The organism is Hydrogenophaga sp. A37, assembly GCF_002001205.1.
GTDB lineage: Bacteria > Pseudomonadota > Gammaproteobacteria > Burkholderiales > Burkholderiaceae_C > Hydrogenophaga.
The window spans coordinates 1-40,631 of record NZ_MUNZ01000049.1; the positions used below are offsets into that span (position 1 = coordinate 1).

Consider the following 40,631-nt stretch of genomic DNA (forward strand, 5'->3'; position numbering starts at 1 on the left):
CCATATCCTCCCCATGTCCGACGCTGTCAGCACCCCCACCGCCCCTTCCGTCACGCCCCAGACCCAGGCCAACGCCATCCGCGCACTCGCCATGGATGCGGTGCAGGCCGCCAACTCGGGCCACCCCGGCGCGCCCATGGGCATGGCCGACATGGCGGTCGCCCTGTGGGGCCGCCACCTGCGCCACAACCCCACCAACCCGCAGTGGGCCAACCGCGACCGCTTCGTGCTGTCCAACGGCCACGGCTCGATGCTGATCTACGCGCTGTTGCACCTGACCGGCTACAAGCTGCCCATCGGTGAACTGAAGAACTTCCGCCAGCTCGGCAGCAAGACCGCCGGCCACCCTGAAGTCGGCCACACGCCCGGCGTGGAAACCACCACCGGCCCGCTGGGTCAGGGCCTCACCAACGCCGTGGGCATGGCGCTGGCCGAGAAGCTGCTGGCGTCCGAGTTCAACCGCACCGTTGGCGATGTTCAGCACGCCATCGTCGACCACAACACCTATGTCTTCCTGGGCGACGGCTGCCTGATGGAAGGCATCAGCCACGAGGCCGTGGCCCTGGCCGGCGCCTGGAAGCTCAACAAGCTGATTGCGCTCTACGACGACAACGGCATCTCTATCGACGGCCAGGTCGCGCCCTGGTTCATCGACGACACCCCCCAGCGTTTTGAAGCCTGCGGCTGGAACGTGATCCGCGCGGTCGACGGCCACGACGCCGACGCCGTGGACAAGGCCATCGCCGCCGCCAAGAACAGCGCCGACAAGCCCACGCTGATCTGCTGCAAGACCGCCATCGGCAAAGGCAGCCCGAACCGCGCCAACACCGCCAAAGCCCACGGCGAGCCGCTCGGCGCCGAAGAAATCAAGCTCACGCGCGAAGCGCTGGGTTGGCCCCACGCGCCGTTCGCGATCCCGAAAGACGTGTACGCCGCCTGGGACGCCAAAGAACTCGGCAAGTCCTTTGAAGCCGCCTGGAATGCGAAGTTCGCCGCCTACAAGGCCGCTTTCCCCGCGCTGGCCAAAGAGTTCGTGCGCCGCATGAAGGGCGAGCTGCCCAAGCAGTTCCACCAGGTTGCTGTGGACGCTGTGCTCGCCGCCCACACCAAGGCCGAGACCGTGGCCAGCCGCAAGGCCAGCCAGATCGCGCTGGAAGCCTTCACCGCCGCGCTGCCCGAGCTGCTTGGAGGCAGCGCCGACCTGACCGGCTCCAACCTGACCAACACCAAGTTCACGCCCAACCTGCGCTTCGATCTGGCCGGCAACGTGGTCAAGAACGAGGCCGGCCAGGGCGGCCGCCACATCAACTACGGCGTGCGCGAATTCGGCATGGCCGCGATCATGAACGGCGTGGCGCTGCACGGCGGTTTCATCCCCTACGGCGGCACCTTCCTCACCTTCAGCGACTACAGCCGCAACGCCATCCGCATGGCCGCGCTGATGAAGCAGCGCGTGATCCATGTGTTCACGCACGACTCCATCGGCCTGGGTGAAGACGGCCCGACGCACCAGTCGGTCGAACACGCCGCCAGCCTGCGCCTGATCCCCAACCTGGACGTCTGGCGTCCGGGCGACACGGCCGAAACCGCCGTGGCCTGGGCCGTGGCCCTGCAGAACAGCAACAAGCCCACCGCGCTGTTGCTGAGCCGCCAGAACCTGCCCTACGCGCCCAAGCACGACCTTGGCGACATCAGCCGCGGCGCCTATGTGCTGGCCGAGCCCAGCGAAGTGGGCTTGAAGAAAAAGGCCCAGGCGGTGATCATCGCCACCGGCTCTGAAGTGCAGCTCGCGCTCAAGGCGCAGGACCTGCTGGCCCGCGCCTACAACATCGCGGTGCGCGTGGTTTCCATGCCCAGCACCACCACGTTTGACCGTCAGGACGCCGCCTACAAGGCCTCGGTGCTGCCGGCCGGCCTGCCGCGCATCGCGGTGGAAATGGGCTCCACCGACGGCTGGTGGAAATACGGCGTGGCCGCGGTGATCGGCCTCGACACCTACGGCGAGTCCGCCCCGGCACCGGTGCTGTTCGAGCACTTCGGTTTCACCGCCCAGAACGTGGCCGACACGGTGCGCACCGTGTTGACCAAGTGATCGGTTTCGTTTGATTTTTCATCCATCCACAGGAGTACAGGACATGACCATCAAGATCGGTATCAACGGCTTCGGCCGCATCGGGCGCAACGTGCTGCGCAGCGCGATCCAGAACTTCGCGGACATCGAAGTCGTCGCCATCAACGACCTGCTCGAACCCGACTACCTCGCCTACATGCTGCAGTACGACAGCGTGCACGGCCGCTTCAAAGGCACGGTCAAGGTCGAAGGCGGCAACATCGTCGTCAACGGCAAGACCATCCGCCTGACGCAGGAGCGCGACCCCGCCAACCTCAAGTGGGCCGACGTCGGTGCCGACATCGTCATCGAATCCACCGGCCTGTTCCTGGACAAGGTCACGGCCCAGAAACACCTGGACGCCGGCGCCAAGAAGGTCATCCTGTCCGCGCCCTCCAAAGACGACACCCCCATGTTCGTCTACGGCGTGAATGACAAGACCTACGCCGGCCAGGCCATCATCAGCAACGCCAGCTGCACCACCAACTGCCTGGCCCCCGTGGCCAAGGTGCTGAACGACAAGTGGGGCATCAAGCGCGGCCTGATGACCACCGTGCACGCGGCCACCGCCACGCAGAAGACCGTGGACGGCCCGTCCAACAAGGACTGGCGTGGTGGCCGCGGCATCCTGGAAAACATCATCCCCAGCAGCACCGGCGCGGCCAAGGCCGTGGGCGTGGTGATTCCTGAGCTGAACAAGAAGCTGACCGGCATGAGCTTTCGCGTGCCCACCTCCGACGTGTCGGTGGTCGACCTGACTGTTGAACTGAACAGCGAAGCCAGCTACGCCGAGATCTGCGCCGAGATGAAGGCCCAGAGCGAAGGCGCCCTGAAGGGCGTGCTGGGCTACACGACCGACAAGGTGGTGGCGACCGACTTCCGGGGCGAGACCTGCACCAGCGTGTTCGACGCCGACGCCGGCATCGCGCTGGACAGCACCTTCGTGAAGGTCGTGGCCTGGTACGACAACGAGTGGGGCTACTCCAACAAGTGCCTGGAGATGGCGCGCGTCGTGGCCGGCTGATCGCCCACCCTGCTCCACAAAGAAGCGCCTTCGGGCGCTTTTTTGTTGAACGGCGGGTGTTCACCGGACGCCGTGAACCCAGGTGACAGCCGGGCACTTGACACTAGACCGACCGGTCTATAGATTCACCCCATGCCCGATATTTCCACCCCAGGTACCCGCGAACGCCTCATCACCGCCATGACCGACGCGCTGCGCCGCCGTGGCCTGCACGGCATTGGTCTGACCGAGTTGCTGCAGCAGGCCGGGGCGCCCAAAGGCGTGCTCTACCACCACTTCCCCGGCGGCAAGACCGAGCTGGCGATCGCGGCGATCGACGCGGTGGTGGACCGCATGCTGCGCGGGCTCGACACCCTGCTGACCGCCACGCCCGATCCGCTCGTTGCACTGCGCCGCTGGGTCGGCGGCGCCACCGCCCGGCTGCAGGACAGCGGCTTCGAGTCCGGTTGCCCCCTGGCCACGGTGGCGCTGGAGAGCACCGCCCAGGACGCGGCGCTGCGCGAAGCGCTGGCCCGGGCGTTCACTCGCCTGCGCGAACGCATCGCCCAGGCGCTGGAGCAGGCCGGCGAGCCGCCCGCGCAGGCGCAGGGCCTGGCCGCCCTCATCGTGGCCGCCTACGAAGGCGGCCTGCTGCAAGCCCGCGTGGCGCAGGGCAGCGAACCGATCCAGCAGGCCATGACGAGCTTGCTGGCCCTGCTGTCGGCGCGTTCACCCGGCGCGCACGCCTCTTCTGAAGGAGCCTGATCCCATGTCCTCATCCGTTGACCTGGACGTCCCCGCAGCACCCCCCGTGGCCGGCGAGCGCTTGAGCCTGCGGGCGGCCGATGGCTACCCGCTGGCGGCCTACCGTTACAGGAGCCTCACGCCGCCGCGCGCGCACCTGGTGGTGGGCGGCGCCACCGGTGTGCCCCAGGGCTTCTACCGGCGCTTTGCCGAGCACGCGGCGCAGCGGGGCTTCGACGTGCTCACCCTGGACTACCGGGGCATCGGCCAGTCGGCCCCGGCCACGCTCAAGGGCTTTCGCATGGACTACCTCGACTGGGGCCGGCTCGATCTGGCCGCCGGCGTCGAGGCCATGCGCCAGGACGGCATGCCGCTGTACCTGGTGGGCCACTCCTACGGCGGCCACGCGCTCGGGCTGCTGCCCGACCCCGGCGCGGTGGACGGTGCCTACACCTTCGCCACCGGCGCCGGCTGGCACGGCTGGATGCCGCCGCTGGAGCGGCTGCGGGTGCTGTTCCTGTGGCGCGTGCTCGGGCCGGTGTGGACGCGCGCGGCCGGCTACCTGCCCTGGAGCCGGCTGGGCATGGGCGAAGACCTGCCGCTGGACGTGTACCGCCAGTGGCGCCGGTGGTGCAACTACCCGCGCTATTTCTTCGATGACCCGCGCATGCGGGCCGTCACCGAGCGCTTCGGCGATGTGCGCTTTCCCATCGTGGCGGTCAACGCGCTCGACGACGCCTGGGCCCCTCCGGCCTCGCGCGACGCCTTCATGGCCGGCTACCGCAACACCGCGGTGCGCGCCGTGAGCATCGACCCTCGCAGCGCCGGTCTGGGAGCCATCGGCCACATGGGCTACTTCCGCCCGCGGGCCCGACCTTTGTGGAACGACGCCCTGGACTGGTTCGAGGGGCAGCGGCTCAGCGGCTGAGCGTTGCTCGAACACGCCCGAAAGACGCTCAAGCGCTCAGTCGCAACGCTTGAGCGGCTTGCACGCCAGCAGGGCGCCCAACCCGGCCACCGCATCGCGCTGGACAGCACCTTCGTGAAGGTGGTGGCCTGGTACGACAACGAGTGGGGCTGTTCGAACAAGTGCCTGGAGATGGCACGCGGGTGCCCTGGGGGTGCGGCACTCGCTCCGGATGCGCGTCCGTTGTTCGGAAGAAAAAAGCCGCTGTTTTCACAGCGGCTTTTTTCATGCTCGGGGAATTCTGGCTTTTACAGATCGCCCCAGCCGGTCAGGCGGGCCCAGAGACTCTTCTTCTCGGGTTCTGAGGCGTAGAACGCATCGGCGCGGATGCGCCGCGGATCGGCGCCGCGCCCGGTGGCTGAGGCCTTGACGGCGTCCACCATGGGTGGCGGACCGGCCACGTAGATGCGCGCGTGCGCCAGGTCGTGGAAGTCCTGCTCCAGGATCTGGTGCACGAAGCCTTTGCGTGCAGATTCGCGCGCCGTTTCCGAAAACACCGGCGTGAAGCGGAAGCCGTGCTCCTGGGCGCGGGCGTTCAGTCGCGAATCGGCGTAGAGGTCGCGCTCGGCGCGCACGCCGTGGTACAGGTGCAACTGTTCGGGTGCTACGCCGTCTTTGAGCGCCGCGTCCAGCACCGAGAGGATGGGCGCCAGCCCGGTGCCGCCGGCCAGCAGCAGCAGCGGGCCGGTGTGCGCCTCTTCCAGGCCTTCCCAGTAGGCGTCGCCAAACGGGCCGCGCACTTCCACGCTGTCACCCTCACGCAGCTGTGTGGCCACGTGCTGGCTCACCATGCCGTCGGGCACGATGCGGATGTGGAACTCCAGCAGGTCCTGGCCCGGCTGGCTGGCCATGGAGTACTTGCGCGCCGGCAACTTGCCAAAACGCAGCTTGGCAAACTGGCCCGGGTGGAAGTTGAAACCCTGCCCGGGAGGAGCGGCCAGGGTGACGACGAACACGTCGTGCGCCACCGGGGCCACGCGGAACACCCGCCCGTAGAACTTCACCATGGGCTTGGGCAGGGCGGCGGACGAGAGCCAGCTGATCGTCACGTCCGACACCACGCGCGAACGGCAGGCCAGGATCCTGCCGTTGGCCCGCTCCTCCTCGGACAGAGCGCCCGGGCTGTAGCCGTCCATCGCCACTTCACCTTCAAGCAGCTGGCACTTGCAGCTGCCGCACTCACCGGTGCCACAGCCGTGGGGAAAGGGCACCCCGGCGTCCAAGGCGGCTTCAAGGATGCGCAGACGCCCGGCTTCGATGGGCTGGGGCCACTGGCGGATGTGTATCTGGGCCATGGGATTGCAGATCCTTATTGCAGTTGCAGCTTCAGAGGCTGCACATGGCGTGTGTGGCGCACCTGGTTGTGGTCGAACACGCCCACCCACATGAACATGCCATTGACGATCGGCTGGTCGTAGGGGGAGCTGGTGTCCAGCTTGCGCGAGGCCTCGATGGTCCACCAGCCGTCCTTCCACACCGCGTGCGCGCTGACGTCGCCACGGTCGCCCTCAAACGGCTTGTCGTACACCACTGAGGGCAGCACCGTGCCCACGGGGATGGCGGCGTCGGCTTCGGGGGTGTAAGGCACGGTGTCGGCCTTGGCCATGGCGAAGCGGCCGTCGTCGCCCACGTTTGGGTCCGGGTCGAAGTGGCCCATGGCCTCCTTCATGGTGGCAAGGTTTTTGGGCAGGGACTTGAGGGTCACGTACTCGGAATCAGGGATCTTGGCGAAGTTCTGGTCGAAGCCGCCGCCGGTCTTCGGGTCCTGCGTGTAGCCGCCGGTGTAGCGGCCGGGCTTGGCGTCCATCAGGTCGCCAAAGTAGTTGTCGTCGAATTGGTGGATCGAGGCGGAACGCACCCCCTTCCAATGCCAGACGTCGGCCAGGCTGCCGTCGGTGGCGGCGTGCAGGCCCAGACCGTTGGACGGGCCGGGCTTGTCGCTGAAGGGCTTGGGACCCAGGCGCACGGTGTTGCCGGCGGCCACCGGCGACTGGGCCAGCATCACGGCGAACTTGTCTTCGTAGTATTCGTTTTCGTCGTTCTTGAAGTAGTTGCTTTCCACGACCTTCCAGCCGCCTTCGGTCTTGATCACCGGGGTGTGCTTCTGGCTGCGCGTGGCGTCGGGCCAGCGGAACAGGAAATAGGCCTTGTCACCGTCGTGCAGGGCCTTGATGTAAACATCCACCTCACCGGTGCCGCCCAGGTTGAAGCCTCGGGCGGTATGAACCACCACTTCGCTGGCATGCGCCCACTGGGCGTCGGTCATGTCACCGTCCAGCGCGGGCGCGGCGTCGGTCTTGGCGATGCTCAGCGTCGTCTGTGCGCCGCGGTCCACCACGTAGGCCACGGCTGCTCCGGCCACCCCGGCCGTCAGCGCCACGGCCGCGCCCAGGCCGTAGGCCATGCGTGGGCTCATGATCTTGAGCAGTTGGCGCACACCGCCCATGACCACCTGGGCCAGCACGTGCAGGCCCATGTAAAGCACGAAACCCCAGGACAGCAGCTCATGGATGCGCACCAGCGGGTTGGTGGGCAGCACGCCGGGGAAGAAGTACATCATCACGCCGGTCACGAAGGCGCCCAGCAGCAAGCCGAACGATACCCAGTAAATCAGCTTGTTGATGGCCGCCCAGCGCGTGGCGTGGTCCGGGTTCCTGAGGGCAGACAGGCGCAAGGTCAGGCGGCCCCCAAGACCTAGCTTGACCAGGAAGGCGATGTAGGCGATCACCAGTGTGGTCAGCACCGCGGCACTGACGAAGTGCCAGCGCAGGACATTGCCTTGCAGCAGCAGCACATCGACCCAGCGCAGCAGCGGCGAGCTGTCGGTCATGCTGGCGATGCGCCAGCCGGTGGAGACGCTGACCATCAGGGCCAGGACCAGGCCCCAGTGCATCAGCACCGTGGGCAGATCGGAACGGGGGCGGTTGGCAGTGGTGTTCATGAACTATTCGTGGGGTTTTTTTGCACAGACCTTCATGGCGTTGCGCCAGCCAGCCGGCTGGGCACACAAATAGTATTGGCACTTTGCTATCGTTACTCCTTGAGAGTAGACAAAATGTTGCTTTCACGTCATCGGGTCGCCCGATGCGTTGCCGAGGCCACAATGCCGTGGCGCCGGCAACGGCAGGTGGCTTTCAGTCGGTGCTGGCCGACGCCGCACCGGTTCTTGTTTCAGGTTTCAGGAGTCTTCGCATGATTCGTTTGCCTCTTCTGGCGTGTCGCCAGCTTTTGATCTGGTTCCTGGGTCTGGCTTGCGCCGGTCTGACGCAGGCGCAGGGTGTGACGGACACCAGCATCGTGCTGGGCCAGAACCTGACGCTGCAGGAAGGCAAGAACAGCTATGGCGTGGCCGCTGCCCACGGCATGAAGCTGTACTTCGACCAGGTCAACGAGGCCGGCGGGGTGCATGGCCGCAAGATCGTCGCGCGCATCCTGGACGACGACAACAAGGCCGACAAGGCCGAAGCCAATGCCCGCCAACTGGTGTCCGATGGCGCCTTCATCCTGTTCGGGGCCATCGACGGAGGACCTTCCGCCGCCGTCATGAAGGTGGCCAACGACCTCAAGGTGCCCTTCTTCGGTCCGCTGGCCGGGCCGCCCACCTTGCGCAGCCCGCACCAGCCGCTGGTGTTCCCGGTGCGGGCCGAGCACAAGGACGAGTTCCAGGCACTCATGGACTGGGGCAAAAAGACGGGCTTGAAAACGGTCGGTTTCTTGCGTGCAGATTCCCCTGCCGGCCAGATGCACCTGGCCAACGTGCAGCGCATCGCCAAGGCGCTGGGATTGGAGGTGGTGGTCGACATCCCGTTCAAAGGCGACATCAGCGACGCCCAGATCGCCGAGTGGGTCAAGGCCATCGGCACCAGCCAGACCGACATGTTCATCAACCACGGTTCGGCCGGGCTGTACCAGAGGCTGGTCGCCCACGCCAAGAACGCGGGCCTGAAGACCACCTTCATGGCGGTCAACTCGGGCTCGTCACAGATCGCCAAGGGCCTGGGGCCGCTGGCCAAAGGCATGGTGTTCGCGCAGGTGGTCCCCAACCCCCGGGCCCGCAAGCTGGCCATTGCCCGCGAATACCAGGACGCCGCGCGCAAGGCCGACCCCAAGGCCGAGTTCAGCTACGGCGCGCTGGAGGGCTACATGACCGCCAAGGCGATGGTGATGAGCCTGGAGGCCACCGGGCGCAACCTGACCCGGGCGCGCTGGTTGCAGACCATGACCAACGCACACTTCGACCTGGGAGGTGTGGACATCCAGTACAAGCCGGGCAACCACGAAGGCTCGCACTTTGTCGACCTGTCCATGGTGGATCGGGAAGGCCGTTTTCTTCAGTGAGATGGCAACGGTCGACCGGACGGCCCTGAAGCCGCTCAGTTGCAGCGCTTGAGCGACTTGCCCGCCAACAGGGCGCCCAACCCGGCCACGGCATCGCGCTGCGTGGGGGTGATGCGGGGCAGGCGCAGTGTGGAACTGACCGACTCGGCGCGCTCCTGCGCCACCCTGGCCGTGCGCACCCCGGTGCGCACGATGTCCGCCAGGGCCTTCTCGGCCGCCGCTTCGCTGGAGTAGGTGCCCAGCGCCAGGCCGGGGCCCAAACCAGCCGTGGAGAGCTCGCGGAAGGAGACCTTCAAATCACGCAGCTCGGTCTTCTTGCGTTCCACCTGTTCCTGGTTGTCGTAGCGGCCCATGTAGACGATCCAGCGCCCGCCGCTGCGGGCTTCGTTGAACTGCCAGCTGCGCGGCAGGTCGAGCTGGGTCAGGGCGCTTCGCAGCGCCTCAGTCTGGGCCTCGGTGAAGCCGCCGGCCTGCCAGCACGCCGTGGTCTCAGGCTCTTGGGCCACGGGGGTCGATGCCTGGGCCAGTGTGGCGGGTGCGGGTGCTTCTGTGGTTTCGCTGGCGGATGCCGCAACGGGTTCGGGTGGTGTGGCGGGCGCCTCGGCGTCGGGTCCTGTCGCCTCCGGGCTGGGGCCCGCCGTCTGCGGCTGCGCCGAGCGCGGCCCATTGAGCAGGCGCAGCATGTCGGGTTGGACCTGCCCCTTCAAACGTTCGGGTTCATGCTGTTCTTGGGGCATCAGACCCAGCGCTTCCAGACGACCTTGCGTCCACGCGTAATAGCCGAGGTTGGCAAGCAGCAGAAGGATGGCCACCGCTCTCAGCATGGCCGCACGCTCACTTCGGCGCTGGTGACTTCGCGCAGACCCTGTGGCGTCAGCACCTGCAGGGCACCCTGGCGGCTGACCCCCTCGGCGATGCCTTCGACGCCGTCGGACAAACGCACGGCGCGGCCGCTGAGGGCATCGCGCACCGCGAAGCGTGCCGCAAACGGCGCGAACCCCTCGCGCTCGAAGCGCTGAACGTCGCGAACCAGGGCGGGCACGACCCGTTCCAGCACCTCCCCGACCGTGACCCCGACCAGCACCTCGGCCAGTCCGGCCGGTGCCACGGGGGGCAGCGAGGTCGCCGCACCCGCCAACGCAGCCACGACCGCGTTCTCTGGGCGAGCGATGTTGATGCCCACACCCACGACCACCGTGCGGCGAGCGGTGGCGCTGTCACCGGTGCCGGCGGTTTCGACCAGGATGCCACCGAGCTTGCGCTCGTGCAGCCACAGGTCGTTGGGCCACTTCAGGCGCACGTCGGGATGGAGGCTCTCAGCGAGGCTCACCCCCACGGCCAGCGAGAGCCCCGACCAGTCGGCCGGCGCCAGCGGCAGGGCGAGCGAAAACGTCAGCGACTGACCGGCCCTGCTGTGCCAGCCCTTGCCCAGGCGCCCGCGCCCCGCCGTCTGCTCCTCGGCGGCCAGCAGCACCGGCTCCAGAAGCCCGGCACGCGCGCGGCGCATGAGCTCGCTGCTCGTGGAGTCGATGCTCGGCAGCACCTCGACGGTGAAACCCGGCAGATCGGGCACCACCGATTGCCAGACAGACTCGACGTGGGCGAGCAGGTCAGACATGGTCTGCAATAGACAGGGACTGGCACGTCTCTGCGCCGGAGCGCGTGAAGCCGCCCAGGGCACCCGTGGAACCGGCTTTGCCGGGCCACAGGGTGCGTCCCCCCTTCAGGGGGGAAGACGCGAAGCGGCGCAGGGGGGTCATCCCAATTTCGAGGCGCGGCCTGCCCGCTTTGGCGCCAGCAGCGTGCCTCGGCACTTGGGCGCGCCGCACCAGCAGGGGTACTCGGCCTTGAGTTTGGGGGTGTAGGGCTCGTCGATCACCAGGCCGTAGTCGTAGAACAGCTCTTCGCCGGCGGCGATGTTGCGCTTGGCGCGGATGAACACGCGGCCCTCGTCCACCTCGGCTTCGCAGTTGGGCGCGCAGCTGTGGTTGATCCAGCGGGACGAGTTGCCACCGAACTTGGCGTCGATCACATGGCCTTCGTCGATGTGGAAATAGAAGGTGTGGTGCGGGTCGTTCGGGTCGTGCGGGTGGCGGCGCAGCGCCTCGTCCCAGCTGATGATCTCGCCCACATATTCAATCAGTGCCTCGCCCTCGGCCAGGTCCACCACCGCGTACACGCCCTTGCCGTGCACGCCGGAGCGGCGGGTCTGGATGCGGCGGCTGTTGGGGGCGACGGGCTGGGCAGCGGAAGGGCGCGGCTGCGCCGGGCGGGGGCTTTTGGCGAAACCTGCGGTTTTCTTCACGGCCGGAATTTTTGGTAAGGTTGTTTCATGCAGGTGCGCGCGTGTGTGTGCGTACCCATGTGTGCGCGTGCATGCGCGCGTGAAAGCCAATTGTAGAGATGAAAACCCTGGTCATTGCCGAGAAGCCATCCGTGGCCCAAGACATCGTGCGAGCACTCACCCCGACGGCGGGCAAGTTCGAGAAGCACGATGATCATTTTGAAAATGACACCTACGTGGTGACCTCCGCCGTGGGTCACCTGGTGGAGATCGCAGCGCCCGAGGAATTCGACGTCAAGCGCGGCAAGTGGAGCTTTGCCCACCTGCCCGTGTTGCCGCCCTACTTTGAACTCAAGCCGATCGACAAGACCAAGTCGCGCCTGTCCGCTGTGGTTCGGCTGGCCAAGCGCAAGGACGTGACGAAGCTCATCAACGCCTGTGACGCGGGCCGCGAGGGCGAACTGATCTTCCGCCTGATCGAGCAGTACGCCGGTGGTCTCAAAGGCGGTTCATATCAGGCGCTGGGCAAACCGGTGCAGCGCCTCTGGCTGCAGTCCATGACGCCGGCGGCCATTCGCGACGGCTTTGAGCACCTGCGCAGCGACGCCCAGATGCAGGGACTGGCCGACGCGGCGCGCAGCCGCTCCGAGGCCGACTGGATGGTGGGCATCAACGGCACGCGCGCCATGACGGCGTTCAACTCGCGCGACGGCGGCTTCTTTCTCACCACGGTCGGCCGGGTTCAGACGCCCACGCTGTCCATCGTGGTCGAGCGCGAGGAACAGATTCGCGCCCACCGCAGCCGCGACTACTGGGAGATCCATGCGTCCTTCCTGGCCGAGGCCGGCGAGTACCCGGGCAAGTGGTTCGATCCGGCCTTCAAGAAGCCCACGGGTGACGACGCCGACGCTGACCAACGCGCCGACCGTCTGTGGAACCAGCGCGATGCGCTCGCCATTGTTGAGGCCGTTCGAGGCAAGGCCGCCAGCGTCACCGAAGAGAGCAAGCCCACCACGCAGGCCAGCGGATTGCTGTACGACCTGACCAGCCTGCAGCGCGAGGCCAACGGTCGCTTCGGCTTCTCCGCCAAGACCACGCTGCAGCTGGCACAAAGCCTGTACGAACGCCACAAGGCCCTGACCTATCCGCGGACCGACTCGCGCGCCCTGCCCGAGGACTACCTGCCCACGGTGAAGCAGACCTTCGAGATGCTGGCGAGCAGCGGCATGAATCACCTGGCGCCGCACGCGCTGACCGCGCTCAACGGCGGGTACATCCGCCCGAGCAAGCGCATCTTCGACAACAGCAAGGTGTCGGACCACTTCGCCATCATCCCCACGCTGCAGGCACCCAGCGGCCTGAGCGAAGCCGAACAGAAGCTGTACGACCTGGTGGTGCGCCGTTTCCTGGCGGTGTTCTTTCCCAGTGCCGAGTTCATGGTGACCACGCGCATTTCGAAAGTCCTGAATCACCACTTCAAGACCGAGGGCAAGGTGCTGGTCAAGCCGGGCTGGATGGCCGTCTACGGCAAGGAAGCCGCCGAAGACGTGGTCGATGCCAAAGAGGGCGACAAAGGCCAGAACCTGGTGCCGGTGCGCGAGGGCGAGACGGTGCGCACCGAATCGGTCGAGGCCAAGGCCCTGAAAACTAAGCCGCCCGCGCGTTACTCTGAAGCCACGTTGCTCGGCGCCATGGAAGGCGCGGGCAAGCTGATCGACGACGACGAGCTGCGCGAGGCCATGCAGGAAAAGGGCCTGGGCACGCCCGCCACGCGCGCGGCCACCATCGAAGGTCTCCTGACCGAGAAGTACATGTTCCGCGAAGGCCGCGAGATCATCCCCACGGCCAAGGCCTTCCAGCTCATGACGCTGCTGCGTGGCCTTGGCGTGGAAGAACTCTCCAAGGCCGAACTCACCGGGGAGTGGGAACACAAGCTGGCTCAGATGGAGCACGGGCAGCTCAGCCGCAGTGCCTTCATGGCCGAGATCGCGCAGATGACCGAGCGCATGGTGAAGAAGGCCAAGGAATACGACCGCGACACCATCCCCGGCAACTACGCCACGCTCGCCACGCCCTGCCCCAACTGCGGCGGCGTGGTGAAGGAAAACTACCGCCGCTACGGCTGCACCGGCGCCGACGGCAACAGCGATGGCTGCGGTTTTTCGTTCGGCAAGTCACCGGCCGGTCGCACCTTCGAGCCCGAAGAGGCCGAACAGCTGCTGGCGACGAAGAAGATCGGTCCGCTGGAGGGCTTCCGCTCCAAGGCGGGTTGGCCTTTCGTGGCCGAGATCGTGATCAAGTTCAACGAAGAAGACAAGAACTGGAAGCTGGAGTTCGACTTCGGCGACGACAAGAAGAACGAAGAGACCGGTGAGCTGGTGGACTTCACCGGCAGCGAGTCGCTCGGTGCCTGCCCCAAGTGCGGCAGCCCGGTGCATGAGCACGGTGCCAACTACGTGTGTGAAAAATCGGTGCCCACCGATGCGCAGGCCACACCGAGCTGCGACTTCAAGAGCGGCAAGATCATCCTGCAGCAGCCGGTGGCGCGCGAGCAGATGCAAAAGCTGCTGGCCACGGGCAAGACCGACCTGCTGGACAAATTCGTTTCCATGCGCACGCGCCGCGCGTTCAAGGCCTTCCTGGCCTGGGACAAGGAAGCGGGTAAGGTGAACTTCGAGTTCGAGCCGCGCACCAGCAAGTTCCCGCCGCGCAAGACGGCGGCCGGCGCGCCGGCCAAGGTGGCGCCGGCGAAGAAGGCAGCTGCCAAGGCCGCGCCGGCCAAGAAAGCCGCGGCCAAGAAGACGCCGGCGGTGAAAGCCCCGCGCAAGACCACCGCCGCCAGCGGCAAACAGCCCAGCGCCGCCTTGGCTGCGGTGATCGGCGCAGACGCCGTGTCGCGCCCCGAAGCGGTGAAGAAGCTGTGGGACTACATCAAGGCCAACGGTCTGCAGGACGCCACCAACAAACGCAACATCAACGCCGACGCCAAGCTGGAACCGGTGTTCGGCAAACCGCAGGTGACGATGTTTGAGATTGCGGGCGTGCTGGGCAAACATTTGGCATGACCCCCCGCGCCGCTTCGCGTCACCCCCCTTGCAGGGGGGCCACACTGGCGGCCCTGCAAAGCCGGTTCCGCGGTGTGCTGGTGCCTTAAATCCCTCGCCATGGAGACTGCTATGAGCCTCAAGCTCTATTTCGCCCCCGGCGCCTGCTCGTTCGTGCCGCACAGCATGCTGGCATTCTCCGGTGCGGCGTTCGAACCCGTCAGCGTGAAGCTGCACAAGGGTGAGCAGCGCTCGGCCGAGTACCTGGCGCTCAATCCGCGCGGCCAGGTGCCGGTGCTGGTGGACGACGGCTTGGTAATCACCCAGATCGTCGCCATCCTGCTGCACCTGGATGCCAAGCTGCCCGAGGCTGGCATCTTGCCCGTGTCGGGCGTGGCACGCACACGAGCGCTGAGCACACTGGCCTGGATGAACAACACGGTCCACCCCACGTTCACCCACGTGTTCATGCCTGAGAAGTTCACCGACGATGAAGCGGCGCAGCAGGCGATCAAGCGGTTTGCGGTGGAGAGTTACCGCGGTCTGCTGAGCGAGATCGAGGCCTTGGCCGCGAACGCCGCGCCGTGGCTGACGGGCGACCGCCCGGGCGCGCTCGACGCCTATGCGCTCACACTGCTGCGTTGGGGCGGCATTGCCGGCATCGACCCCACCGGGTTCACCGCCACCTGGGCGCTGGTCCAGCGCTTTGCCGCGTTGCCAGCGGTGGCCACGGTCATCGAGCGTGAGCGCCTGCAACTCAATCTGTACCGGAAGTGAAGCACCCCCGCCGCGCTTCGCGCGACCCCCAAGGGGGCGGCACTGGCCGTCCGGCAAAGCCGGCCCGGCGGTGCCCTGGGAGGCATCGTTTCATGCGCAGGGGTGGCGCGCCGGCGCCATGGAAAACGGTTCATTCGTCGGCGGGTCTTCTGGCCGCAAAACGGATCGCCACACGCAAGCCGCGGCGGGGGCCTTCGGCGTGCGTGTCTTCCATCATGACCACGGCGCCGTGCTGCTGGGCGATCTCATGCACGATCGCCAGACCGAGGCCGGAGCCGTCCACGTTGGTCCCCAGCGCGCGGTAGAAGGGCTGCAGCACCAGCGCCCGTTCGTTCTCCGGGATGCCCGGGCCGTTGTCCTCGACCTGCAGGATCTGCACGCCGCTGAACCGGTCGAACAGCACCCGGACGGTCACGATGCCGCCCTGGCCTGAGTAGTTGATCGCGTTGTCCACGAGGTTGCGGACCATCTCCTGCAACAGGGTCGGGTTGCCGTCCATCAGACAGATCTCGGGCATGTCTTCCGGGCCTTCGTAGCCGAGATCGATGCCGTGTTCCAGCGCCCTCGGCACCGAATCCCGGACCACGTCGGTGACCAGCTTGGCCAGATCGATCTGCGCGGTGGGCAGCGCCCGACCCGTGGTTTCTGCGCGGGCCAGTGCCAGCAGCTGGTTGACCGTGTGGGTGGCGCGCGAACTGGAGCGGGCGATCTGCTTCAGCGAACCGCGAATCTCCTGCGGGTCTGTTTCGCGCTGCGCCAGCTCGGCCTGCATGCGCAGACCGGCCAGCGGGGTCTTGAGCTGGTGCGCTGCGTCGGCCAGAAAGCGCTTCTGCGTGGTGAGCGAGGTCTTCAGCCGCGTGAGCAGGTCGTTGATGGACGAGACCAGGGGCGCCACTTCCTGAGGGATGAACGATTCTTCGATGGGGCTGAGGTCGTCGGGCTTGCGCGCGCGGATCTTCTGTTCCAGCTCATTGAGCGGGCGGATGCCGCGCACCAGGGCCAGCCAGACCAGCAGCACCGCCAGCGGCAGGATGACGAACTGCGGCACCATCACGCCCTTGATGATTTCGGTCGCCAGCGTCGACCGTTTGCCCTTGGTCTCGCCCACCTGCATGAGCACCAGTTGCTTCCCGTCGGTGCCGCGCGCCAGCCAGGCGTAGGCCACGCGCACCTCATCACCCCGCACCATGTCATCGCGCAACAGGACACGGCCGGGTTCGGGTGTCTCGGGGTCGTCGGGCAGGGGGAAATCGCCTTCACCGCTGATGAGCTGACCGCGTGCATCGAGCACCTGGTAGTAGACGAGGTCGCTGTCATCGGCCCGCAGCAGGTCGCGGGCCTGGGGCGTGAGGTTGAAGCTGACCTTCTTGTCGGTGGCCACCACAAACTGCGTGAGTGCCTGCAGGTTGAACTCCAGCGCACGGTCAAACGGCTTGGTGGCGATGCCCTGCGCCACGAACCATGTCAGCGCCAGCGACAGCGGCCACAGCAGCAGCAGCGGCGTGAGCATCCAGTCCAGGATCTCACCAAACAGGCTGCGCTGTTCGCGCTGGAACAGCCCAAAGGAGATGCGCGCGCCGTCGTGCTGCTCGTCGGCCATGTCAAAGCGCAGGCACGGTCAAATCTTCTCCAGGCAATAACCCAGCCCCCGAACCGTGGCGATGCGGATCGGACCTTTCTCGATCTTCTTGCGCAGGCGGTGGATATAGACCTCGATGGCGTTGTTGCTCACCTCTTCGCCCCACTCGCACAGGCGCTCGACCAACTGGTCTTTGCTCACCAGCCGCCCGGCGCGCTGCAGCAGCACTTCGAGCAGGCCGAGTTCACGCGCCGAGAGCTCGACCATCTTGCCGTCGATGGTGGCCACGCGGCCGGCCTGGTCGTACACCAGCGGGCCGTGCTTGATGGTGGAGCTGGCGCCGCCCATGCCACGGCGCGTGAGGGCACGCACGCGGGCCTCCTGCTCCTGCAGCGAAAACGGCTTGGCCATGTAGTCGTCGGCGCCGTAGTCCAGACCCTTGACACGTTCGTCGATGCTGTCGGCCGCGGTGAGGATCAGTACCGGCAGCGCGGAGCCGCGCGAGCGCAGGCGTTTGAGCACTTCCAGCCCGTGCATCTTGGGCAGGCCCAGATCAAGGATCAGCAGGTCGAACTCGTTGTTCGTCATCAGGGCGGCGTCGGCTTCGTTGCCGCTGGCCACATGGTCCACCGCCGCGCCGGCCGCACGCAGGCTGCGCAGCAGGCCATCGGCCAGAACCTGGTCGTCTTCGGCAATCAGGATGCGCATGCGGGTCTCCTATGGGCTGCGGGTGCCGCCTGTTGTCTGGGGCATGGGGATGAGAGGCGCTGTCTGATTCGCTCTGCGGTTCATTTTAGGCCGCTGCGTGCCGCTGTTCCGGCCGGACAAACCCGCGTGCGCGACCCGACCAGGGTGCGGTTCGCTCAACTGCCGTAGGCCTCCAGCCCCAGTGCCACCACGGTGGCCACGTCGTCGCCCACCTGCGCTCGGAACTCGGTCTCGGCACGCGCCACCGCCAGGCGAAACGCTTCGAGCCAGAGCAGGCCGGTGGCGGTGAAAACGATGCGCCGCGCTCGCGCGTCCAGCGGGTCGGGCTCGCGCCGAACCAGGTCCCAGGCTTCGCACTGGGTGACGAGATCGCCCATGGCCTGCTTGCTCATGCCGGCGCTCTGCGCCAGTTCGGTCAGGCGCGAACCCTGCAAGCCCAGGTGGCGGGTGATGTGGACGTGGGCTGCCCCGATCTGCGCGCGCGCGGCGAGGTTGGACAAGGCCAGCGGCACGTTGGCATCGTGGGCCATCAGGTGCAGCACACGCTCGTCAAAGCGGCGCAAGGCCAGACCCAACAGGCGGCCGAGGTGGGCGCTGCGCCAGCGGTCGTCTGGCGGGGTTTCTGGCATGTGCAAAGCGGGTTGAATGACCATGGGTTAATGGTAAGGCAAACTGATCAATAAATCGGTTGAAGCCGATGTATTCAACGATAAACTGCTGTTCAAGCATCCAGCCTGTACATAAAAACAAAGGCAGGAAGCGAACACTCACTCACTCGTACAGGAGCCTTCAACATGGATGCAGCCGTCAAACCCAACCCCGTCAACGCCGAAAAAGCCAAAGCCCTGCAGGCCGCGCTGGCCCAGATCGAAAAGCAATTCGGCAAGGGCACCATCATGCGACTGGGCGAAGGCGAGGTGATCGAAGACATTCAGGTCGTCTCCACCGGCTCGCTGGGGCTGGACATTGCCCTGGGCGTCGGTGGGTTGCCGCGCGGCCGGGTGGTGGAGATCTACGGTCCGGAATCGTCGGGCAAAACCACGCTGACCCTGCAGGTGATTGCCGAGATGCAGAAGCTGGCCGGCACCTGCGCCTTCGTGGACGCCGAGCACGCGCTGGACATCCAGTACGCACAGAAGCTGGGCGTGAACCTGCAAGACCTGCTGATCTCCCAGCCCGACACGGGTGAGCAGGCGCTCGAAATCGTCGACTCGCTGGTGCGTTCCGGCGCGGTGGACCTGATCGTGGTCGACTCGGTGGCCGCGCTCACACCCAAGGCCGAACTCGAAGGCGAAATGGGCGACAGCCTGCCCGGTCTGCAGGCTCGCCTGATGAGCCAGGCGCTGCGCAAGCTCACCGCGCATATCAAGAAGACCAACTGCATGGTCATCTTCATCAACCAGATCCGCATGAAGATCGGCGTCATGTTCGGCAGCCCCGAAACCACCACCGGTGGCAACGCGCTCAAGTTCTACGCCTCGGTCCGCCTCGACATCCGCCGCACCGGCACCATCAAGAAGGGCGAAGAGGCGATCGGCAACGAAACCAAGGTCAAGGTGGTGAAGAACAAGGTCGCACCCCCGTTCAAGACGGCCGAGTTCGACATCCTGTTCGGTGAAGGCATCAGCCGCGAAGGCGAAATCCTGGACTTGGGCGTGCTCAACAAGGTGATCGAGAAATCCGGCGCCTGGTACGCCTACAACGGCGAGAAGATCGGTCAGGGCCGCGACAACTCGCGCGAATTCCTGCGCGAAAACCCCGAGTTGCGTGTCGAGATCGAAAACAAGGTGCGCACCGAGCTGGGGGTTCCGCTGCTGCCGGTGGACGAAGTGCCCGTACCCGCCAAGGCTGGCAAAGCCGACAAGGCGGCGGCCAAGGCGGAAAAAGCCGACGTCCTGAGCGAGTGAGTGTGTTGAGCGCGGTGCCACAGGCGGTGGAGCATTCGTCGCATGGCGTTTGATCAGATCTCGCTCAAAGGCCGCGCCCTTCGCCTGCTGGCCGGGCGCGAGCATTCCCGCGCCGAGCTGGAGCGCAAGTTGAAGCCTCATGAAACGGAGCCCGGCGAACTGACCCGCGCGCTGGACGAGTTGGACGCCAAGGGCTTCATCAACGAACAACGTGTTCTTGAATCCGTGGTGCACCGCCGCGCCGCCCGCCTGGGTGCCGCCCGAGTGAAGCAAGAACTGCAGGCCAAGGGGCTGGACCCGGCTGCGGTGGCCGAGGCGGTCGCCCAACTGCGTGGCACGGAAGTGGAGCGGGCGCGCGAGGTCTGGCGCAAGAAGTTCGGATCACCGCCGGCCGATGCGGCCGAGCGCGGCAAGCAGATGCGGTTTTTGCTCGCCCGCGGTTTTGGCGCCGAAGCGATTCGCCGCGTGGTGAGCGGCAGCGAGGACGACTGATCCGCCGCCATCCCAGCGGCGGGTGCGCCACCGGAGCGAATGCCTTACCCAGCACATGCCGAAGAACCGGCTTTGCCGGGCCAAAGGCGTGGTCCCTGTGGGGGAAGCCGCGCAGCGGCGCAGGGGGGTGGGGTTTACAGCCCCAGCATCAGCTGCAGGTTTTGCACTGCGGCGCCGCTGGCGCCCTTGCCCAGGTTGTCCAGTCGCGCAATCAGCACGGCCTGGCGGTGTGCTTCATTCGCGAACACGCGCAATTCCAGTTGGTTGGTGTCGTTGAGCGCTGTGGCGTCCAGCTTGCCGTCGGCAGTGGCTGGCATCACGCTCACCCAACCTCCAGCGGCCACGCTGGCGGCGTAGTGCGCCACCAGCGCGTCGTGCAAATCGCTGGCCTTTGGCGCACCCGGCAGATCGTCCAGGTGCAGCGGCAGTTGCACCAGCATGCCCTGGCGGAAATTGCCCACGGCGGGGATGAAGATGGGCCGGCGACTCAGGCCGGTGTAGCGCAGTATTTCAGGAATGTGTTTGTGAGAAAGGCCCAGCGCATAGGCTTCATGCAGCGGTGCTTCGCCTTTTTCATACGCCTCGATCATGGTGCGACCGCCACCGGAATAGCCGCTCACCGAAGGCAGGGAAACCGGGAAGTCCTGGGGTAGAAGACCCGCGTCCACCAGCGGGCGCAGCAAGGCGATGGCGCCGGTGGCGTAGCAGCCGGGATTGGCCACGCGGTCGGCATCCGCCACAGCGGCGCGCTGATCGGCGCAGAGTTCGGGGAAACCATAGACCCAGCCCGGCGCGCAGCGGTGCGCGGTGGACGCGTCGATGATGCGCGGCTTCTTGCCCGGCAGACCGTCCACCATGGCGACCGATTCGACGGCTGCGTCGTCGTGCAGGCACAAAATCACCAAGTCGGCCTGCGCCATGAGTTCGCGCTTGGCTTCGGGGTCTTTGCGCCGCTCGGACGCGATGCTCAACAGCTGGATTTGTGGCATCTGCTGCAGCCGCTCGCGGATCTGCAGGCCGGTGGTGCCGGCTTCGCCGTCGATGAAGATGGTGGCCATATCGTCTCCTGTCGGTGTCAGTCAGGGTTCAGCGACGGCTTCTATAATTATGCATTACGTAAGCCGCTGCTTATAGTTTGGTGCGTTGCACCATGATACAGTCGCCGGCTGTCGTGTTCACTGCCCGCGCCCCGGCCGTGCCCTTTGGTCGGAGCGCACAACCTCCAGTCTGAGAGAGACCTCATGAAAATCCACGAGTACCAAGGCAAGGAAATCTTGCGTCAGTTTGGTGTGCCGGTGCCCCGCGGCATCGCAGCGTTCACGGTGCAGGAGGCGGTGGAAGCCGCTCAAAAGCTGGGCGGCCCGGTCTGGGTTGTCAAGGCACAGATCCACGCCGGGGGCCGTGGCAAGGGCGGTGGCGTCAAGGTCGCCAAGACCATTGAGGATGTCAAGCGCATTTCAGGCGAAATCCTGGGCATGCAGCTCAAGACCCACCAGACCGGTCCCGAAGGCCAGAAGGTGCGTCGCCTGTACATCGAAGACGGTGCCGACATCAAGAATGAACTGTATGTGTCGCTGGTCACCGACCGCGCGACCCAGAAGGTGGCGTTGATCGCTTCGAGCGAAGGCGGCATGGACATCGAAGAGGTCGCCCACTCCACGCCCGAAAAGATCATCACCGAGATGATCGATCCGCTGACCGGCATCACCGAAGCTCAGTCGCGCAAGGTCGCTGCGGCCATCGGCCTGACCGGTGCTTCCGTGGACCAGGCCGTGGACATCTTCGCCAAGATCTACAAGTGCTACATGGACACCGACGCGTCCCTGGTGGAGATCAACCCCCTGAACTGCGATTCCAAGGGCAACCTGATGGCCCTGGACGCGAAGTTCAACTTCGACGCCAACGCGTTGTTCCGCCACCCCGAGATCGTGGCCTACCGCGATCTGGACGAAGAAGATCCGGCCGAAATCGAAGCCTCGAAATTTGACCTGGCCTACATCAGCCTGGACGGCAACATCGGCTGCCTGGTGAACGGTGCCGGTCTGGCCATGGCCACCATGGACACCATCAAGCTGTTCGGCGGCGAGCCGGCCAACTTCTTGGACGTGGGCGGTGGCGCCACCGCCGAGAAGGTCACCGAAGCCTTCAAGATCATGCTCAAGAACACCAAGGTCAAGGGCATCCTGGTCAACATCTTCGGCGGCATCATGAAGTGCGACACCATCGCCACCGGCGTGATCACCGCCTGCAAGGCGACCAACCTGAGCGTGCCGCTGGTCGTGCGCATGAAGGGCACCAACGAAGAGCTGGGCAAGAAGCTGCTGGCCGAGTCCGGCCTGCCGATCATCGCTGCCGACACCATGGCCGAAGCGGCGACCAAGATCGTTGCTGCCGTCAAATAAGCCCGGAGAAGAAACACCATGTCGATCTACATCAACAAAGACACCAAGGTCATCACCCAGGGCATCACGGGCAAGACCGGTCAGTTCCACACCGAGAAGTGCCAGGAATACGCGAACGGCAAGAACTGCTTCGTGGCCGGCGTGAACCCCAAGAAGGCCGGCGAGTCGATCTTCAACATCCCGATCTATGCCTCCGTCAAGGAAGCCGCGCAGCAAACCGGCGCCACCGTGTCGGTGATCTACGTGCCGCCCGCAGGCGCTGCCGCAGCGATCTGGGAGGCCGTCGAGGCCGATCTGGACCTGGCCGTGTGTATCACCGAAGGCATCCCGGTCAAGGACATGCTGGAAGTGCGCAACCGTATGAAGGCCAAAGAAGCCGCTGGCGGCAAGAAGACCCTGCTGCTGGGCCCCAACTGCCCCGGCCTGATCACACCCGAAGAGATCAAGATCGGCATCATGCCCGGTCACATCCACCGCAAGGGCCGCATCGGCGTCGTGTCCCGTTCGGGCACGCTGACCTATGAAGCCGTGGCCATGCTGACCGAAGTGGGGCTGGGCCAGTCGAGCGCTGTCGGCATCGGTGGTGACCCGATCAACGGCCTGAAGCACATCGACGTGATGCGCGCCTTCAACGACGATCCCGACACCGACGCCGTCATCATGATCGGCGAGATCGGTGGTCCGGACGAAGCCGAAGCCGCCATGTGGTGCAAGGCGAACATGAAGAAGCCCATCGTCGGCTTCATCGCTGGCGTGACGGCCCCTCCCGGCAAGCGCATGGGCCACGCCGGTGCGCTGATCTCCGGTGGCGCCGACACGGCCGATGCCAAGCTCGCCATCATGGAAGAGTCGGGCTTCATCATCACGCGCAACCCTTCCGAACTGGGCAAGCTGCTCAAAGCACAGCTCTGATTCGGCCGTAAGGCTCATGTGAAAAAGGCAACGCTTGCGTTGCCTTTCTTTTTTGGGCGCTCCGAAAATGACCTTTGAAGTTCCTTGCCTCGCTTGATGTGGAGCGCTGGTTGCAACAAAATGCAACGTTTATGCGCCCGGCGGTCTTGTCGATACCGCGAGATGCCTTCGCACCGTTTGCCCAGCCCTCCCGGCCGAAACGGGCTCCCCACGCCAACAAGGTTGGAAATTGCCCCGCTCCCCCGAACGCCGCCAAGTCATGCCCCCGAACGCCCGCCGCCGGGGCTGGCACTCGGACGCACTGATTGGCTTGGCAGTGGTGTCGGGTGTGCTGGTACTGCACACGACCACCGATCTCTTTAGCGGTCTGGAGCGACGCTTCTACGATTTCGCGAGCAGTCACAACGCGCGCACGCCCAGCGACCGCATCGCCATCATCGCCATCGACGACCAGAGTATGGCCAACATCGGCCGTTGGCCTTGGCCGCGCGAGGTGCATGCTCAGCTGATCGATCAACTCAAGACTGCGGGTGCCAAGACGGTGGCCCACACCGCGCTGTTTTTTGAACCGCAGGCAGCGCCCGGCCTGGACAGTCTGCGCGCCTTGCGTGGGCAGATCGAGGGCGGCACGCTGACCGACCTGGGCCCGCTGTCGCGCGACACCTTGGTCCGCGCCATCACCGAGGCAGAGCAGCGGCTCGACGCCGACACCCGTCTGGCGACCACCATGGCGCGCGCGGGCAATGTGATCGTGCCTTCGGTGTTTGAGCTTGGCGAACCTCTGGGCCGGCCGGACCAGCCGCTGCCGGCCTTTGCGCAGAAAAGCGCGCTGGTGGACGCGACCGGTTTCGGATTCCCGGCCGCACAGTCGCAGCAGCCCATCGCCGTCGTGGGCGAGGCGGCGGTGGCCGTGGCCCACCTCAACCAGTTGCAGGACAGCGACGGCGCAGTCCGGCAGGAGCCGCTGCTGCTGAGCTTCGACGGCCACGCCGTGCCCAGCATGGGGCTGGCGGTGGCCGCGCACAGCCTGAACCTGGGGCCGCAGGATGTGCGCCTGTTGCCCGGCGAGGCGGTGCAGCTCGGGCGCCAACGCATAGCGACCGACGAACTCGCGCTCGTGCTGCCGCAGTTTTACCCTGACCGCGACGGGCGCCCCGCGTTTGCGGTGGACAGCTTTTACGACGTGGTCTCGGGCAAGATCCCGGCCAGCAAGTACGCCGGCAAGATCGTGATCGTGGGCGCCACTGCGGCCGGCGTGGGCACCGTGTTCACCACGCCCGTGGCGTCTGCCATGCCCCCTGCGGTGATCCTGGCGCACATCAGCTCCAGCATCCTGCAGGGCCACTTCATTGCCCAGCCGGTGTGGGGCGGCATCGCCGTGGCGGCGCTGGTGCTGGCGGTGGTGATCTATCTGGTGTTGGCGCTGCCACGGCTGTCAGCGGCCAGAGGCGCCTGGGTGTCGGGCTCACTGTTCGTTGCCATGCTGGGCGCCGAGTACGGCCTGCTGGCGTCGTCGGCCGCCTTGTGGCTGCAGTTGGTGTTCCCGGCGTCGCTGTTGCTCCTCGGCCACCTGGCCCTGGTCACACGGCGCTTTGGCGTGACCGAGGCGCGCAAGGTGGCAACCGATGCAGAGTCGGCCGAAACCAACCGCATGATGGGCCTCGCGTTGCAGGGGCAGGGTCAGCTCGACATGGCCTTCGACCGACTGCGTCGGGTGCCGCACGGCGAAGCGCTGATGGACAACCTCAAACAGCTCGCACTCGACTTCGAACGCAAGCGCCAGTTCAACAAGGCGCAGTCGGTGTACGAACACATGGCCGGGCTGGACCGTGTCGATACCGATGTTCAACAACGTCTCCAACGGGCGAAAAGCCTGTCGGAAACCGTGGTGCTGGGCGGTGGTGCATCGCATCCCGGCGGTACCTTGCTGCTCGCGGGGGGCGGTATCGAGAAACCCATGCTCGGGCGCTACCAGGTCGAGAAAGAACTGGGCAAGGGCGCCATGGGCGTGGTCTATCAGGGGCGTGATCCCAAGATTGGCCGGGTGGTGGCCATCAAGACCCTGGCGCTGGGCGCCGAATTTGAGGGCAGTGAACTGCAGGACGCGCGTGAGCGCTTTTTCCGCGAGGCCGAAACCGCCGGGCGCCTGCAGCACCCCAACATCGTCACCATCTTCGACGCCGGCGAAGAACACGACCTGGCCTTCATCGCCATGGAATTCCTGCAAGGCCGTGACCTCCTTGATCACGCCCGACCCGGGGCGCTGCTGCCCGTGGCCACGGTGCTGGTGATCGGGATCCGAGTGGCACAGGCACTGGACTATGCGCACCGGCAGAACGTGGTGCACCGCGACATCAAGCCCGCCAACATCATGTACGACCCGGTCTCTGATACGGTCAAAGTCACCGACTTCGGTATCGCCCGCATCACCGATGCCAGCCGCACCAAGACCGGCATGGTGCTGGGCACACCGAGCTTCATGTCGCCCGAGCAGCTCGCCGGGAAGCACATTGATGGCCGTTCCGACCTGTACTCGTTGGGCGTGACCTTGTTCCAGCTGTTGACAGGGACGCTGCCGCTGAGAGCCGATTCGATGGCGGCGCTGATGTACCAGATCGCGAATGAGGCACCGCCCGATGTGCGCAGCCTGCGGCCAGAGTTGCCGACGGCCCTCACAGATATACTGAGCAAAGCCATGGCCAAGGCACCGAAAGACCGCTGCCAAACGGGTGCCGAGTTCGCGAAAAGCCTTCTGGACCTGACAGGGCAACTCGCCATCCCGGCAGGCCCTCACAGTGGGGACGATCCTGAGCGGGGTTGCACACAAGTTTTCGAAAAAACGCTGATCGCTCCCCACTTTCACGAGGTATGAGCGAAAAAGTTCATGGCGACTCATTGATCTGTGACAAATGTCGCTGATGACAACCGAGTTGCGCGCCATTTCAAGTTATAAAACTGAGCAGCATGATCTTTGAGTATTACAGCCAGACCGACCCCGGCCTCATTCGTGAAAACAACGAAGACTCGGTCGCGCTCGACACCCTCAACCAGGTGGTGGTGCTCGCGGATGGCATGGGTGGGTACAACGCTGGCGAGGTGGCCAGCGCGATGGCGACGAGTTTCATTCACACCGAACTCGGACGCTGGATGAGCGAAGGCGGCCTGGATGCCAATGTGCGCGAGATCAAGCGCGCCATGGAAATCTGCGTCGACAACGCCAACCGTTCAATCTTCAATGCCGCCAATTCCAACTCTTTGTACGCTGGCATGGGAACCACCTTGGTCATGGCCGTGTTTCAGGGTGCCCGGGCGATGGTCGGTCATGTGGGCGACTCCCGTTGCTACCGCTTGCGCAGTGGCACCCTACAGCAGATCACACGCGATCACTCGCTGCTTCAGGAACAGATCGACGCGGGCCTGATCTCCGTCGAGCAGGCGCAATACGCCACACACAAAAATCTCGTCACGCGCGCGCTGGGCGTGGAAGACACGGTGTTGCTGGAAGTCAACGAATACCGGATTGAAGACGGGGACCTGTACCTTTTTTGTTCAGACGGACTCAGCGACATGGTGTCCGACGAGCGCATCGCGGCGATTCTGATGGAAGATGCGCCCCTTGAGCACATCGGACGCGCTTTGATCGATGGGGCCAATGGATGCGGCGGTCGCGATAATATTTCGGTGATACTGGCTACGGCCCGGGCCAAACCTGCACGCAGAGGGCTGTTGTCCCGTATGCTGGGGCAGCAGTAGTTATTTAGAATTATTCTTCAGGTTCCACAGGAGTCGGCCATGCCGAAAATGATCGTTTCCATCGATGGCGTTGTCATCAAGGAAGTTCAGCTCACCAAAGATCGCACCACCCTCGGGCGCCGGCCTTACAACGATATCGTGATCGACAACCTCGCTGTCAGCGGTGAGCACGCGGTGATGCAAATGTCGGGTACCGAGGTGTTTCTGGAAGATCTCAACAGCACCAATGGCACCTACGTCAACGGCAAGGCGATCAAGAAGCAGCTTCTGCAAAACGGTGACACGGTCGAAATCGGCAAGTACAAGATCAAGTTTGTGCACGATGGCGCATCGGACAACCACGAGAAGACGATGGTCATCAACTCCGGTGCTGTGGTCGGTGCTTCAGAAGCTCCAACTGTCGGCAACGCGGCGATCAAGGTGATGTCGGGTGCAGCGGCTGGCCGCGAAGTGCCGCTGATCAAGGTGGTGACCACCATCGGCAAACCAGGCGTGGCCGTTGCGGCCATCACCCGCCGTCCGCATGGCTACGTGGTGGCGTTGGTGGAAGGGGCTGTCAAGCCCACGGTGAACGGCATCGAGCTCGACACCGAGGCCGTCAACCTGCGGCATGGCGACATGATCGAGTTGGCCGGCACCCAGATGCAGTTCGTGCAACAGTGATGGGCGCCCGCGTGCGGGCACTGTCGCCGGACTGACCGCAGGCCTTCCCCGTTCCCCCATGCAGGCCTTGAGCAGACACGGCCCGCGCATCGCCGTCACCCTGCTCCCGCTGATCCTGGCGATCCTGCATGCAGTGGGCATCATGCCCATGGGGGTGTTGCAGCGTCTCGACGACATCATCTACGACACCCGTCTGCGAGCCACCATGCCGGGCACGCTCGACGAGCGTGTGGTGATCGTGGACATTGACGAGAAGAGCTTGGCCGAGGTCGGTCGCTGGCCCTGGTCGCGCCATCACATGGCGAATCTGGTGAACACGCTCTTCGAGCAGCAACACATTGCGATGCTCGGATTCGACACCGTGTTTGCCGAGGTCGACGACAGCTCCGGCTTGCGGCAGCTGCAGCAACTGGCGCGCGGAGAGATGGCCGATCAACCGGGATTTGCCGAGCGGGTGAACGCGTTGCAAACCCGGCTGGACTACGACAGCCGCTTCGCCCAATCACTGCAAGGCCGGCCAGTGGTGCTCGGCTACTACTTCACCAGCGACCGCGAGGGTCGCACCAGCGGCGTGTTGCCAGCGCCGGTCATGGGCTTCGAGGCTTTGGGGGGGCGCACCATCCGCAGCGCGCCATGGAACGGCCATGGCGCCAACATCGCTCCGCTGGCCCAGGCCGCGCCACTGGCGGGATTTTTCAATGCGGTCGCCAGCAGCAGTGATGGCGTGGTCCGAACCCTGCCTTTGCTGGCCGAGTACCAGGGCGCGTATTACGAGTCCCTGGCGCTCGCCATGTTCCGCCTGCTGACCGGGAGCCCCAAGGTCGAACCCGGGTTTCCGGCGCAGGGATGGCTGGGCCGTGATTACGAGGCGCTCGAAAGCATCCGGCTGAGCAAGGGCGGCTCGTCGCTGCAGATCCCGGTCGACGACCGCCTGACCGTGCTCGTGCCCTTCCGCGGACCGGGTGGTCCTCGCGGCGGGTCGTTCCGCTACGTGTCCGCGAGCGATCTGCTGGCGGGCCGCGTGGCGCCGGGCGAACTCAAGGACAAGATCGTGCTCGTGGGCACCACGGCCCCCGGATTGCAAGACCTGCGCGTCACACCCTTGAGCGAAACCTACCCCGGTGTCGAAACCCACGCCAACCTCATCGCCGGCCTGCTCGACGGCCGCCTGGCGAACCGGCCGGACTACGCCGTTGGCTACGAACTCGTGGTGCTTGTGCTCGCTGGCCTGGTGCTTGCGCTCGCGCTGCCCTTGCTCAGCGCCGCGCGCGCCGTGGCATTGAGCGTGCTGGTGGTGACCGTGGTGCTGGGGCTCAACACCTGGCTCTACCTCGCCCACGCGCTGGTGTTGCCCGTGGCCAGCACGATGGTTATGGCCGCGTTCGCATTCGCGCTCAACATGAGCTACGGCTACCTTGTCGAGAGCCGGGCCAAGCGCGAGTTGGCCCAGCTGTTCGGCACCTACGTGCCGCCCGAGCTGGTCGACGAGATGGTCAAAGACCCCGACAACTACAGCATGGACGCGTCCACGCGCGAACTCACCGTGATGTTCTGCGACATGCGCGGCTTTACCCAAATCTCCGAGACCATGCCGCCCACCGAGCTGCAAGGGCTGCTCAACACCGTGTTCAGCCGCCTGACCCGCATCATTCGAGGCCATCGCGGCACCATCGACAAATACATGGGCGACTGCGTCATGGCCTTCTGGGGTGCCCCTGTCGAGACACCTGACCACGCCAGCCTTTCGGTGCAGACCGCGCTGGACATGTCGCAGGCCATCCGGGCGATCAACCACGAACGCCACCAGGCGGGCCTGCCGGCCATCGGTGTGGGAGTGGGGCTGAACACCGGTGAGATGTGTGTGGGCGACATGGGCTCCGATGTGCGCCGCAGCTACACCGTGGTGGGCGACGCCGTGAACCTGGGCGCGCGCCTCGAAGGCCTCTCCAAGTTGTACGGCGTGGACATCGTGGCCAGCGAATCGACCCGCCGCCAGGCGCCGGGCTTCGTCTGGCAGGAGCTGGACCGGGTGCAGGTGAAAGGCAAGGCCCAGGCCGTGGTCATCCACACGCCAATATGCACCCGGGAACAGACGTCCATCGCGCTGGAAGACGAGCTGCGCGAATGGCAAAAAGCCTTGAAAGCGTGGCGCAACCAAGACTGGAACGCCTGCGACGTGCATCTGCTCAACTTGCAGCGCCAGAGTGCCAAAAAAGTCCTTTACCGCCTTTATGCCGACCGGGTAGTCTCAATGCGTCATTCACCGCCGCCTGCGGGCTGGGACGGTTCGACGACCTTTGACACCAAATAGGCCGCCCGCTCCCGGGGCCCATCACCTGGAAAGCCAATGAGGGTACGTGTACTGGGGTGTTCTGGCGCCATTGCCCAAGGCTGCCGAACCACCTCGTTTTTGTTGGACGATGACGTGCTGATCGACGCCGGTACCGGCGTGGGCGACCTCAGCCTGGACGAGATGGCCGCCGTCAACCACGTCTTGCTCACCCACTCACACCTCGACCACGTCGCCAGCCTGCCGCTGATGCTCGACGCTGTGGCCGCGCTGCGGCTGGCCGCCGGCGCCCCACCGCTTCAGGTGCACGCCCTGCCCGGCACCATCGACGCGCTCAAGGTGCACATCTTCAACAACCTGATCTGGCCCGATTTTTCGGCCATCCCCAGCGCCGACACGCCGCTGATGCGCTTCAACGCCATCCATGTGGGAGAGACCCTGCAGGTGGGCGGCAAAACCATCGAAGTGCTGCCTGCGGTGCACACCGTGCCCGCCGTCGGCTACGCGGTGAACAGCGCCAGCGGCCATTGGGTCTTCAGCGGCGACACCGAGCGCAACCCGGCCTTTTGGCAACGCGTCAACCAGCTCAAGGTGGCCCTGCTCATCATCGAAACCGCCTTCAGCGACCGTGAGAGAGCGCTCGCCAAGCGCAGCCTGCATCTCGCGCCCAGCACCCTGGCCGAAGAGCTCGACCAGATTCAGTGTGACCACCGCTTCCCGATCTACATCACCCACACCAAGCCGGCCGAGACCGGTCTGATCATGGAAGAAATCCGCCGCTTCGATCAAACGCCGAACCGTGACAACGACGTGCGCCACGACATCCGCTGGCTCAGCGCCGGGCAGACTTTCGAGCTGTGAGCGCCTGACGCATACCTTCGGCCACTACCGAAAAATGCGGGGGCATGCCGGTTTTGGGCTGACGTCGGGTTTGGTCTAACGTGGCCGGCGTGCGGTGACGCTCGCGCTGCACCAGCAGATCTTTGTCGTCGATGCATTCAGCCAAAGCCTCGATGTCGTCTGAGCTGACACCGGCCTCGCGAAAGTCTGCGCGCCAGCCGTCCACCACCCCAATCACCTCGCTGACGACCGTGCGTGCCTGTTGCTCATACAGGTTGAAGTCGCGGTGCACCGACACCGCTGCTTCCAGGCCGGGCGCCACCACGTCATCGGCGATCATGAACTCGTGTGCCGTTGCACCGAAGCCTGTGGTAACCACGTCGTAGGCCGCACTCAGTTTCCACACCGGAAAGCCACCGACGAACTCGCATGTCACGGCATTGTTCTTTTCGTGATCGTCGGTGTTGGCGATCAAGATGTTGAACACCATGCGCTGGAACAAATCAGCCAAGTGCGTGTCGAGCGGATGCACCTGGCACAAAGCTCGAAGGCGGCGGGCGAGGTGCGGGTAACCGAACTGGGGCGCCTCGCCTTGTGGCGTGGCGGCACGGATCAAGCTGCTCGCCGAGAGGCTGCGCATCCGTCGACCGCCCACCCGGTCAAAGCGCTCAACCGCCAGCGCGTGCTCTGCTGGCAAGCGAATCGCCCGGGTTTGCGCTGTCGTGACCCCAGCTTTGATTGCCAGCGCCATGCAGGCATGCACGATCAAGGGTTGGTCCCAAGCCTCGCCATCAAAGAACTTCACCGCGCATTCCTGACCATCGATGTCGATCACGGCCTTGGGCTTGGCGCCACCCAGGCTGCTGCTCGCTTAGCTCACCCTCCCCGCGTTGAATGACCCCCGCCACCTCGCTCAGCGCCTGCACGTCCGATAGGCGCGGCCGGCTTCATCCCGGAAGAATCCGCCGTTTCGATCAAACGCCGAACCGCGACGACGGACCAGCTAGGCCACGACATCCGCTGGCTCAGCGCTGGGCAGACTTTTGAGCTGTGACAAAAATTGTTATGGACGCGGAGACTGGCAAAAATTGTCGGTGACGCGAGGTGACATAGGACACAAATCGTCACCTGCCGGCGGCAAAGCGTGAAAAAGCGCTCAGAAACACGGGTATTTCAGCCTGGCACGCTCTCTGCTCAATAGCACACGTCCTCAACCCCAAACACCTCTAGGAGTTTTCTAAATGAAGCGTTCCATGCAAAAAGGTTTCACCCTCATCGAGCTGATGATCGTGGTGGCCATCATCGGTATTCTGGCTGCTGTCGCTCTGCCGGCTTACCAGGACTACACGATCCGTGCCCGCGTGACGGAAGGTTTGAGCCTGGCGAATTCGCTCAAGCAACAGATCGCGACCGACGGTGTGACCAGCCTCGCTGATCTTGGCCGTGTGACGACCACCTGGAACGCTCAGGCTGGCGCTACCGGTGCCAACAGCAAGTACGTAGCTTCGGTGCTGGCAAGTAACGTAACCGGTGACATCACCATCACCTATCTGGGTGCCAACGTCGGTGGCATTGGCGCCTCCGATACGCTGGTGGTTTCGCCCTACATCCGTGGTGCTGCGGGCACTGCGACCACAGCCAGTGCTGCCGTGACCTTGGCCACGGCCCTGGCCGCCACGCCCCCCACCCCCGGCTCCATCGACTGGCTGTGCACGTCTGTCGCTGGTGTCGGCGCTGGCACCAATGCGGCCACCGGCGGCTTCGCAGCACCGGCTGCGACGGGCACCATTGCGGCACGTTTTGCTCCTGCACAATGCCGATAAATCCGGCTTGAATCAAAAAAGGGGAGCGTGAGAACGTTCCCTTTTTTTTAGGCCAAAGCGGAGACCGCTGATCATGAAAATACGGCTTCAAAAAGGTTTCACCCTGATCGAGCTGATGATCGTGGTGGCCATCATAGGCATCTTGGCTGCTGTGGCTTTGCCGGCCTATCAGGACTACACGGTCCGGACGCGATTGGTCGAGGGCCTGAGCTTGGCGGCCGCGACAAAAACCCTGGTCGGGTCGGAGGGGGCTGCTGGGCAGGTTGATCTGGTCAATGTTTCTGGGGTCTGGAATGCACAGGCGGGAGGCACAGGTGCCAACAGCAAGTACGTGAATTCGGTCTTGCTGAATGCTGGCGCAGTGGGCGCCAACACCGGCGCAATCACGATCACCTACAGTGCCGCCCGTGTGGGCGGAATCGGAGTGGGTGAGGACACCTTGATTTTGACCCCTTACATTCGGGGGACAGCCGGCGCTCCATTGACTTTGCCTGCTGCACAATCCACCACGCCACCTGTCAATGGTGCGATTGATTGGCTGTGCACTTCAGCTGCGGGCACCGGGGCAGGCACACAAGCCGCTTCTGGGGGATTCGGGACGGGGGCAGCGGTAGGCACCGTTCCTGCCAGATTTGCGCCATCAATGTGCCGTTGAGTTTTTGATCTGCTTGAAATGACGAGTTTCACGAGACGCGGAGTGGCCGCAGTGCGTGCTGCGGCCGTGCACTTTTTTATCAGTGTGCTTGTGGCGGCTATGGCTGCTGCACTGGTGTTTGGCCTGTGGTATCCATACCCTTACCGGGATCTGGCCGGTGGACGGGAGTTGTTCCTGATTGTCGTGGCCGTCGACCTGGTTTGTGGCCCCCTTTTGACATTGGTTCTGTTTAATCCCAAAAAATCCAAGCGGGAGTTGTTTCTGGACTTGAGTCTGGTGGCTTTGGTTCAATTGGCGGCTTTGGGCTATGGCATGTACACCGTGGCTCAGGCTCGGCCTGTGTATCTTGTGTTTGAAGTTGACCGATTCAAGGTGGTTTCTGTTGCAGACATCCAGCCAGGAGCTCTGAAACCTGAAATGGGCGGCTTCCATATACTGCCTTGGACGGGGCCAACGATCATTGGATTGCGAGATCCTCGGAACCCCGATGAAAAATTGCAAAGCATGGACCTTTCTATGCAGGGGCTGGAGCCTTCGGCACGCCCGGATTGGTGGCAACCCTATGAGCTGAACAAAGCTCAGGTGCTCACTAGGGCAAAACCCATTGATGTCTTGCGAATCAAGCAGCCCGATGCGGCATCTCTTATTGATCAGGCCGTTAGGGAAAGCGGTGAAAAAGAATCTGCGCTGGGCTGGGTCCCGTTGACCAGCTTCAAATCGACCAACTGGGTTGCGTTCGTGAATTTGAGTACGGCAAAGGTGCTGGCCTTTGCACCGGTGGACGGGTTCTGAAGCAACCCATCCACGGTCCGATGATTGGGCGTGGACTCAGCTGTTGACGAAGCTGCCCGATTTGCCACCGTGTTTTTCCATCAACCGCACCCCTCCAATTGTCATCCCCCGGTCCACCGCCTTGCACATGTCGTAGATCGTCAGCAGCGCCACGCTGCAGGCGGTGAGGGCTTCCATTTCCACACCGGTCTGGCCGGTGCATTCGGCTGTTGCACGGCACAACACGCTGTTGGTTGACGCGTTCACCTCAAACTCCACCGCCACGCGCGTGAGCGCAATCGGGTGGCAGAGCGGGATCAGGTCGCTGGTGCGTTTGGCGCCCTGGATGCCGGCGATGCGGGCGATGCCGAGCACGTCACCTTTCTTGGCGTTGCCGCTCTGGATCAGCGCCAGGGTGGCCGGCTCCATGCTGATGTGGCCTTCGGCGACGGCCACGCGGTGGGTGCTGGCTTTGGCGGACACGTCCACCATGTGAGCCTGTCCCTGGGCGTCGAAGTGGGTGAGCGGGCTGGTGCTAGGGGGGGTGATGTCGGGCATGGTGGGTTTTCTTTGCGAGGTCTTTACAGAAACCTCTGGGGCTTGGCGGCATCATACGGGGATGCATTCCCATCCTTTTTCCCTGCGCCCGCTGGGTTCGCGGCTGGTGTCTGCGGGCCTGATGCTCGCCGCGCTGGCGGCGGTGCCGGCGTCTTTGTCTCATGCCCAGAACACATCTCTGCCCGCGCTGGGCGACGGTGTCGGCATGTCCATCGCGGCGGAACGGCGGCTGGGCGACAGCATCGCCCGCGACATCTACCGCGACCCCGATTACCTGGACGACCCGGTGCTGGTCGACTATTTGCAGTCACTCTGGCATCCCTTGCTGGGCGCGGCGCGTGCGCGCGGCGATGTGCCGCCCGAGCTGTCAGAGCGCCTGGCCTGGCAGTTGGTGATTTCGCGCGACAAACGTGTCAATGCGTTCGCGCTGCCGGGGGGTTACCTGGGTGTGCACCTGGGCCTGGTGGCGGTGACCGACAGCTCGCAAGAGCTTGCCAGCGTGTTGGCGCACGAGCTCAGCCACGTGTCGCAGCGCCACATCGCGCGCATGCTCTCGCGCCAGGAGCAGCAGGCGCCCTGGCTGATGGGCGCCATGATCCTGGGCGTGCTGGCGGCTCGGGCCAATGCCGACGTGGCCAACGCCGCCATCGCGGGGAGTCAGGCGGTGTCGATGCAGTCGCAGCTCAATTTCTCGCGCGACATGGAGCGCGAGGCCGACCGGGTGGGCTTTGGTGTGCTGACCACGGCCGGTTTCGAGGGGCGCGGCTTTGTCACCATGTTCGACAAGCTGCAGCAGGCCGCGCGCCTGAACGACGACGGTTCGTTCCCCTACCTGCGCAGCCACCCGCTGACCAGTGAACGGATGGCCGACATGCGTTCCCGTCTGCCGCTGGTCGACGCGCCCTTGGCTGTCGGCCCTCGCGTGGGCGCCGCGCCGTTGTTGACCACAGCGCCACCGCCGGCTGTGCACGCCCTCATGGCTGCAAGGGCCCGCGTGCTCGCGGAAAACGCGACCGATCGACAGCGTGCCTGGTTGCAGGTCGGCCAGGCGCCGCAGGCCGGGTCGGCCGATCTGTATGCTGCCGCGTTGTCGGCCCACCGGCTCGGTCAGGCGCCGCAGGCCCTGGCGCTCGCGCAGCGTTTGCGCGCCAGCGCGCCGGCCGCGACCCAGGGGGTGGTGGACCTGCTGCAACTGGAGATCTTGCTGGGCCCCAAGGCCCATGGGCTGAACGACGGTCTGCTGGCGTCGCTGCGCGACCGCGCGCTGACCGGCAGCTCCCGCGCCGACCTGTTGCTGGGCGCCCAGGCGGCGCTTTCCACGCCCGCTTCGCCGGCTGCGGCGGCCCGACTGCAACAGTGGCTGGTGGTGAATCCGAAGGACGCTCAGGCCTGGCAGACCTTGTCGCGCCTTCAGGCGGCTCAGGGCCAGCGCTTGCGCTCGGTGCGCTCAGAGGCCGAGGCGCGCGCCGCGCAGTTTGATTTTGCGGGTGCCGCCGACCGCTTCAAGGCCGCGCAGTCCTTGCCGGCGGCGGAGCGCAGCGCCGACGCGATGGAGCTGGCCATCGTCGACGTGCGCCGACGCGAGGTGGAAGAGCAGTTGCGCGAGTCAGCGCGAGAGAACTGACTTAAGCGCCATGTCCACCAGCAGCATCAGCGCCGAGTAGATCAGCGAGCCCAGCAGCGCGGCGCCAAAGCCGTTGACGTGGAAGCCGTCGAGCACGCTGGCGGCGGCCCAGAACAGCAGCGCGTTGATCACGAACAGGAACAGCCCCAGCGTGATCACGGTCACAGGCAGCGTCAGCACCACCAGCACCGGACGCAGCAAGACGTTGAACAAGCCCACCACGGCCGCCGCAATCAAGGCCGAGGTGAAGCTCTGCACTTGCACGCCCGGGTAGAGGTAGGCCACCAACAGCAAGGCGCAGGCCGAGAGCAGCCATTTCAGTAGAAGTTTCATGTGGTCAGCATAGCATCGAGGTCAAAAAAAAAGGCGGCCACCCGAGGGTACCGCCTTGTCTCTAGCACGCTGCACCGCAGCGTGCCCTGCCCATGCCATGTCAGGCGCTCGCTTCTTCGTCCGCTGGCTTTTGACGCGAAGCAATGAGCTTGCCGATGGCCAGCACCAGCAGCGCGCCGGCGATGTGGGCGGCCCAGTACAGCGTGTCCGAAATGACCGCCGCGCCCTGCGCGTCCACCGTGCCCAGCTTGGGCATCCAGGTCCACTTGTCGGGGGTGACGAAAGCGGGATCGGTCACCAGCATGCCGCCCGCGATCCAGCCCAGCAACATGCCGCCCAGGGTGATGATGAAGGGGAAGCGCGCCATCAACTTGATGACGACGGTGCTACCCCAGACGATGATGGGAATGGAGATCAGCAGGCCCAGAATCACCAGCAGCGTCGAGTGGTCCCCGGCGTTCTGCGCGGCGCCGGCGATGGCGATCACGTTGTCCACGCTCATCACCAAGTCTGCCACGATGATGGTCTTGATGGCGGCGAGCAGCTTGTCGCTGCCCTGGATGTCGCCGTGACCGTCTTCGTCGGGCGCCAGGAGCTTCACGCCGATCCAGACCAGCAGAATCGCACCCACCAGCTTGATGAACGGCACGCTGAGCAGCGTCATCGCGAACATGATCAGGACCACGCGCAGGATGATGGCGCCGACCGTGCCCCAGATGATGCCCTTGGTGCGTTGTGCGGGCGGCAGCTTGCGGCAGGCCAGCGCGATCACGACCGCGTTGTCACCGCCGAGCAGGATGTCGATGATGATGATCTGTCCCAGGGCGACCCAGAACTCAGGTGATGTCAGGAATTCCATGTGGTCCTCGTTGTGGTTGTTGTCCGGTCCTGACCAGGCCGCCCAGCAGTTGCGGGCGGCTCACTTCGCGCACGGTGACCTTGCAACAGCAAGCACCAACGCAAGGGCAGGCAGGCCTTGATCGGCCCGGGTGGGCCTATCAAAGGTCTTGCTCAGTCAGGTGACGAATCACCTGACTCGGACCGCCGGAAGCTTTAAGGCTTCGTGTTGACGACAGTCCGAACGGCTGGAATGGGCGGCCCGCGCTGGCCCGCCACCCCCGCCGGAGAGCTACTCCCCTTCGAGTGCGGCGATTGTACGGGTGCCCACCTGTCTGTGGCTGTCGGCGGGGATAAGCACTTTCCACAGCGCGCCCAAAGACCCCGCTGCGCCAGCATGGGGGTGCGCTGGCTATCATCGCCCTCCCATGGCCGGCATCCACATCACCGACATCGAAGCCGCGATCAATTACTGGCGTGAGCGCTCACCCACGCCCGATGGCATGGCGCTGGCGCCAGAGTTGCAAGCGCTGGCGCCGGTGTATGCGCTGATGGTGTACTTCCACGAGAGCGAGGCCGACGAGGTCTCTATGCCCGACGCGGCGCGCAAGGCCTGGCTGACCTGGGTTCAGACCACCCCCGACACACCCTGCATCGCCATCTGCTCGACCAGCCAGGGCGACGAGACCTGCAAGGGCTGCGGCCGCAGTTTCGACGAAGTGCAGCACTGGACAACCATGAGCCCGAGCGAAAAGCGCGTGGTCTGGCGCCGCATCACACAAGAGGCCAGCGCGTGGCGCTTCAATCGTTACGCCGAGCGGGGGACGCCTCAGCGTGGGACGGTGTAATTCGCCTGACTCAGGTGGTCGATACCGCACGAGAGGTCACCGATCCAGCCCAGGAACTCGGGAATCGCGTCGCCCACCATGGGGGCGCCATGCTGCGGCACGATCATCGCAATGGGCAGGGTGCGCGCCATGTTCGTCCACAGGCGCAGCACCTTCTGCGACACCATGTAGCGCCGGTGAAAGGCTTCCATGCGGGGCAGGTGGGGTGCCAGGCTGGTGATGGGTTGGCCCGCTTCGGCCGACGTGCCCAGCGAGACGCCCAGATCGCCCGAAAACAGGATGCGGCTGACCGGGTCCCAGAACTGGAAATTGCCCTCCGAGTGCATGAAGTGCGCGGGCAGCGCCACGATTTCGCTGCGCCCCAGCGGGATGCGCATGCCGGGGTCCGGAATGCCCACGATGCGCCCGGCCGTCTTGCCCGGCTTGCAGAAGTGGGGCGCAAAGCGCTCCCACAGCTTGGAGATGTAGAGCGTGGCCTGGGTGCTGGTCATCCAGCGGTCGAGCGAGGCAATGATGTCCGGGTCGGCGTGCGAGGCCAGGATCTCGGTGAGCTTGTTGGGCGGAAAGTAGCGGCCGATGGTAAGCAGCAGCTCGTTGTAGGCCATGTTGCCGCCGGGGTCGATGATCGCGCCCTGCTGCTCGTCGATCACGAGGAATTGATTGGCTTGCACCGCTTCACCGCCCTCGTCGCTCAGGTGGGTGAACATCAGGCACACATGGCCATTCTTGTTGTACAGCTCAATGGCCATGATTGTTTCTCCAACGAGGAATCGACCGGTGGTGCGGCGCGGCATCGCCTCGGACGGACGACTTCAGGGGGTCAATGTAGGTGTCCAACACCCGCGCCGACTTGAGCCATGTCAAGTCACGGGGCCCTGAGCCTCGAAAAACGCTGGAAATTGGCGAAAAATAGACAAAAAACGGGCGAAAAAAAGCCGGCCGCAAGGGACCGGCTGCTGTTTGAGCGGCGCGCGCTCAGGTGCGGCGCGCCAGCTCGGCGGCTTTGCCGGTATAGCTGCCCGGGGTCAGCGCCAGCAAGCGGTCTTTTTCGGTCTGGGGAATCTCCAGGCTGCGGATCAGCGCATGCAGCGCCTCGGCCGTCACGGTTTTGCCGCGCGTCACTTCTTTCAGTTTTTCGTACGCGCCGGACACCCCGAAACGCCGCATCACGGTCTGGATCGGCTCGGCCAGCACTTCCCACGACGCGTCCAGGTCTGCAGCCAGTGCTTCTTCGTTGAGCTCCAGCTTGCCCAGGCCCACACCCATTGAGTGGTAGGCCAGGACCGCGTAGCCCAGGGCCACACCCATGTTGCGCAGCACGGTGGAATCGGTCAGGTCGCGCTGCCAGCGGCTGATCGGCAGCTTCTCGCTCAGGTGCCTGAGCAGCGCGTTGGCCAGGCCCAGATTGCCTTCGGCGTTTTCGAAGTCGATCGGGTTGACCTTGTGCGGCATGGTGGAGGAGCCGATCTCGCCCGCCTTCAGGCGCTGCTTGAAGTAGCCCACGCTCACATAACCCCAGATGTCGCGTGCGAGGTCGATCAGGATGGTGTTGGTGCGCGCCACGGCGTCGAACAGCTCGGCCATGTAGTCGTGCGGCTCGATCTGGATCGAATACGGCTGGAAAGTCAGGCCCAGGCCCAGCGGCTCGGGCGTTTCGATCACCTTGCGGCTGAAGGCTTCCCAGTCGAAATCGGGCCAGGCCGAGAGGTGCGCGTTGTAGTTGCCCACGGCGCCGTTCATCTTGCCCATGAGCTTCACGCTGGCGATCTTCTCGCGCGCGGCGGTCAGGCGCACCACCACATTGGCGATCTCCTTGCCCACGGTGGTGGGGCTGGCGGTCTGGCCGTGGGTGCGGCTGAGCATGGGCACGTCGGCAAAGGCGTGGGCCATGGTGCGCAGCTTGGCGATCACGCCGTCCAGCGCGGGCAGCAGCACCGCGTCGCGCCCGCCCTTGAGCTGCAGGGCGTGGCTGGTGTTGTTGATGTCTTCGCTGGTGCAGGCGAAGTGCACGAACTCGGCGGCCTTTTCCAGTTCGGGCCGCGCGTCGAACTTGGATTTGATCCAGTACTCCACGGCCTTCACGTCGTGGTTGGTGACCTTTTCGATGTCCTTGATGGCCAGACCGTCGTTTTCGCTGAAGTTCTTCACCAGGCCCATCAGGTAGGTGCGCGCGCCGGGCGTGAGCGGCTTGAACTCCTCGAATCCGGCGTCGGACAAGGCGATGAACCAGGCAATTTCCACTTGCACGCGGCGGTGCATGTAGCCCTGCTCGCTCATCAAGGGGCGCAGCGGCGCGAGGCGCCCGGCGTAGCGGCCGTCGAGTGGCGACAGGGCGGAAATGGGAGACAGGGTCCCGGGGGCGGTTGACG

At 65.0% G+C, this 40,631-nt stretch carries 36 protein-coding genes; 21 read left to right on the plus strand and 15 right to left on the minus strand.

The genetic code is table 11. The features are described from left to right. The first annotated feature begins 13 nt into the window (after positions 1 to 13). From tkt to B0E41_RS01180, 4 genes are all read left to right on the plus strand, one after another. Positions 14 to 2,092 (plus strand): transketolase, encoded by a 2,079-nt coding sequence (gene tkt / locus B0E41_RS01165; protein ID WP_077327930.1) that lies wholly within the window; start codon positions 14 to 16, stop codon positions 2,090 to 2,092. A 43-nt stretch (positions 2,093 to 2,135) separates the two neighbouring features. Further along, positions 2,136 to 3,134 carry a type I glyceraldehyde-3-phosphate dehydrogenase gene (gene gap / locus B0E41_RS01170; RefSeq protein WP_077327932.1) on the plus strand — a complete coding sequence of 333 codons (999 nt, stop codon included), beginning with the start codon at positions 2,136 to 2,138 and terminating at the stop codon, positions 3,132 to 3,134. Between the two features lie 132 nt (positions 3,135 to 3,266). Beyond that, positions 3,267 to 3,878, plus strand: coding sequence for a TetR/AcrR family transcriptional regulator (locus B0E41_RS01175; protein WP_077327934.1), 612 nt, complete (start codon positions 3,267 to 3,269; stop codon positions 3,876 to 3,878). A gap of 4 nt (positions 3,879 to 3,882) precedes the next feature. After that, on the plus strand, positions 3,883 to 4,785 hold the full coding sequence (locus B0E41_RS01180) for an alpha/beta fold hydrolase (protein ID WP_077327937.1): 903 nt from the start codon (positions 3,883 to 3,885) through the stop codon (positions 4,783 to 4,785). A 287-nt stretch (positions 4,786 to 5,072) separates the two neighbouring features. Here B0E41_RS01180 and B0E41_RS01190 read toward each other — a convergent pair whose 3' ends face one another. Together B0E41_RS01190 and B0E41_RS01195 are read right to left on the minus strand one after the other, a co-directional pair. Further along, positions 5,073 to 6,119, minus strand: a complete 1,047-nt coding sequence (locus B0E41_RS01190; protein WP_077327941.1) for a 2Fe-2S iron-sulfur cluster-binding protein — start codon at positions 6,117 to 6,119, stop codon at positions 5,073 to 5,075. 14 nt (positions 6,120 to 6,133) lie between these two features. Continuing rightward, positions 6,134 to 7,765, minus strand: coding sequence for an ethylbenzene dehydrogenase-related protein (locus B0E41_RS01195; protein ID WP_077327952.1), 1,632 nt, complete (start codon positions 7,763 to 7,765; stop codon positions 6,134 to 6,136). Positions 7,766 to 8,016: 251 nt separating this feature from the next. On the opposite strand from B0E41_RS01195, the gene B0E41_RS01200 reads away from it, so the two are divergent. Further along, positions 8,017 to 9,162, plus strand: a complete 1,146-nt coding sequence (locus tag B0E41_RS01200) for an ABC transporter substrate-binding protein (RefSeq protein WP_171984630.1) — start codon at positions 8,017 to 8,019, stop codon at positions 9,160 to 9,162. A gap of 35 nt (positions 9,163 to 9,197) precedes the next feature. Here the strand turns inward: B0E41_RS01200 and B0E41_RS26980 are convergent, their stop codons facing one another. The 3 genes from B0E41_RS26980 to B0E41_RS01215 form a co-directional block, all read right to left on the minus strand. Continuing rightward, positions 9,198 to 9,986, minus strand: coding sequence for a hypothetical protein (locus B0E41_RS26980; protein ID WP_077327956.1), 789 nt, complete (start codon positions 9,984 to 9,986; stop codon positions 9,198 to 9,200). Continuing rightward, positions 9,980 to 10,780, minus strand: coding sequence for a biotin--[acetyl-CoA-carboxylase] ligase (locus tag B0E41_RS01210; RefSeq protein WP_077327958.1), 801 nt, complete (start codon positions 10,778 to 10,780; stop codon positions 9,980 to 9,982). The genes B0E41_RS26980 and B0E41_RS01210 overlap by 7 nt, the downstream gene beginning before the upstream one ends. Before the next feature lie 138 nt (positions 10,781 to 10,918). Then, a complete protein-coding gene (locus tag B0E41_RS01215; RefSeq protein ID WP_253194529.1) occupies positions 10,919 to 11,377 on the minus strand; it encodes an SET domain-containing protein-lysine N-methyltransferase in 459 nt (152 codons plus the stop codon). Positions 11,378 to 11,565: 188 nt separating this feature from the next. Between B0E41_RS01215 and B0E41_RS01220 the strand changes: the two genes are divergently transcribed. Next, positions 11,566 to 14,511 (plus strand): DNA topoisomerase III, encoded by a 2,946-nt coding sequence (locus tag B0E41_RS01220; protein WP_077327962.1) that lies wholly within the window; start codon positions 11,566 to 11,568, stop codon positions 14,509 to 14,511. Between the two features lie 111 nt (positions 14,512 to 14,622). After that, positions 14,623 to 15,267, plus strand: coding sequence for a glutathione S-transferase family protein (locus B0E41_RS01225; RefSeq protein ID WP_077327964.1), 645 nt, complete (start codon positions 14,623 to 14,625; stop codon positions 15,265 to 15,267). Between the two features lie 130 nt (positions 15,268 to 15,397). Here B0E41_RS01225 and B0E41_RS01230 read toward each other — a convergent pair whose 3' ends face one another. The 3 genes from B0E41_RS01230 to B0E41_RS01240 all read right to left on the minus strand — a co-directional run bounded on the left by B0E41_RS01230 (position 15,398) and on the right by B0E41_RS01240 (position 18,183). Next, on the minus strand, positions 15,398 to 16,867 hold the full coding sequence (locus B0E41_RS01230; protein WP_077327966.1) for a sensor histidine kinase N-terminal domain-containing protein: 1,470 nt from the start codon (positions 16,865 to 16,867) through the stop codon (positions 15,398 to 15,400). Between the two features lie 18 nt (positions 16,868 to 16,885). Further along, a complete protein-coding gene (locus B0E41_RS01235) occupies positions 16,886 to 17,554 on the minus strand; it encodes a response regulator transcription factor (RefSeq protein WP_077327968.1) in 669 nt (222 codons plus the stop codon). A 155-nt stretch (positions 17,555 to 17,709) separates the two neighbouring features. Continuing rightward, positions 17,710 to 18,183: a MarR family winged helix-turn-helix transcriptional regulator gene (locus tag B0E41_RS01240; RefSeq protein ID WP_077328008.1), complete on the minus strand. Its 474-nt coding sequence runs from the start codon at positions 18,181 to 18,183 to the stop codon at positions 17,710 to 17,712. A gap of 165 nt (positions 18,184 to 18,348) precedes the next feature. On the opposite strand from B0E41_RS01240, the gene recA reads away from it, so the two are divergent. Further along, positions 18,349 to 19,461: a recombinase RecA gene (recA, locus tag B0E41_RS01245; protein WP_077327970.1), complete on the plus strand. Its 1,113-nt coding sequence runs from the start codon at positions 18,349 to 18,351 to the stop codon at positions 19,459 to 19,461. 42 nt (positions 19,462 to 19,503) lie between these two features. Continuing rightward, the gene (recX, locus tag B0E41_RS01250) at positions 19,504 to 19,953 is read left to right on the plus strand and encodes a recombination regulator RecX (RefSeq protein ID WP_077327972.1); all 450 of its coding nucleotides are present in this window, start codon (positions 19,504 to 19,506) and stop codon (positions 19,951 to 19,953) included. 134 nt (positions 19,954 to 20,087) lie between these two features. On the opposite strand, the gene argC is transcribed toward recX, so the two are convergent. After that, positions 20,088 to 21,011, minus strand: a complete 924-nt coding sequence (argC, locus tag B0E41_RS01255; RefSeq protein ID WP_077327974.1) for an N-acetyl-gamma-glutamyl-phosphate reductase — start codon at positions 21,009 to 21,011, stop codon at positions 20,088 to 20,090. Positions 21,012 to 21,194: 183 nt separating this feature from the next. Between argC and sucC the strand changes: the two genes are divergently transcribed. From sucC to B0E41_RS01290, 7 genes are all read left to right on the plus strand, one after another. Beyond that, complete coding sequence (sucC, locus tag B0E41_RS01260) at positions 21,195 to 22,355, plus strand: ADP-forming succinate--CoA ligase subunit beta (RefSeq protein WP_077327976.1); 1,161 nt, start codon at positions 21,195 to 21,197, stop codon at positions 22,353 to 22,355. 18 nt (positions 22,356 to 22,373) lie between these two features. Further along, on the plus strand, positions 22,374 to 23,267 hold the full coding sequence (gene sucD, locus B0E41_RS01265; RefSeq protein ID WP_077327978.1) for a succinate--CoA ligase subunit alpha: 894 nt from the start codon (positions 22,374 to 22,376) through the stop codon (positions 23,265 to 23,267). A gap of 259 nt (positions 23,268 to 23,526) precedes the next feature. Further along, a complete protein-coding gene (locus tag B0E41_RS01270) occupies positions 23,527 to 26,139 on the plus strand; it encodes a serine/threonine-protein kinase (RefSeq protein WP_077327980.1) in 2,613 nt (870 codons plus the stop codon). 92 nt (positions 26,140 to 26,231) lie between these two features. Continuing rightward, positions 26,232 to 27,020, plus strand: coding sequence for a Stp1/IreP family PP2C-type Ser/Thr phosphatase (locus B0E41_RS01275; protein WP_077327981.1), 789 nt, complete (start codon positions 26,232 to 26,234; stop codon positions 27,018 to 27,020). A 39-nt stretch (positions 27,021 to 27,059) separates the two neighbouring features. Further along, complete coding sequence (locus tag B0E41_RS01280) at positions 27,060 to 27,683, plus strand: FHA domain-containing protein (RefSeq protein ID WP_077327983.1); 624 nt, start codon at positions 27,060 to 27,062, stop codon at positions 27,681 to 27,683. 58 nt (positions 27,684 to 27,741) lie between these two features. Next, positions 27,742 to 29,994 (plus strand): adenylate/guanylate cyclase domain-containing protein, encoded by a 2,253-nt coding sequence (locus B0E41_RS01285; RefSeq protein WP_077327985.1) that lies wholly within the window; start codon positions 27,742 to 27,744, stop codon positions 29,992 to 29,994. Positions 29,995 to 30,030: 36 nt separating this feature from the next. Further along, entirely contained in the window at positions 30,031 to 30,834 is an 804-nt protein-coding gene (locus tag B0E41_RS01290; RefSeq protein ID WP_077327987.1) for a 3',5'-cyclic-nucleotide phosphodiesterase, read from the plus strand. Here the strand turns inward: B0E41_RS01290 and B0E41_RS01295 are convergent. Next, entirely contained in the window at positions 30,806 to 31,672 is an 867-nt protein-coding gene (locus B0E41_RS01295; protein ID WP_290440827.1) for a HipA domain-containing protein, read from the minus strand. The two genes, B0E41_RS01290 and B0E41_RS01295, sit on opposite strands and share 29 nt — an antisense overlap. Positions 31,673 to 32,054: 382 nt before the next feature. On the opposite strand from B0E41_RS01295, the gene B0E41_RS01300 reads away from it, so the two are divergent. The 3 genes from B0E41_RS01300 to tfpZ all read left to right on the plus strand — a co-directional run bounded on the left by B0E41_RS01300 (position 32,055) and on the right by tfpZ (position 34,083). Next, entirely contained in the window at positions 32,055 to 32,636 is a 582-nt protein-coding gene (locus tag B0E41_RS01300; protein WP_077327991.1) for a pilin, read from the plus strand. Positions 32,637 to 32,709: 73 nt separating this feature from the next. Next, complete coding sequence (locus B0E41_RS01305) at positions 32,710 to 33,291, plus strand: pilin (protein ID WP_077327993.1); 582 nt, start codon at positions 32,710 to 32,712, stop codon at positions 33,289 to 33,291. Positions 33,292 to 33,333: 42 nt separating this feature from the next. Beyond that, positions 33,334 to 34,083 carry a TfpX/TfpZ family type IV pilin accessory protein gene (tfpZ, locus tag B0E41_RS01310; RefSeq protein WP_253194525.1) on the plus strand — a complete coding sequence of 250 codons (750 nt, stop codon included), beginning with the start codon at positions 33,334 to 33,336 and terminating at the stop codon, positions 34,081 to 34,083. A 36-nt stretch (positions 34,084 to 34,119) separates the two neighbouring features. Here the strand turns inward: tfpZ and moaC are convergent, their stop codons facing one another. Beyond that, positions 34,120 to 34,620 (minus strand): cyclic pyranopterin monophosphate synthase MoaC, encoded by a 501-nt coding sequence (gene moaC, locus B0E41_RS01315; protein WP_077327997.1) that lies wholly within the window; start codon positions 34,618 to 34,620, stop codon positions 34,120 to 34,122. 61 nt (positions 34,621 to 34,681) lie between these two features. On the opposite strand from moaC, the gene B0E41_RS01320 reads away from it, so the two are divergent. Next, positions 34,682 to 36,244, plus strand: coding sequence for a M48 family metalloprotease (locus B0E41_RS01320; protein WP_253194527.1), 1,563 nt, complete (start codon positions 34,682 to 34,684; stop codon positions 36,242 to 36,244). Here the strand turns inward: B0E41_RS01320 and B0E41_RS01325 are convergent. Both B0E41_RS01325 and B0E41_RS01330 read right to left on the minus strand, forming a co-directional pair. Beyond that, positions 36,227 to 36,577, minus strand: coding sequence for a phage holin family protein (locus B0E41_RS01325; RefSeq protein ID WP_077327999.1), 351 nt, complete (start codon positions 36,575 to 36,577; stop codon positions 36,227 to 36,229). The two genes, B0E41_RS01320 and B0E41_RS01325, sit on opposite strands and share 18 nt — an antisense overlap. Before the next feature lie 100 nt (positions 36,578 to 36,677). After that, positions 36,678 to 37,436, minus strand: a complete 759-nt coding sequence (locus B0E41_RS01330) for a TerC family protein (protein WP_077328001.1) — start codon at positions 37,434 to 37,436, stop codon at positions 36,678 to 36,680. A gap of 406 nt (positions 37,437 to 37,842) precedes the next feature. Between B0E41_RS01330 and B0E41_RS01335 the strand changes: the two genes are divergently transcribed. Then, a complete protein-coding gene (locus tag B0E41_RS01335; RefSeq protein ID WP_077328003.1) occupies positions 37,843 to 38,262 on the plus strand; it encodes a DUF3717 domain-containing protein in 420 nt (139 codons plus the stop codon). On the opposite strand, the gene B0E41_RS01340 is transcribed toward B0E41_RS01335, so the two are convergent. Continuing rightward, positions 38,244 to 39,011: an MBL fold metallo-hydrolase gene (locus tag B0E41_RS01340; protein ID WP_077328004.1), complete on the minus strand. Its 768-nt coding sequence runs from the start codon at positions 39,009 to 39,011 to the stop codon at positions 38,244 to 38,246. The genes B0E41_RS01335 and B0E41_RS01340 overlap by 19 nt on opposite strands. A 226-nt stretch (positions 39,012 to 39,237) precedes the next feature. After that, positions 39,238 to 40,611 carry an adenylosuccinate lyase gene (gene purB / locus B0E41_RS01345; RefSeq protein WP_077328006.1) on the minus strand — a complete coding sequence of 458 codons (1,374 nt, stop codon included), beginning with the start codon at positions 40,609 to 40,611 and terminating at the stop codon, positions 39,238 to 39,240. Between the last annotated feature and the right edge of the window lie 20 nt (positions 40,612 to 40,631).

What these genes read in the sequence shown, in the direction of transcription:
- tkt (WP_077327930.1), top strand. Translation starts at nt 14, where the DNA reads ATGTCCGACGCTGTCAGCACCCCCACCGCCCCTTCCGTCACGCCCCAG.
- gap (WP_077327932.1), top strand. Translation starts at nt 2,136, where the DNA reads ATGACCATCAAGATCGGTATCAACGGCTTCGGCCGCATCGGGCGCAAC.
- B0E41_RS01175 (WP_077327934.1), top strand. Translation starts at nt 3,267, where the DNA reads ATGCCCGATATTTCCACCCCAGGTACCCGCGAACGCCTCATCACCGCC.
- B0E41_RS01180 (WP_077327937.1), top strand. Translation starts at nt 3,883, where the DNA reads ATGTCCTCATCCGTTGACCTGGACGTCCCCGCAGCACCCCCCGTGGCC.
- B0E41_RS01190 (WP_077327941.1), bottom strand. Translation starts at nt 6,119, where the DNA reads ATGGCCCAGATACACATCCGCCAGTGGCCCCAGCCCATCGAAGCCGGG.
- B0E41_RS01195 (WP_077327952.1), bottom strand. Translation starts at nt 7,765, where the DNA reads ATGAACACCACTGCCAACCGCCCCCGTTCCGATCTGCCCACGGTGCTG.
- B0E41_RS01200 (WP_171984630.1), top strand. Translation starts at nt 8,017, where the DNA reads ATGATTCGTTTGCCTCTTCTGGCGTGTCGCCAGCTTTTGATCTGGTTC.
- B0E41_RS26980 (WP_077327956.1), bottom strand. Translation starts at nt 9,986, where the DNA reads ATGCTGAGAGCGGTGGCCATCCTTCTGCTGCTTGCCAACCTCGGCTAT.
- B0E41_RS01210 (WP_077327958.1), bottom strand. Translation starts at nt 10,780, where the DNA reads ATGTCTGACCTGCTCGCCCACGTCGAGTCTGTCTGGCAATCGGTGGTG.
- B0E41_RS01220 (WP_077327962.1), top strand. Translation starts at nt 11,566, where the DNA reads ATGAAAACCCTGGTCATTGCCGAGAAGCCATCCGTGGCCCAAGACATC.
- B0E41_RS01225 (WP_077327964.1), top strand. Translation starts at nt 14,623, where the DNA reads ATGAGCCTCAAGCTCTATTTCGCCCCCGGCGCCTGCTCGTTCGTGCCG.
- B0E41_RS01230 (WP_077327966.1), bottom strand. Translation starts at nt 16,867, where the DNA reads ATGGCCGACGAGCAGCACGACGGCGCGCGCATCTCCTTTGGGCTGTTC.
- B0E41_RS01235 (WP_077327968.1), bottom strand. Translation starts at nt 17,554, where the DNA reads ATGCGCATCCTGATTGCCGAAGACGACCAGGTTCTGGCCGATGGCCTG.
- B0E41_RS01240 (WP_077328008.1), bottom strand. Translation starts at nt 18,183, where the DNA reads ATGCCAGAAACCCCGCCAGACGACCGCTGGCGCAGCGCCCACCTCGGC.
- recA (WP_077327970.1), top strand. Translation starts at nt 18,349, where the DNA reads ATGGATGCAGCCGTCAAACCCAACCCCGTCAACGCCGAAAAAGCCAAA.
- recX (WP_077327972.1), top strand. Translation starts at nt 19,504, where the DNA reads ATGGCGTTTGATCAGATCTCGCTCAAAGGCCGCGCCCTTCGCCTGCTG.
- argC (WP_077327974.1), bottom strand. Translation starts at nt 21,011, where the DNA reads ATGGCCACCATCTTCATCGACGGCGAAGCCGGCACCACCGGCCTGCAG.
- sucC (WP_077327976.1), top strand. Translation starts at nt 21,195, where the DNA reads ATGAAAATCCACGAGTACCAAGGCAAGGAAATCTTGCGTCAGTTTGGT.
- sucD (WP_077327978.1), top strand. Translation starts at nt 22,374, where the DNA reads ATGTCGATCTACATCAACAAAGACACCAAGGTCATCACCCAGGGCATC.
- B0E41_RS01270 (WP_077327980.1), top strand. Translation starts at nt 23,527, where the DNA reads ATGCCCCCGAACGCCCGCCGCCGGGGCTGGCACTCGGACGCACTGATT.
- B0E41_RS01275 (WP_077327981.1), top strand. Translation starts at nt 26,232, where the DNA reads ATGATCTTTGAGTATTACAGCCAGACCGACCCCGGCCTCATTCGTGAA.
- B0E41_RS01280 (WP_077327983.1), top strand. Translation starts at nt 27,060, where the DNA reads ATGCCGAAAATGATCGTTTCCATCGATGGCGTTGTCATCAAGGAAGTT.
- B0E41_RS01285 (WP_077327985.1), top strand. Translation starts at nt 27,742, where the DNA reads ATGCAGGCCTTGAGCAGACACGGCCCGCGCATCGCCGTCACCCTGCTC.
- B0E41_RS01290 (WP_077327987.1), top strand. Translation starts at nt 30,031, where the DNA reads ATGAGGGTACGTGTACTGGGGTGTTCTGGCGCCATTGCCCAAGGCTGC.
- B0E41_RS01300 (WP_077327991.1), top strand. Translation starts at nt 32,055, where the DNA reads ATGAAGCGTTCCATGCAAAAAGGTTTCACCCTCATCGAGCTGATGATC.
- B0E41_RS01305 (WP_077327993.1), top strand. Translation starts at nt 32,710, where the DNA reads ATGAAAATACGGCTTCAAAAAGGTTTCACCCTGATCGAGCTGATGATC.
- moaC (WP_077327997.1), bottom strand. Translation starts at nt 34,620, where the DNA reads ATGCCCGACATCACCCCCCCTAGCACCAGCCCGCTCACCCACTTCGAC.
- B0E41_RS01320 (WP_253194527.1), top strand. Translation starts at nt 34,682, where the DNA reads ATGCATTCCCATCCTTTTTCCCTGCGCCCGCTGGGTTCGCGGCTGGTG.
- B0E41_RS01325 (WP_077327999.1), bottom strand. Translation starts at nt 36,577, where the DNA reads ATGAAACTTCTACTGAAATGGCTGCTCTCGGCCTGCGCCTTGCTGTTG.
- B0E41_RS01330 (WP_077328001.1), bottom strand. Translation starts at nt 37,436, where the DNA reads ATGGAATTCCTGACATCACCTGAGTTCTGGGTCGCCCTGGGACAGATC.
- B0E41_RS01335 (WP_077328003.1), top strand. Translation starts at nt 37,843, where the DNA reads ATGGCCGGCATCCACATCACCGACATCGAAGCCGCGATCAATTACTGG.
- B0E41_RS01340 (WP_077328004.1), bottom strand. Translation starts at nt 39,011, where the DNA reads ATGGCCATTGAGCTGTACAACAAGAATGGCCATGTGTGCCTGATGTTC.